This is a genomic window from Aestuariivivens sp. NBU2969 (genome assembly GCF_019931125.1).
GTDB classification, from domain to species: domain Bacteria; phylum Bacteroidota; class Bacteroidia; order Flavobacteriales; family Flavobacteriaceae; genus Aestuariivivens; species Aestuariivivens marinum.
Genome location: NZ_JAIOUU010000018.1, coordinates 1 through 56,734, shown reverse-complemented (window position 1 = coordinate 56,734; position 56,734 = coordinate 1). Strand labels below are relative to the sequence as shown.

Here is a 56,734-nt window from a genome sequence, read left to right as displayed (position 1 = left end):
TTTACAAAGTTTAGTATATTTTTACCTTCATATTGTTCCATATCTTAATGTTTTAAAGCATTAAAATACGGATTTTAAATTAATAACTCAATTAATTTATTTAAATCTTCAAAAAGATAGTTGATTAGTTGGTGTGTTTAAACACTACTATTCCAATTTTAAGATTGAGGCTAACTTATAATGGCTCCAAGTTTTAATTTGTTATATAAGATGATTAGTAAAATTAGCACTAAAAAAGGGAAATAGTCAAAATTTTTCAAGTGTTATAAGCCATTAATCATAGTATAAACTTTTAACTAAAGCTGACAAATATCATAGTTTATAAGCAATAAAATACTTAATCTTTATCGTCAATTAGGGATCAACCATTAATTCTTAAATAGTATGAAACATCTCTACATAAAGCTTAGTTTACTATTAATACTTCTATTTATATTCATGAGTTGGATAAACAGAAGTGGGATATTTTCCTATGTCCCTACAACTTTAGACGATTTCTTTATGCCAGGATCCCAACCTTTGGAGTCTGGCACATTCAATTCGCCTAATCAATGCCATAGTTGTCATGGAGGTTATGATAATAACGTAGAACCAGCTTTTAATTACCAAGGTAGCATGATGTCCCACAGCATGCGCGATCCTTTATTTGAAGCCTCATTAACCATTGCTAACCAAGATGCGCTATTTTCTGGAGACTTGTGCATGCGCTGTCATACTCCAAGAGGTTGGCTAGAAGGTAGAAGCACTCCTACTGATGGCTCAGCTCTAACAAGTGCCGATAGAGAGGGTGTGCAATGCCATTTTTGTCATAAAATGGTAGACCCACTTAGCACTAGACCAGAAGATTTGGCCTATATAAATACCTTAGCTCCTGAAAAAGTGCCTATACAACATGGTAATGGCATGTATGTAGTAGATGCAGATGATAATACCAGGCGAGGCCCTTATGATGATGCCAACGCAAATCACCCTACTCTATATTCGCCATTTCATTCAAGCTCTGAAATTTGTGCTACATGTCACGATGTAAGCAATCCTGTGTTCAGTAAAGCGCCGGATGGCTCATACCAGCCTAATGCTACAAATACTCCTGCACCAACCTTTGATAAATACGAGATGTTTCCTGTAGAGCGTACTTATAGTGAATGGAAAATGAGCGCTTATAATACAGCTGAAGGTATACCTTCAGCTGTATTTGGAGGTACAAAAACCAATGTTTCCAGCTGTATTGATTGCCATATGCCACAAACCAGTGGCAAAGGTTGTAATAAACAGTTTGCCTCAACTAGAAATGATTTGGCAATACATGACTTAACAGGTGGCAACACCTTTGTACCTTTAATCATTAAGGCCAAATATGCTGGAGATGTGGATGTCGATGCTATTGATGCGGGTATCAGTAGAGCACAATACATGCTCCAAAATGCAGCTACCTTAAATCTTAACGTTACAACAACAATAAATGGATATAATCTAGATGTGGAAATTATTAATGAAACAGGACATAAATTACCATCGGGTTATCCAGAGGGCAGGCGCATGTGGATTAATGTTCAATGCTATGACAATGATGACAACATAATTTATGAATCTGGTGTTTACGATTCAGATACCGGTACATTAGATAAAACCGGTACCAAAATTTATGAAGTCAAGTTAGGTATGAGTGAGTCCGTGGCTGCACTTGCAAATGCTAATGGCACAGGAACATATACCGCAGGCGAATCGTTTCACTTTGCTTTGAATAATGTTGTTGTAAAGGATAACCGAATTCCACCCCGTGGTTTCATTAATGCCAATTTTGAAGCAGTACAAGCTGCTCCCATTGGGTATTCCTATCCTGATGGTGCTTTTTCAGATATAACAACTTATACAGTACCTGAAACAACTAACCGTATTGTGGTTAAACTACTATACCAAACCTCCTCAAAAGAATATATCGAGTTCTTAAGAGATAAAAATGTTACTGATAACAAAGGGCAAGAGCTTTATGAGCTTTGGGAAGCTCATGGCAAATCTACACCAATTGTAATGCAAGAAGCTGAGTTTTTCACGTCTACTTTGGATATGACTAAAAAGCAAACTATGGATACAACCATTAAAATCTATCCTAATCCCAGTAAAAATATGGTTAACGTTTCTTTTGATTTAGCTTCAAACAACAAGGTCTTATTGGAATTATTTAATATAAATGGAGTTAAACTTTATACTTTAATTAATAATACAACAGTAAATGCAGATGAGACCATTCCTCTTAATATATCAACCTTATCCAGCGGCATCTATATTTTAAAATTCAAAATAAACCAAAATATTATAACCAAATTATTTATCGTGGATTGATCACTCCCCATCTCTATGGTAAAATCTATAGAATGATACTATTATAAGTAAAGCGATTGTTACGTTATTATATAATTAGGCATGTTTAAATAAAAAAATCCTAAGGTTTTCACTTAGGATTTCAGTATTCATTATTTTTTAATTAATCTTCCGGGTGCATAAAACGTTGTTTCGCTAATAGTTCCTCCTCGGTTTCTATATTGTCGTCATCTGGGACACAACAATCTACTGGACAAACTGCAGCACATTGTGGTTCATCATGAAAACCTTTACATTCTGTACATTTATCGGGTACAATATAATAAAACTCGTCGCTTATAGGTTCTTGTGGTTCATCTGCTTCAACCTCATTGCCATTAGTCAATACCACAGTACCACTTAAACTTGTGCCATCCTTATAGCGCCAGTCGTCAGCACCTTCATATATTGCCGTATTTGGGCATTCGGGTTCGCAAGCCCCACAATTAATACATTCGTCTGTTATTATAATTGCCATAGCGTTTTTTCTTTCTAAATTTGCAATGGCAAAAGTAAAACCAAAACCATTGATAACCAAATTAAGCATGGAATTACAAGAAAGAATTGATGCTTTTGTAAAATTAGGCCAATTTATAGGCCAATTTTCTAATGAAGTTCCAACAAAAAGAAAAAGTGTTGAGTATAATTCTCTTTTCTTTGATGGGTTTAAGCATCAGTTAAAATTAGCTGAAGAATACAACGGATGGTTTACACCAGAAAACATACAATTTGCCTTAAACACTTGGGCTAAGGCACTTACTAAAGATAATTTGGAAAAATGGTTAGAGCCATACCATATAAGCAACCTAAGGTCAAAAAAGGTTGCTATAATAATGGCGGGAAATATTCCGTTGGTGGGGTTTCACGATTTTTTATCGGTACTTATTACTGGGCATAACGTTTTGGTAAAATTGTCCTCCAACGACAAACAATTACTGCCTTATTTAGCTAAATATTTGGAAATTGTTGAGCCTAAATTTAAAGGATGTATAGAGTTTACTGAAGAAAAAGTAATGCAATTTGATGCTGTAATTGCAACGGGAAGTAACAATACGGCGCGTTATTTTGAGTATTATTTTAAAGGGAAGCCATCTATAATCCGAAACAATAGAAATTCTATAGCTGTGCTTACTGGTAATGAATCAAAAGAAGAATTAAAAGCCCTATCAGAAGATATATTTAGATTCTTCGGTTTAGGCTGTAGAAATGTATCCAAATTATTTGTACCAAAAGGGTATTCATTTGAAGCTTTTTTTGAAGCCATTTACCACTGGCACACTATAATTGAAAAAGCCAAATACGCAAACAACTACGATTATAACAAAGCTGTATATTTAATGAGCGAATTTGAAATGTTGGAAAATGGTTTCTTTATGATAAAAGAAGATACTAGTTACACATCTCCTATTGCAACAATATTTTATGAATATTATGACAATCCTGAACAATTGAAAGGAAAATTAGAGGCCGATAAAGAGCAAATTCAATGTATAGTTTCTAACGGATTTTATGATAAGGAAATAGCATTTGGACAAACACAAAAACCCAAACTTTGGGATTATGCAGATAGTGTCGATTCTATTAAATTTTTATTATCAATTTGACCAAAAAATTATTGAATTCTTACCAAAAATTATTCAATAAATTAGGACATTTGTTTCTTAAAATTTTTACTCAAGCAATGAAACCCTAAACAATTAAATTTTCATTAATTGTACTCCGCAATGGTGTATTTTAAATATTTAGGGGCACATCACAAAGTTTAAAAATAAAAATAAACAGATGAAAAAACACAACTTTAGTGCAGGGCCATGCATTTTGCCAGAGGAAGTTTTACAAAAAGCATCTCAGGCCATTATAGAATTAGACAATAGTGGGTTATCCTTGATAGAAATATCACACCGTAGCAAAGCATTTGTGGATGTTATGGAAAAAGCCAGATCTCTAGCTTTAGAATTGCTTGGTTTGGAGGGAAAAGGTTATAAAGCTTTGTTTTTACAAGGCGGTGCCAGTACGCAGTTTTTAATGGTTGCTTTAAACTTATTGGAAAAAAGAGCAGGATATTTAAACTCTGGCACATGGGCCAATAAAGCTATGGCCGAAGCTAAAATTTTTGATGATATCTATGAGTTGGCTTCTTCAAAAGATGCCAACTATAACTATATTCCAAAAGGGTATGATATTCCAGAGGATTACGATTATTTTCACTGTACCTCAAACAATACCATTTTTGGAACACAAATGAAGTCGTTTCCAGATTCTCCTATCCCAATGGTATGCGATATGAGTAGCGATATTTTTTCACGTTCGCTCGATTTTTCAAAATTCGATTTAATATATGCCGGAGCCCAAAAAAATATGGGCCCTGCTGGAACAACCTTGGTTGTTGTTAAAGAAGATATTTTGGGCAAAGTATCCCGAAAAATTCCTTCCATGATGGATTACAAAAAACATATTGCTAGTGGTAGTATGTTTAACACCCCTCCTGTTTTTGCTGTTTATACCTCAATGTTAACTTTAGAATGGTTGAAAAAATTGGGAGGCATAAAAGCGATTGAAGAAGAAAACGAAAAGAAAGCACGTTTAATCTATTCTGAAATCGACCTAAACCCTTTATTTAAGGGATTTGCCGTCAAGGGTGATCGTTCTAACATGAATGCTACATTTACCCTAGAGAACGAAAATTTAAAGGAAACCTTTGAAACCATGCTAAAAGATGCAGGTATAAACGGACTTAATGGCCATAGAAGTGTTGGCGGATACCGTGCTTCAATGTATAACGCCCTACCTTTGGATAGTGTGAAAGCTTTGGTAGAAGTTATGAGTGAATTAGAAAGTAAAGCTTAAAAACAGTTTATAACAAGTAACCTCCGTTTAAAGTGTTTAGTTGCTTATTTAAACTTTAAAAATAAAATTTAATTTTTAGGTTGAACTATTAATCGTTTAACGAACTTTTAACTGTCAACCTTTAACTCTTTACATAAAAAATGAAAGTATTAGCAAACGACGGAATTTCCAAAAGTGGTATCAATGCTCTAGTAAAAGCAGGGTATGAAGTAATTACTACTACTGTAGCGCAAGAACAATTGGCTAATTATATAAACGAGAATAGTATTACTGTTCTATTGGTTCGAAGTGCAACAACAGTTCGCAAAGACCTAATTGATGCTTGTCCTACTTTAAAAATTATTGGTCGTGGTGGTGTAGGTATGGATAATATTGATGTAGAATATGCCCGTGAAAAAGGCATACATGTAATCAATACCCCAGCGGCATCTTCGCATTCTGTTGCCGAATTGGTTTTTGGTCATTTTTATGGTTTGGCCCGTTTTTTACATAATTCAAACAGAGATATGCCTTTAGAGGGTGATACCAATTTTAAAGGTTTAAAGAAAGCCTACGCCAAAGGGGTAGAACTAAAAGGAAAAACACTGGGTGTTTTAGGTTTTGGGCGTATAGGTCAAGCCACTGCCAAAGTAGCGCTTGGTGCAGGAATGAAAGTTATTGCCTTCGATCCGTTTTTAGAAAAGGCTAATTTAGAATTAGAATTCTTTGACGGACAAAAGGTAAACTTTGAAATTGAAACCATCACTAAAGAAGAGGTATTAAAGCAAGCGGACTTCATTACACTTCACGTACCATCTCAAAAGGACTATGTGATTGACGAAGCCGAATTTAACATCATGAAAGATGGTGTTATCCTGGCTAATGCGGCACGTGGTGGTGTAGTTAATGAGGTGGCTCTGGTTAAAGCTATAGAAAGCGGTAAAGTTGCAGGTGCAGCTCTGGATGTGTTTGAAAAAGAACCAAAACCTGAAATTCAATTGCTAATGAACGCTTCATTATCGTTAACACCACATACAGGTGCTGCAACCAATGAAGCTCAAGACCGTATTGGTACCGAACTGGCTTCGCAAATTGTAAGCATATTAGGTTAACAAATAAATACCATAAATAACCATCTTGGTTATAAGATTGCCCTAACTGTAAATGTTAGGGCTTTTTGTTAAAAGCCCTTTAAAAATAAGTTTATAAGGTACAATTTTTGTAAATTTATGTTGTATGAAACTACTATACTAAAGTATAGTTCAATCCATTACAGAGACAACTCACTTAATCGAATTTCTACAATCTGTAAATTAATTTTATTTTGTTCCTGTAAAAAATAGAAATATGAAAAATTCAATTCTACTTTTATTTACCCTTGGATTAATCATTGGCTGCAATACAGCAAAGCCTGTATCTTCCAACAACAATTTGACTGAACAGGATTTGTTAAAGCCTACCAGTGATACAGTTACCATAACCAATGATGAATTGGAATATGAAATTATAATAATAGAACCTGGATTCAATGCTTGGTTAATGAGTATGGCAAGGCCAGAAGGCTACTATTCTAAAAGTTTTTTGGAAAACAGAAATCACCTATATGTCACAGAATGGAACCAAAGAGTGCTTCAACCACAACGGTATAATCCCAATCTTTATGAACTGCAAATAGATTATAGTCCTAATATTGATTATGGCTATGAAGTAAATTACAAATTATATAACTATTTTATTTATTTTCAATTGACTTACAAACAACGATTAGGTCCATTTGTCCCTAGAATTTAAATCTGTTTTTCATATTTTTGCTCTTCTAATTTTATAATGTGGAAAAATTAAAAAGTCGTTGGGACATAAATAAAAATTGGCAATTTGTTTTCCTGCTGTTGGGAATAGTTGGTTTAGGATATTCTTCCTATAAATTATCCTTGCTGCTCATAAAAGATCAACATATTGGATTTGTTATTCTTTTAAGCCTCTTCTTCTTTTTTATATTGTTAAAAATTGTTTTAAAGCTTTTCGATAGACTTCAAAAAAAGTGGAAAGTAAACTACAGATGGGAACTCATAAATATTTTCTTTGTATTCGCCATTACTGGGTCTTCTTCTGTTTATGTAGGAAGACCAATAATTAAGTTACTAGGTATTACTAAAGAGAATTTACCAGCTTTTGCCTATTGGACATTATATATTTTAATAGGCTTTATTTTTTATCAAGTTTTATTGGTCTTGATTGGTTGGTTATTTGGACAGTATCAATTTTTCTGGAATTTTGAAAAGAAAATGCTTCGTAGAATTGGTTTTAAACGATTGGTTGATTAATGCATAATTTAAGGCAACATATTGCATTTAAGCTATTAACCGTATTTATTATAGTTATATTTTTAACCCCAACAGCGGTTAAATTTATACACATATTCAACCATCATACCCATAAGGTATGTAATGACGAAACGTCTACCCATATTCATCAAGTAGATTTAGACTGTGTCTTTTTAAAATTCCATCTCAGCAAAAACTTTACAACTTCTTCATTTGAAGCAAATCTTTTTTGCGAAAAGCAAACTCTACACTTAATTGTATTAAACTATATTTTTTTAAGTGATTTTCAACAACTTCACTTTTCACTTCGAGGACCTCCACAAATTAATTTAACATAAAAACTTATTGGACACTGCTCCAAAACTTTTTAATTAAATTAATTTAAAATTTTATAGTAATGAAAAACATAGTATCCATTTTACTATGTCTGGTATGGTTTTCCTTAAAAGCACAAAACCATATTACCGGACATATTGTAGATGCTCACACAAAACAATCCATAGAAGCCGCGAATATTTATTTTCCACAGTTGGAAAAAGGAAGCTCAAGCGATGCCGAAGGCTTTTTTGAACTTAAAAACATACCTAACGGAACCCATAAAGTAATAATCTCATTTATAGGATACGAAACCCAGTCACTTAATCTTAAATTTCCATACGATGCTGTTTTAAATATTGAGTTAATGCATTCAGCCATAGAAATGGAAGGCATCATTATATCTACCCCTTTTCATAAATTACAGAGTGAAAATGTAATGAAGGTGGAACAACAAAGTGTAAACGACCTAAAAAAGCAAGGTTCCATAAATTTGTCTAGCGGTATTTCGAATATTGCTGGGGTGGAAAGTGTTACAACTGGTTTAAGCATAGGAAAACCTGTAATAAGGGGACTTAGCAGTAATAGAGTTTTAGTATATAATCAAGGTGTCCGTTTGGAAAACCAACAATTTGGCAGCGAACATGGTTTAGGGCTAAGTGGCTACGGAAATGAAAGTGTCGAGATTATTAAAGGCCCAGCTTCCTTACTTTATGGTAGTGATGCCTTGGGTGGCGTGCTCTATATCAATCCTGAAAAATTTGCACAAGCCCATACTACAGAAGCTGACGGAGCGGTGAATTATTTTAGCAATACTCTTGGTTACACTACCAATGCAGGTATAAAACAATCTGGTGAACATTTCAAATTTATATTTCGGGGCGGTGTGACTGAACATACCGACTATAAAACAGCGAGTTATCGTGTAACCAACACGCGCTTTAGGGAAACAGACATTAAAGTTGGCTTGGGATATCAAACTACCAACTTTAAAAGTGAGTTGCGATACAATGCAAACGAATCGAAATTAGGTATTCCAGAAGATCTAGGAGAACAATCGAAACTTAGAACGCCACTACTGCCCTATCAAGGAATTGTAAATCATGTATTAAGTTCAAAATCGACTATTTTTTTGAATGACTCGAAAATAGATATCAATTTTGGATTGTTATACAATGATAGAAAGGAATTTGAAGAAGAGCACCACCATGACGAAGAACACGAAGAACACGAAGATGAAGATCATGAAGATGAAGAGCATGAAGATGAAGAGCATGAAGGTGAACACATGGAGAATGAGCTTCTAGAAGCAGCCTTACATATGAAATTAAAAACCTTAAACTACGATGTAAAATACCATTTACCGGAACTTGGTAAGTTTGAAACCATTATTGGACTTCAAGGTATGACACAAAGCAACACCAACTACGGTGAAGAAACATTAATACCTAATGCAACAACCAATGATATTGGTGTTCTTGTAACATCCCATATCCATTTTGATAAAATAGACATTCAATTGGGGGCTAGACTAGATAACAGGAAGATAAATGTCGATTCTGGTATTTCAAAAAGCTTTAACAGTTTTAATGGCGCTTTGGGTGCCAAAACTAATATAATGGATAACCTAATTGCAAGAGTTAATTTAGCCACTGGCTTTAGGGCCCCTAATTTAGCCGAACTAACATCCAATGGTACTCACGAAGGCACAAACCGTTATGAGATTGGTAACGAAAACCTTAAAAGCGAAAAAAATGTTCAAATAGATGTCGCACTGGAATACAAAAGTGACCACCTAGAACTTTTTGCCAATGGATTTCACAACACGATAAGTGATTATATTTTTTTATCGCCCAATGGGAATGTTATTGACGAAGACCCCGTTTTTGTATATCTGCAGGACAATGCCAAATTGTATGGTGGCGAGATTGGTTTTCACCTACACCCCCACCCGTTGGATTGGCTCCATTTTGAAAGCAGTTTTGAAACTGTTACCGGAAAGCAAAACAACAATCGTTATTTACCCTTAATTCCTGCAAATTCGTTAAGCAATATACTTCGGGCTGAATTTGACAATACATGGCTGAATACCGGGTATGTATTTATAAAACACAAATTCACATTTAGTCAAAATAAAGTAAGTGATTTTGAAACCCCTACAGCTGCTTATGGTCTATTAAGCGCAGGATTGGGAGGAACGATTACGGTATTTAAAAACAATATGGAGATTATGCTATCTGGGACGAATTTAACTAATAAAAGTTACATTCATCATTTGTCCCGATTAAAATCCGATGGTCTTTTTAATATGGGCAGAAATTTTAGTTTAGGTATAACCTATAGACTATAACTTTTAGGGAGGTTGATTAGAAATTAATTAATTCTTAATCCTGAAAAATAAAATTTTGAGATCCCAAAACAACAGTTCGATAAGCTCGATACGACATTTTGGGGATAATATTATTTTTTAATTATTTCAATCGGCCTCCTTATTGCTTTTTGGTCTATAAAAACATATGTATATAACCACATTAATGTAAATGTTGGTATCACATCAAACCCAGGCAAGGCTTCTTCTATAAACGTAATTACTCCAGCAATTTTACCTGGTTTTCCTTTATAAAGTTTGGTCATTATCCAACCTGAAAGGGGTGCCCAAACAATATCGGAGAACTCTCCTATGCCAGGTATAACAAAAGAGATGTATCCCATGGCGTCACATAAAATGCTCAATACTAATATTTTATATTTGTTCATAATATTATGCTAGAAATATTCTAAAACCCTATTTGCCTATAAGTTTTAAAAATTCATTACGAGTTTCTATCTTTTCAAATTGCCCTCTAAATCCTGAAGTTGTAGTTATTGAATTTTGTTTTTGAACACCCCGCATCATCATACACATGTGTGAGGCTTCAATAACTACAGCTACGCCTTGGGGTTTTAGGGTGTCATTTATACAATCCAATATCTGTTCCGTTAATCGTTCCTGTACTTGCAATCGCCTTGCAAAAACATCAACAATTCTGGGCAACTTGCTTAAGCCTACAATATGCCCGTTTGGGATATAAGCGATGTGCACTTTTCCAAAAAAAGGCAACATATGATGTTCGCATAGGGAATATAATTCAATATCCTTAACAATAACCATTTCATTGTAAGACTCTTTAAACATGGCACTTTTAAGAATTTCAATAGGGTCTTGGTGATACCCTTGTGTTAAAAACTGCATGGCTTTTGCTGCTCGCTCGGGTGTTTTTAAAAGCCCATCACGTTTAACATTCTCGCCCAAGTCTTCTATAATACTTTTATAGCGGTTCTTTACATCATCAGTGACCTGCATATTGTATTCTTCAAATTTCTTATACGGCATAACTTTCTTTTTTCTAGCTCTCAATATAAACATTTCTTTGCTTTTATTGTTCAAATAGTTCCTAAACAAGATATTTTTTAAAAGATATATACACAACATTGTTCAAGACAAGTTAAAATATTAAATTCACCCTTTATTTAAAAGATTTATGATAAAGGCAACAAACATCCATAAATATTTTGACAGCTTACATGTACTAAAAGGTGTTAACCTAATGGTTAACAAAGGGGAAATTGTGTCAATTGTTGGGCCTTCTGGTGCTGGTAAAACAACATTATTACAAATTTTAGGTACCTTGGATAAAGCTTCAAAAAATGAAGATTACAATCTTGAAATCAATGCCACTGAAATTAAATCGCTTAGTGATAAAAAACTGGCAAAGTTTAGGAACGAACATATTGGGTTTATTTTTCAATTTCATCAATTATTACCCGAGTTTACCGCTTTAGAAAATGTTTGCCTCCCAGCCTTTATAAAAGGCACAAAAAAAATAGAAGCTGAAAAACGTGCCAAAGAACTATTGAATTTTCTGGGCCTTGAAGAGCGTTACGACCACAAACCAAATGAACTATCTGGTGGCGAACAGCAACGTGTGGCCGTAGCTCGAGCCTTAATTAATAATCCCGATTTAATTTTTGCCGATGAACCTTCAGGTAATTTGGATAGTGAATCTGCAGAAAATCTACACCACCTTTTTTTTAAACTTCGAGAAGAATTTGGACAGACCTTTGTTATTGTGACCCATAATGAAGAACTGGCAAACATGGCCGATAGAAAATTAGTGATGGTAGATGGTAACTTTGTTTAATTCATGTTTATTCTTGAAACCAAAAGGCTATTTTTAAGAGAATTTCAACTTAGTGATGCTGCGTTTTTATTCGAGCTTAATCAAAACCCTAAAGTTTTAAAATATACAGGCGATGTTCCTTTTGCCTCATTAGATGAGGCAAAAAATTTCATTAAAAATTATACGGACTATAGCAAATTTGGTGTTGGTAGATGGATTATGATTGAAAAACAATCCAACAAAGCTATTGGTTGGTGTGGGCTGAAAAATCATAATAAACACTTTATCGATTTAGGATTTAGGCTTTTAGAATCATATTGGAATTTAGGTTATGCTGCCGAAGCCGCAAAAGCTTGTATTGATTATGGGTTTTCCAAATTAAATTATACGGAAATAATTGGAAGAACCATGAAAGCTAACCTTGCTTCACAAAAGGTGCTAGAAAAGTTAGGTTTTCAATATTCCCATATAGAACAAGTTGATGGGCTGCACGAAGCCATGATTTACACCCAGCAAAATGACAAAAAATGAATTAAAAGACTTTCTAGACACTAAAGTAAGGCAATACAATAATCCAAAGTTTATTGAGAGTGACCCTATACAAATTCCGCATCTATTTACCCAAAAAGAGGATATTGAGATTGCTGGTTTTTTAACCGCTTCTATAGCTTGGGGCAATCGTAAAAGTATTATTACCAATGCCAAACGGCTAATGGACTTACTTGATAATGCCCCTTTCGATTTTGTGATGTACCATTCACCAAAGGATTTAGAAACGTTAATTCACTTTGTACACAGGACATTTAATGGAGATGACTGTAAACAATTTATTAAGTCATTACAGCATATTTATAAAAATCACAACGGGTTGGAAAGTATCTTTAACACAAATGCCAAAAAGGATTCGCTACAACATGCCATTTCAAATTTTAAATCTGTATTTTTTGAAATTGAGCATTTACCAAGAACCCAAAAACACATTAGCGATCCACTAAAAAATTCTGCGGCCAAGCGCATCAATATGATGCTCAGATGGTTCGTGAGAAGGGATAATTATGGAGTAGATTTTGGAATTTGGAAAAGCTTGTCTCCTAGACAGTTATCCTGTCCATTGGATGTGCATTCTGGTAATGTTGCTAGAAAGCTAGGCTTACTAAAAAGAAAACAAAATGATGCCAAAGCTTTAAAGGAACTGGACAATAATTTAAGACAGCTAGATCCTAGCGATCCTGTTAAATATGACTTTGCACTGTTTGGTTTAGGTGTTTTTGAAGGGTTTTAATAAATGTTAAGGTATGTTAATTCTTTTATGTGCATAACTAAAAGCTATATTTTTAGTTTACTAAACTAATTTACACCTAATACAATGCGAAATTTATTTCTTTCCCTATTACTTATATGCTACTTAAGCAATGCCCAAAGTAGAAAAATTCCAATAGATACAGTAGTTGTAACATCACACAGTACAACCATAAAGGGAGTAGATGTTCAATATACAGCAACAACAGGAACACAACCTGTTTGGGATTCCAATGACGATCCTATTGCAACCTTATTTTACACCTATTACCAACGTAACAATATTAATAACAAAGACAATAGGCCACTATTAATTTCTTTTAATGGCGGTCCTGGATCAGCATCGGTTTGGATGCATATAGCATATACGGGGCCAAAAATTTTGAATATCGATAGTGAAGGCTACCCCATTCAGCCCTATGGCATAAAGGACAATCCCAATTCTATCTTAGATGTTGCAGATATTCTGTATGTTAATCCTGTAAATACAGGCTATTCCAGAATGCTTCCAAACAAGGAAGGCAAACTTCCTGAAAGGGAAACTTTTTTTGGCATCAATGCCGATATAAAATACCTAGCCGAATGGATCAATACTTTTGTTTCCAGAAACAACAAATGGACATGCCCTAAATACATTATTGGAGAAAGCTACGGTGGAACACGGGTAATGGGATTGGCCAATGCCTTGCAAAATAACCAATGGATGTACTTAAATGGGGTTATTTTGGTATCGCCTGCAGACTATAAATTGTACAGTACCAGCCAACCGATTTATTCTGCCTTAAACCTCCCCTATTTTACGGCAGCAGCCTGGTACCAAAAGGCATTACCAAATGCCTTACAACAAAAAGATTTGTTAGAAGTTTTACCCGAAGTAGAAAACTATGCCATAGAAACGCTTATGCCTGCTTTGGCCAAGGGTGGTTTTATTTCAGATGCTGAAAAGCAAGACGTGGCCAAAAAAATGGGTTTTTACTCTGGACTGAGTGAAACTGCCATTTTGCAGAATAATTTAGATGTTCCAACCCCCTTTTTTTGGAAGGAACTCTTAAAAGATAAAACAGGACAAACCATAGGACGGTTGGATTCCAGATATTTGGGTATAGACAAACGTGAGGCTGGTGATTCACCTGATTACAGTCCAGAATTAACCTCATGGTTGCACTCTTTTACCCCAGCCATAAACTACTATATAAAGGAACATCTTAATTTTAAAACCGATATAAAGTACAATATGTTTGGCGATGTACATCCTTGGGATAGACGCAATGACAACACCAGGGATCAATTACGACAGGCTATGGCACAAAACCCCTATTTAAAGGTGCTTGTACAATCGGGGTATTACGACGGGGCAACAACCTATTTTGCAGCTAAATATACCATGTGGCAAGTAGACCCCAGTGGAAAAATGAAAGACCGTTTTACGTTTAAAGGTTACCGAAGTGGCCATATGATGTACCTAAGGCAGGAGGATTTGTTATCTGCAAACGACGACCTAAGAGCTTTTATTAAAACCTCTCTCTCCAATGGAAAACCAGCTAAATATTAAAGGGTATGAATTATTTTAGTCAACACATGAGGAAGTCGCAATAATTTTCAGCAAATGGAAATTAAAATTAACCTATTTGAAGACCAATTTCAAAGATTAGCTTCGAAAGAAGGGGTTGAACTCAAGAAAGAATATGAGCCTAGTTATTCAAAGTTAATTACTTTTATGCCAGGAGCTGATTATAATGAAGATCTAAGAGTAAAATCTTTACTATTGAAAATACCTTACAAAGAACAAATGATTTCCGTTGAGTACAAAGTTGGTGATGCCCAGTTAGGACTATTTAGCTGCTATTTTAAGAACGGTATCACGATAAGTGATTTCAAAATTGATTATAGAAGTCATTTTTTGAGGCTTATTTTCAAAAATAAAAAAATACTAAGAATCAGATCAGAAGATAAAAACTTAAAACGGTTCTTAGAAAACAGACTAATAGAAAACCATTTAGAAACTATTGCAAGAAAAAGTTTGTTCACACCCGAAATTGAGGGAGTAAAAAATGAAAACTACCTGATATCTGCCTTTTACACATTGTCATTCGAGGATAAAGAGAAAGTACTTGAACCAATGGTTAAATTGTATAAGGATATTATTGATTGGGCTTTGGACTAAAAACTATTGCTAACTTAAAATGGCTATAATTTATGCAGTTGAATTCCTAAATAGGAATTCAATGCAAATTTGCCCTCTTTCAGACACGGTGGAAAGAATTCTACAGTTTTTTCAACAACAAAACCATAGCCAAAAACTTCATAATTAAAAAAAACAGTATTTTTAATAAATGAAAATAATATACTTAATTATGAAAAAACTTTTACTTGGGATAGCTATTTGTTTGTTTTTTAGCGTACTAACAAACGCCCAAATTTATATGTATGGCACTACATCTGAAGGTGGAGCCAATGGATTAGGAACCATTTACAGGGTAAATAAGAATGGACAAAATTTTCAAAAACTTTATGATTTTTCGAATTCTACTGGTGGTGCACCTTATGGCGGTATGACTTTGGCTAATAATGGAAAATTATATGGGTTTACTACTCAAGGTGGGCAAATTGTCAATTCAGGAGCTTCTGTTGCCTTAGGTACATTTTTTCAATTTGATCCTTTAACCAATGCTTATACCGTCATTGAATATATAGATGATGAATCAACAATTGGAAACACTTTTAACAATAGCCCTACTTTATCCCCAAACGGTCTTCTATATATAGCAAGTCAAGGATATGGTTTAAGTAGTTTTGATGGTATTCTATCTTCATTCGATCCTACCACAGGAACGTTTTCTGTTTTAGATACTTTTACTCATTCATATGGAACGCCAAGGTCAAAATTATTACTAGCCTCAGATGGTAATCTTTATGTAACAACATTTAACGGTGGAACAAATGGCTTTGGAACAATTACTAAATATGATGTCGCACAAGACCAATTATTCGTTTTGTACAATTCTAGCGGGCCAAATGGTTCTGAAGAATTTGCTGATGCAGAAAACAACCCTTTATTTGAAGCTTCCAATGGTGTACTATACGGTTCATCAAGAAAAGGGGGATTAACATCTAGCACAGGCTGTGTGTTTAAAATTAATAAAGATGGTAGTGGATTTCAGAATTTATACAATTTTTCTTCGGGTATTCAAGATGAAGGATGGTATCCAGAAGGTGGTTTTATTGAAAAAAACGGATTACTTTATGGCTCTACAACTCAAGAGGACGTTCAAGATGTAAACTCAGGAACCATTTATACAATAGATATCAGTAACAACACCTTAAATTTCATCTACACTTTAGATTTAGAGGGAGCCCAGCCACAAGGCACCTTTGTTGAGTCTTCTAATGGGAGGCTTTATGTAACGTGCAATGGTGGACCAATAAACACCGGTAGCCTAATTGAACTTAATCCGCTAAACACTAGTGTAACAGAAAGACATACGTTTGGTACAGCTAATGGAACTAAACCAAAACATAATGAGCTCGCTATAGTCGATTTTTCTTCTTTAAGTATTGATAAATCATCTTTATTAAACAATAGTATTAAAATTTACCCTAACCCAATGAAAGATGTGATTAATATAACCGTTGAAGATTCAAATCAAATTGAAACTATTAAAATTTTAGATTTAAAAGGAGCAGAATTGTTTATCGATAATTCTAAGGAAAACAAAAATGTTATTAATACATCTTTCTTGTCTTCTGGTATTTATTTACTTTCTGTACAAACAAACTTCGGAAACATAACTAGAAAAATTGTAAAAGAATAAATAAATTTCAACAAAGAATGCGATTAAAAACTAAGTGATTTTAAGCTAATTTAGATATTATCCCGTAAAGTGTCAGTAAAATATCATTCAACGAAAAAAAGCCTGTTGAAAGTAGATATCAACAGGCTTTACTTTTATTAAGTGACTCGTTTTACCCTTTTAACCAAGCCTTACGTAAGCTCTTTTGAACATCGGTAGCATCCGCTTTTTCAATCAAACCTTCACCCATAGTATAGCCTTGGGTAGTGGTGGTTTTAATAACAACTTCTTCACCGTTACGCTCTAACTTAACCTCAATGTCTTTACCTGGCTCCCACATATAGACTTCTTGCAATAACTCATTGGCATTTTTCAGGGTTAGTTCCTTACCATCAATAGATTTTATAACATCATTAACTTGTACACCTTGCTCTGCCCAAAAACTATTTTCTAAAGCCAATTCAGTAAAAAATATGGTGCCGTCTTGGGGATTACCACTTACAATAGGCATTCCGTTCATTAAAATGTAATTGGCCTCAATTTGTGTTTCACCAACTTCCAAACCAACCTTTTCGAAAAAAGTATTATAATCTATAGGAATATCACCAATAACGTGATCGTTGAAAAATTCACCTATCGAAGGATAGGTCATAGCCACGATTTCATCTATAAGTTTATCATCTTCAAAAGGTTTGTTTTTCCCATATTTATTGGACAGTTCCTTCATTAAGGATAAAATACCACGATTACCATGACTTTCCTCACGCATTAAAATATCAATGCACATACCTATTAAGGCTCCTTTTTGGTAAACATTTAAATATTGGTCTTTATAAGGTTGTTTCAACACGTTTTCACTCATAATGGTAAAGCTCATGGCATCATTCATTTGCATGGAAGCTTGTATCTTTCCAATAATCTTATTGTAAAACTCATCTGTTTCAACCAAGCCTTGATTGACTTGGAACAGGGTCGCAAAATACTCGGTAACACCTTCGTACATCCACAAATGCTTAGAAAAGGTAGGATCGTTATAATCAAAGTAATGTACATCTTCAGAATGCACACTTAAAGGTGTAACAATATGAAAAAACTCATGCGAAACCACATCAATCATACTGCTTTCCAAAGCTTCTTCTGGTATGTTTTCTGGCATAACCACCACTGTGGAGGTATGGTGTTCTAATGCTCCAAAACCTTTTGGAGAATCTTCCTTACCCTCTGATAAATACAAATAAATGTCGTATCGAGACGTACTGTTAATGTCTCCCAAATACGCTTTTTGTGCCTGCATCATCTTAAACATGGTTTCCTTAAGCGACTTTGCCGAATGCACCTTATTTGGTGAATAGACACTTAGAACAATCTTTATATCACCTACCTGAAACTCTTCAACATCCAAGTTACCATACATCATGGGGTTATCGGTAATTTCGAAATAGCGGTTTGCTATATACGAACTTGTTTCAAACCTACCATCTTCATTGGCTATCGCCCCCGTATTTTGTAAAGCAGAGGTACGTACAAACCCTTTGGGTGCTGTAACATCCAATTTATACTGGTTATTTTTTAATACATCAAAATAGCCAATAAAACCATGTAGGTTTAATACATAGTTTTCTGGTTCAATATTTGTCCCTGCTGGTGAAAAAGGGGTGTCCTTACCTATACCGCCTTGTTCCTCAATATCATAAGTATCGTTAACCCAATAGGTAATCTTATCCAATTTTTTGGCATCATTAATAGACCATGAATTCGTATCTATTTTTTCAACCTGCATTTCATTACCATTATAATCGAAAGCCTTAAAAGCATCAACATACTTTCCATAATTACCTATGGCATAAGTTCCTTGTATAACTTTTGGCAATCTGTAAACTACTGTTTCTTTGGTAAAACGTCCTGGATTAATGCTTACTGGCACTTTATCATCTACTACTTTATCTAAATGTATTGCAGAAACAATTGGTGTGTTAATAGCTAAATCGTTAGCTATATTTTTAGTTCCTCCACAGCCAATAAAGACCATACCAACAATAACAAGGCTTAAAAATCTAGTATTCATATTAATTTTATTAAATATTTTTTAAGTGACGCTAAAAATACCATTATGTTACTCCCTATTTTCATAAGGTTATGTTAAATTCGCATATGTCACATCCATTAGTAAGCGTCTTAATACCGTTTAAAAATACTGAATCTTTTCTTCCAGAATGCATAGAATCAATAATAAACCAGACCTATATACATTGGGAAGTATTAATTGTTGACGATGGGTCAATAGATAATAGTTTTAAGGTCGTTGAACAATATGCTAAAAAAGATGAAAGAATAAAACTGTTAAGAAATAATGGAGAAGGTATAATTAAAGCGCTGCAACTTGCATTTAAACATACAAAAGGGACTTTTATAACTCGTATGGACAGTGATGATATCATGCCAAATCACAAATTGGAAGTCTTAACCAAATTGCTTTTGGAATATGGCCAGAAACATGTCGCTGTAGGACAGGTTAAGTATTTTAGTAAGAATGGCGTTGGACCAGGATATAAAAACTATGAGAAATGGCTAAATAATTTAATTCAAACTGGTAGCAATTATACCGAAATCTACAAAGAATGTGTTATTCCGTCTCCTTGTTGGATGGTTTATAAAAGTGATTTAATAGCTTGCAATGCCTTTAATCCTAATATTTATCCTGAAGATTACGATTTAACTTTTCGGTTTTACAAACATGGTTATAAATGCATTCCGTGCAACCAAATATTACATTATTGGCGTGACTACAGTACCCGAACTTCAAGAACCCACATCCATTACGCATATAACCATTTTACAACTTTAAAAACAAAGCACTTTATTGATATTGATTATAACCCCAAGAAAACTTTAGTGATTTGGGGCGCAGGCAATAAAGGCAAAATAGCCGCCAAAATACTTTTAAAAAATGGAATTCCTTTTGAATGGATCTGTAACAACCCCAACAAAATAGGGAAATCTATTTATGGCAAACCCATGCAGCCATTTGATAAATTAAAACAAATTAAAAATTCACAAAGCATTATTACGGTTGCCAATAAAAAAGCACAGAAAGAAATTAGACAATATTTTAATGAGCTAGGTTTAAAACCTGTTGAGGATTATGTATTCTTTTGCTGATTCAAAAAATATTTAAATTAACCTTTTAGGAACAAAAAAAATATGTAGGTTTGATAAATCAATACACGAATGCAGTTTAAACACCCCGAAATTCTATACGCCTTATTTTTACTGTTAATTCCTATTATTGTTCATCTTTTTCAATTACGGAAATTTAAGAAAGTTGGTTTTACAAATGTGGCTTTTTTAAAAAAGGCTATACTGCAAACTCGAAAAAGTTCACAAATTAAAAAGTGGTTGGTCTTAGCAATAAGATTATTGTTGTTTACAGCTATTATAATAGCTTTCGCCCAACCTTTTATGTCTAACTCTTCACGCATAGACACCAAGTCCGAAACTGTTATTTATCTTGACAACTCATTTAGTATGCAAGCCAAAGGCCAACAGGGTGAATTGTTAAAACGTGCTGTACAGGATATTATAGCCAACGTTCCAGAAGACGAAAACATATCCATATTTACTAACGACGATACGTTTAAAAACACCTCTATTAAAGCCATAAAAAATGAGTTATTGCAACTGGATTATACTGCTATTTCCCTACCATCCGAAGCAGCTTTATTAAAAAGTAACACCTTATTTGAAAAAAACAGCAATAGCATTAAAAATTTGGTGTTTATTTCTGATTTTCAGAAAACCGAAGCTGATTTTATTCCAATTGTTGATTCCCTTACAAATTTACATTTGGTAAAACTTCAACCTGTAAACACGAGCAATATTGCTATAGATAGTGCCTATATCTCCAACACAGATGCTACAACTAAAGAGCTCACTATAACCTTAAAAAAAATTGGTGGTTTGGTTGAAAATTTGCCTGTTTCATTATACAACAACGATAATCTAATAGCTAAAACAGCTGTTGTATTAGACAATATTACACAAACTAGTTTTTCCTTGCCTAGTAATACCGCTATAAATGGAAAAATTGTTATAGATGATACTTCGCTTGAATTTGACAACACGCTATATTTTAATATCAACGACAACCAAAAAATAAATGTGTTGGCTATTAACGAAACCAGCGACGATTTTTTAAAACGTATCTATACACCCGATGAATTTAACTATAATGCAACCCAGATAGAACAGTTAGATTATAACCTTATTAGCGACCAACAGCTTATCATCTTAAATGAATTGGAATTAATTCCCAATCCTTTGGCTTCAACGTTAAAAATATTTGTATCGGAAGGTGGTTCCATATTGATTATTCCTTCAAATAAAATCCATTTGTCTTCCTATAATGATTTGTTGAGATCATTTAATTTAGCTTTAAACGAGGCTATTCAAAATGAAAAATTTATAACTACAATTAATTATTCACATCCTTTATACAATAATGGGGTTTTTGAAAAACAGGTTAGCAATTTTCAATACCCTAAAGCCAATTGTTATTATCCGATTACATCCAACATGGGTTCAAATGCTCTACAATTTGAAAATGGCAGTCCTTTTTTAAATACAAAGGATCGTGTTTTTTTATTTTCTTCAGCATTAAATGAAGATTATTCAAACTTTAAGAGTTCACCTCTTATTGTTCCTACTTTGTACAACATTGGGAAATTCAGTTTAAAAAACCCCGATTTGTATTACACAATAGGTAACGACAACCTTTTTGCCATCGCTACACAATTACACCAAGATGATATTTTATCTCTAGTAAACAACAATATGAGCATTATTCCAAGACAACAAAAGTTTAATAAAAAAGTGGTTGTAAAAACTTTGGAAACCCCTATAAAATCTGGTATTTATGCAGTAAAAAACAAAACACAAACCTTATCTAGGGTGAGTTACAATTATAACCGAAAGGAAAGTGATTTAACATTTACAGACTTGTCTAAGATTGACGGGGTTACTATAACTGATTCGGTAAACGATGTATTTGATACCATAAAAAGTAATACAAAAATTAACGCCCTATGGAAATGGTTTGTTATTTTTGCACTACTGTTACTCATAATAGAAATGCTCATCTTAAAATACTTTAAATGAACATACTTATAAAGTCTGCCACCATCATAGATCCAAAAAGCGAGTTTCATAACACCACTCAGGATTTATTAGTTGAAAATGGCTGTATTACCAATATTGGCAGTAATCTAAAAAACCAAAAAAACTATAAAGAAATACAGTTAGAGAACCTTCATATATCCCAGGGTTGGTTTGATAGTAGTGTATGTTTTGGTGAACCGGGTTATGAAGAGCGTGAAACTATTGGAAATGGTCTTAAAACAGCTGCGACCTCTGGGTTTACATCAGTTGTTATGAATTCCAATACAAACCCTGTTATTGATACCAATGCCGATATTGCCTTTGTACTTTCAAAATCGGCCAATCATGCCGTTACCCTTTTGCCCTTAGGGGCTCTAACACGGTCTAGTAAAGGTGAAGATTTAGCCGAACTTTTCGATATGAAAATGGCTGGAGCTGTAGCATTTTACGATTATAAAGCTGCGGTTACCAATCCTAACATGATGAAGATAGCTCTGCAATATGCTTGTAATTTTGATGGTTTGGTATGTTCGTTTCCTCAAGAAAATAGGATTACCAGAAATGGTGTTATGAACGAACAGGTTACCAGTACCAAACTGGGCTTAAAAGGAAATCCTGCTCTTGCTGAAGAACTGCAAGTAGCACGTGATTTATTTTTATTGGAATATACAGGGGGTAAATTACATATACCTACCATTTCTACGGCTAAATCAGTGGCATTGATAAAAGAAGCCAAAGCTAGAAAATTAGATGTCACTTGTAGTGTAGCTATACATAACCTATGTTTTACTGATGAAGCCTTAAACGATTTCGATACCAATTTTAAAGTAATACCGCCGTTAAGAACCCAAAACGATGTGAAGGCTCTTATTGAGGGACTTAAAGATGGCACTATAGATATGGTTACCAGCGACCATGCACCCATAGATATTGAAGAGAAAAAGGTGGAATTCGACCATGCCAACTATGGCACAATAGGACTGGAAAGTGCTTTTGGCGCCCTACGGACAGTATTGAGCACCAAAAAAACCATTGAGGTTTTAACTAGGGGAAAGTCACGCTTTGGAATAGAACCTAATCCCATTAAGATAGGAAATGAACTAAATGCCACACTTTTTAATCCTAATGACACCTATACTTTTAGTGTAAACGATATTAAGTCCCGGTCTAAAAACGCCATTTTTAAAGGAAGTTCTTTAAAGGGAAAAGTGTATGGTATTATTGCGAATAAGAAAATTTATTTAAACTCATAAAAATGAATCAACAAGAGATAAATGAGGGCAAAACATTGGCTTTTGTTAGCTATTTAACCATCATAGGAACCATTATCGCTTATTTTATGAATAACGATAAAAAAAATCCATTCATAAGCTTTCACACTAGGCAAGCCCTAGGTTTATGGCTTACCTATTTTGTATTGGGCTGGGTTATAAGTGCCGTGGATAGCTGGTACGCAACCTTGGCTTTTTGGATATTTTTTAGCGTTTTATTCATTTTCGGTATAGTGAGCGCTTTGGGGGGAAAATCCCAGCCTGTACCACTTTTAGGTGAATTATTCCAAAAATGGTTTTCTAGCACAGGGCAATAAATGGAGCACCATACACTTTCTTTATACCATATTGTTCGAAAATCCAGTTTAAACGAAAATGCTCCATTACTTATCATGCTACATGGCTATGGTAGTGATGAAAACGATTTGTTCTCGTTTGCATCGGAACTACCAGAAGAACTGTTTATCATTTCGTTAAGAGCACCATACCCCATGCAGCCTTTTGGCAATGCATGGTACGCCATTAACTTTGATGCTGAAAAAGGTAAATGGAGCGATAATGAACAAGCCATAGACGCTCGGGATTTAATAGCTAAATTTATAGATGAGGCTATATCCACTTATCCCGTTAATAAATACAATGTTACCCTTTTGGGTTTTAGCCAAGGTACTATTTTAAGTTATGCCGTTGCGCTGACTTACCCCGAAAAGGTAAAAAACATTATTGCCCTAAGCGGTTACATTAATCAAGATATTGTTCCTAAAGATTTTAAAAAATACAATTATTCACATCTGGATTTCTACTGCTCTCATGGTAGCGCAGACCAAGTTATCCCTGTAGATTGGGCAAGACAAACACCTCCTTTATTAAACCAATTAAACATTAAGTACTATTATTCCGAATTTCCTGTAGGTCATGGTGTGTCTCCTCAAAATTTTTATGAGTTTAGGAAGTGGCTGGCAGAACGACTTGAATATTAAGTGTTTTCGATTTGAGTAATTTTCAACTTACTACTTCTTGAATTACATAAAAAACCTTTAACCCAAACTTCTTTCTTTATGCTACGTTACAGAATTCCGTAAAGTAGAAACATAAAAAATCCAGCGAAAAGCTGGATTTATATTTTATTATTTAAATTTTAATCGTTCACTACCAATCTAAACCCTTCTCCATGTATATTTAGGATTTCTACTTTTTCATCCAGTTTTAGGTACTTACGCAATTTAGCAATGTAAACATCCATACTGCGTGAGGTAAAATAATTATCGTCTCGCCATATTTTAGTAAGCGCCAGTTCACGTGGCATTAAATCGTTTTCATGTAATGCCAACAAACGCAATAACTCATTTTCCTTAGGTGATAGTTTGATAGGATCCCCTCCATTAAAACGCAAAAAGCGTAACTTGGAGTTTAAATCGAAACGGCCAATTTTAAATTCAAATTGTTTACTGTCTGATATTGTTTCGGTAGCCTTACGTTGCATAATAGCCTTTATTTTCATTAACAGAACCTCACTGTCGAACGGTTTGTTCAAATAATCGTCTGCTCCTACTTTATAGCCTTTAAGAACATCTTCCTTCATGGCTTTAGCTGTTAGAAACACTATAGGAACATCTGTGTTTTTTTCACGTATTTCCTTTGCTAAAGTAAATCCATCCTTATAAGGCATCATAACGTCCAGAATACATAAATCGAAATCGTCCTTTTTAAATTTCTCGAAGCCTTCCATACCATTCTTAGCATGGACCACATCGTAATCGTTCATCATTAAATAATCCTTTAAAACGGTTCCAAAATTTGGATCGTCTTCTACCAATAAAATTTTCTTGTTTATTTCTTCCATAGTTATGTAATTATTGGAAGCTTTATGGTAAATATGCTTCCTTTATCTTTTTCTGTTTCTACCGACACATGTCCTTGGTGATCATCAACTATACGCTTTACGTATGCCAACCCTAGACCATGTCCTTTTACATTATGTATATTACCGGTATGTTCCCTATAAAACTTTTCGAACACCCGTTTGGCAGCAGCCTTACTCATGCCACTACCATGATCTTTAATGCTTAATAAAATATTTGTCCCCACATTTTCGGTAGACACTTCAATCTCCGGTGCTTCTGGTGAATATTTTATGGCATTGTCCAAAATATTAACAATAACATTAGTAAAATGGGTCTCATTGGCCAATACCGATGATTTTCCAGCATTTAAAGCTGTTTTTATATAGCCTTGCCTGTTTTCAACAATCAACTCTACATGCGTAATAGCATCTTCAATTAAGTCGTGTAGGCTTACCCTGTCCTTACTAATATTAAGTTCATTTTTTTCTAGTTTAGATATTCTTAAAACATTTTCTACCTGGGCATGCATACGCTTATTTTCATCCTTTATCATGTTAAGATACCTCAAAACCTTGCCTTTATCATCAATAATCTTAGGGTTTTTAATCGCATCTAAAGCTAAGTTTATAGTCGCAATAGGCGTTTTAAACTCATGCGTCATATTATTGATGAAATCTGTCTTTATTTGGGATATCTTACGTTGTTTAACCAATTGGAACAAAGCACTGGAATATGCTATAATAATAACAGATGTAAAGATAATGGACAGTAAGATCATACCTATGATTGATGACAAAATAAATTTTTCATCATCTGGAAAATTCACTAACAAGCTATAAGTGCTTACGTTATTTTCATCATAAAACATTGGCACACTAAAGGTTGAGGCCTTGTCATATTCAAAATTATCACTCTGTACCTTAGTGGCCAAACCATTACTATAGATAGCAAATTCGAAATCGATATCTATGTCGCTTTCTTTTAACCTTTTAGTAAGCAGATTAAAAACTTTATCTTTTGAAACCCTCTTGTATATTGGATTTCGTTTTGAAATCGCCTTAAAATCTTTTTCAACACTTAGTTTCTCCGCGGTACTTAGAGCCCCACTGTTTATTATACTCACAATATCGGCTTCATTTACTTCGTTTTCAGAAAACTCAATATTGTCATAAATCTCTGTTTTAGAACTGCTAATAATTTTTTTAACATTAACACTATCTAAACCTATGTCAAAGAGCGACGATGATAACTTATAATTTTCTTCCAAAATACCACTTTTGTAAATAAGGGCTTGTTTGGTATCGTTATTTTTTTGGTAAATGAACAACTGGGAAACCGATTGTGAAACTGAAACGGAATCGTTTTCCTTATTTTCACTAATTAGATCTTTAGCCTTTTGGTACTTCTTAAAATACTCTGCCAACTCATCCTCCTGGATTTGGTTGGATACCTTTGCTAATACTCCTTTAACCTTAAAATTAAACCGATCCTCTTCATTAGCTACAGAACCCTTTATATAATAGGCCTGCACAAAAATAATCCCAATTAGGGACAAGCTCATTAAAAGAATTAGTAGGCTAAATATTTTCTTGCTCATCATTCAAATTTAACATTTTAACATTTAGGGCTCCTTGCATTTAACCTAACGTTAACAAAAATGTTAAAATTTAAAAGTTATGCTATTTTATTAAGAATTTCATGGTGTATTTCCAATACCTGTTGCTTAGTGTCTACTAAATCTGTATTTTGAATAACAAAGTCAGATAATTTCACTCTGTCACTGTCCTCCCACTGGTTTTCCATAATAGCTACGATATGTTCTACAGTAGTATTATCCCTAGATAACAAGCGTTCTATCCTAACCGCCTTTGGTGCCGTAACGGTAATTATAAAATCACAAGCCTTGTAACCGCCATTTTCAAATAATATAGCGACTTCCTTAATGACGTAAGCGGTATTTTGCTTTAACACCCATTTTTTAAAATGACTTGCTACGCGCGGATGAACAATCTCATTCATTTGCGACAAATAGCTTTTATCATTAAAAATAATACCAGCTATAAAAGGCTTGTTTAATTTATTGTTCTTATAGGCTTGATGACCAAAGAGATCAATAAGCTTTCGCTTAATGACTTTTGATTGGTTCATAAGTTTTTTTGCCTCTTCATCTGCTATATAAACAGGTATTCCTAAATCAACAAATGCCTTAGCTACAGTAGTCTTTCCACTTCCTATGCCTCCTGTGAGTCCAACTATGGTCATTTTAATATAATAAATTCAATATGCTGATTGTTAATCCTTACACTCTTTACAAATTGAGAGGTTCCCACTAGCTCCGGCACAAAAAAAGACTGTTCTTCACCTATTTTACCATAATCACAAACCACTTTAAAATCACTTGGTTCTACCGATTTAAAATGCTCTAAACTAGTATAGAACATTACCGTAACCTCTTTTGGAAAGTATTTTATTCGTAACTCGGTTGGTACATTAATAATACTTATTGGTATTTTTAAGCTCCCTTCTGTAAAACGTTCAACTCTAGCCTTTAAATGTATTGATTGATCTGAAAAACGAATATTACCATTTTTTGGCAATTTTAATTTTATTGTTTTATCAATATTCTTTTTTACATCTTCTAACACAAGGGTCTCAGTTTCAATATAGTCAATGGCGCCTACAATATCTTTTGGTCCAATAACTTTAACAGAATCAGGAGTAATGCTAAATCCATTGAATATATCGAACCCTGGAATAAATGTAATATTTGTATTGATTTCTACAGGTATTTTTTTAACTAGATTAACATCATAATTAAATTCCAGTGTATCCGGAAATATATCAATAATCTCAACATTCTTAGCAAAGGTGGTTATACTTAGTCGCCTTGAATTGGACTTTGTCCAGACAAACTTTGAAGAGCCCTCAAAAACATCCTTAGAAAAATCGACTCTAATTTTTGGTCTTGAAAAGTAAAAATCGAGCCATTTAAAACCATAGGCCTTAATTGTGATGTTTAGAATAGAATCTGAATTATCTAAAATCACCTTTTCTTCTGGTACATTAATCTTCTCTATTCTAAACTCCATGGTATTGGTATAGGATTTAGAAAGTTTTGAAAAAATGAGAATAACAAACGCCAAGAACAAAAACAACAAAAACACATTTAGTTGCTTGTTTTGTATTGACCTGAGTAATTTCAATTTAACTTTCTTTATCATGTCTGTTTAAAAAATAAGTTTGGAAAATGTGTCTTAGGGTCTTTATTGAATACTTCCAAAGCTAAAGTTGATTTTAAAAATCCGTAACCATAACCTAAAAACTGAATGGCAACAGCTACAACAGCCCATAAAGCAACAAGAATGCTTTTAGTAATTACCAATGCCAAAAGTAAGGCCATAGCAAAATACACCCCGTAAACGATAAATAACCATTCATACCCCAAAAAAAGTAGAAACAAGGCAACAACAAAACCCATAACAAATAAAGTTGGAAACCAATAGGTGATTTTTTTTGTGCTGGGGTGCCACTGATTTAATATTGGACGCACCATACCAAACTTATGAACTTGAATGTAAAATTTATGCCAAGATATTCTTCTTTTATGATATACATAAGCCTTAGGGATTAGCTTAGTTTTGTAACCTAGATTCCACAATCGAATTGACAGATCGGGGTCTTCTCCAGGATGAATGGTTCCAAAACCTTTTGAATTCTGAAATGCTGCCTTGGAAAGTCCCATGTTGAAACTTCTTGGTTGAAACTTATTCACACTATGCTTATTCCCCCTTATACCCCCTGTGGTAATGAAAGAAGTCATTGAAAAATTAATCGCCTTTTGTAAATTGGTAAAGGAAGGATGCGCTTTGTCTGGACCACCAAAACAGTCCACATAACCTTTTTTTAATTCACAATCAACTTCTTCAAGGTAATTTTCTGGTAATATACAATCGGAATCCAAAATTATAAAGTAATTCCCTCGAGCCTGTTGCATACCATAATTTCTGGAATCACCAGGTCCTGAGTTTTCCTTAAAGTAATACGATATATCCAATTTACCACTAAATGTGTTTACTATTTCTTTTGAAGTAATTGTGGAACCATCCTCAATTATAACTACTTCAAAGTCAATATCTGTTTTAAGAGTTACAAAACTTTGCAAAAGCTCCTGAATTTCATCAGGGCGATTATAAACGGGAATAATAAACGAATACTTTAATTGCATACACAAAAGTAAATGAATTTTTTCATTTGAAAATTCATAAAAAACAAAAGAAAAATTAAAAAGATTAAAGAAATGATTACAAAGTTGAAACTAAATTCTGTAATGTTTTTGTATATAAAATTTAGGCTTTACTAGAAACAACTACCATTGTATATAAAAAAGCCACCCCAATGGTGGCCTTAAAATTTAAACACTTATAACGCAGTACATTATTTAGGTTTTACTTTATCATTATCGTTTTTTACTATTCTTCTCCTGTAAAGGTACTCATTACTGCATCACTTACACCCATATTACTGAATCCTCCATCGTTATATAGATTTTGAAGTGTTATGCGTTTGGTTAAATCACTAAACAAAGTCACTGTATAGTTAGCACAGTCTAAGGCTGTGGCATTTCCAAGGGGAGACATTTTCTCGGCATAAGCAATAAAACCATCAAAACCTTTTACCCCACTACCTGCCGTAGTTGGCGTTGGTGATTGTGAAATAGTGTTTACTCGTACTTTTTTATCACGTCCAAAGAAATACCCAAAACTACGAGCAATACTCTCTAAATAGGCTTTATTATCTGCCATATCATTATAGTCAGGAAATACACGTTGCGCCGCCATATAAGTAAGTGCCACAATGCTTCCCCATTCATTCATTGCATCCGATTTGTAAAGTGTTTGCATTAATTTATGGAAAGACATCGCCGATACATCCGTTCCTTTTTGAGTCCAGTCGTAATTTTGATCGGTGTAATGCCTTCCTTTTCTAACATTAATTGACATACCTATAGAGTGCAACACAAAGTCTAACTTACCTCCTAAAATTTCCATGGATTGGTCTATTAGATTTTGTAAATCATCTATAGATGTGGCATCGGCAGGAATAATCTGGGAACCTGTTTTTTCTGCCAATTCATTTATCTGTCCCATACGCATTGCTACTGGCGCATTTGTCAATACAAATTGACCTCCTTCTTCATGAACACGTTCCGCCGTTTTCCATGCAATAGAATTAGAATCTAAAGCCCCGAAGATAATTCCCTTTTTTCCTTTTAATAAATTGTACATATTTTAATAGTTTATATGTTTATGTTTCTTGGTTTGATCTCTAAATATTGGCAAAAATACTAAACTTTAACAAATGTTAAAGGTTTAATTTAACAACTCCTTGGCATGGGCAATAGCGGATGAGGATATATCTAAGCCTCCCAACATTTGTGCTATTTCCACAATGCGTTCATCATAGTTTAGCTTCACCAAATTGGTTTGGGTAACGTTATTAACATCTTCTTTATAGACCTTAAAATGCGAATGGCCCTTGGCTGCTATTTGTGGCAAATGGGTTATGGCAAACACTTGCATGGTTTTGCTCATTTGCAACATAATCTCAGCCATTTTGTTCGATATTTCCCCTGAAACTCCTGTGTCTATCTCATCAAACATAATGGTTGGCAATTGGATATAGTTTGATAAAACTAATTTTATAGCCAACATAATCCTAGATAATTCACCTCCGGAAGCTGCTTTTTTCAATTCCAAGAAACTCCCTCCCTTATTAGCCGAAAATAAAAAGGACAACTCATCTTTCCCATTGGAAAATAAAGTGCTGGTATAGCTAACTTCAATGTTGAACTGAGCATTGGGCATACCTAGTGTTTTTAAAATCGTCTCCAACTGTTGCTTTAATTCTGGGACAGCTTTCGTACGTTTTTTATGTATTGTATCTGAAATACTATTGAGCAACTCGAGTTTAATAGCTATTTCTTTCTGTTTTTGTCCAATGTCATCATCCAAATTTTCGGTAATCGAAACCTTATCAGCTAAATTATTACGAATGGCAATTAGTTGGGTTATATCACTTGCAGCATGCTTCAACATTAAATTGTGCAAGGTCTGTAGTTTGGTATTTACTTGTTCCAAACGCTCTGGATTAACTTCAAGCGACTCTTGAAATAAATAAATTTCACTATAAATATCATCTAAGTCGATTAAACAACTATGGATCCGTTCAAATAAATCATTATATCTAGAAGATAACCCCGAGAGTTTGCTAAAGTTATTTTTTAATTGGGTAAGTGTTGTTATAATGCCTATTTGTTCATCTCCAAGTAGTTGGTAAGATTCTGAAAGTTTTTCTTTAATGTCCTCTACATTGTTTAAGGTTTCGTACTCCTCTTCTAATATTTCTAGTTCGCCATCAACTAATTGTGCTTCAACCAATTCATTCAATAAAAATGTATTATAATCGTGTTCTTTAATAGCTTCAGATTTTAGGTTTAATAGCCCCTCTAATTCTTTTTGAAGTGATTTATAAGACCATAACTCCCCTTTATACTTTCCTAAATCAGAAACCGTTCCTGCCAAAGCATCTATAACTTGAAATTGAAATGCATCATCTACAATTTGAAGTGTTTGATGTTGAGAATGGATATCAATTAATCTTTCGCCTAATACCTGCAAACTATTTAGGTTTACCGGTGAATCGTTTACAAAGGCACGCGATTTACCTGAAGGCAATATCTCCCTTCGTATAATGGTTTGCTCATCGTAATCCAAATCTTCTTTTTCAAAAAAAGGTTTTAAATTGTAGTTGATAATACTAAAAACAGCTTCAATCACACATTTTTTAGTATTATCCTTTAAACTACTCAAATCTGCACGTTTCCCCAATATTAGTGATAATCCTCCCAATAAAATGGATTTACCCGCTCCTGTTTCGCCTGTGATGATTGATAATCCATTGTTAAAATCGACTTTAAGGTTATCGATTAAAGCATAATTTTTAATAGCGAGTGAAACTAACAATGTAATAAAATTGTATTTGGTTAGGAACTAAATATACTAAATGAAATCTTAAAACAGTAAATTGAACTAAAACTTAATATTTGACCATTTACTGGAATGCATGGGTGCCACTTTTTGAAGTGTCTCCTTAACACTAGCTATATTAACATTGGGACCATCGGTAAATATTTGTTCGATTTCATCTGCTTTGGCATCAAAAAATGTTCGCTGCAAAAAAGAATTAGGCCTACGACTGTTCATAGCCTCAAACAATCTTAAGGTAGATGCTATTTCTTCTTTACCTTTTTTAGTATTTTCACTCATAACATCCAACCCTGACCTATGATAACGATACAGTACTTCCCTATAAGCAGAAAACGTTGGAGACATCAGATTATCTATTAAAGCAAATCTACTTTGCAAACCATCTTCCAGTTTCCAACCTTTAAAATTTTCCTGTTGTGAATAGTTAACAATGGTTTGTGCCTGGCTGAAATAGGGATCACCACCTTGCTTTGCAAATGTATCGGCATCCAAGCCCAAAATCATATAAATATGAAAGGCCAAAACAGAAATGAGATTGGATTCAAACTGAGTAGGGTTAAACACTAAATTCTGAAATTCTAAATAACGAAATGCAAAATCCCTATCGTTGAAATTATAAATTGGTGTTGTAAAAGAAGATCCAAATACTGGTCGTGACGATTGTATTTGAATAGATCCTTGAAAGGCTTCACCACTATATTCTGTAATGGTAATAACCATACTACAGTCAATACGCTCTTGTGACGAAAAGGCCTTGTTGGTCCATTTGGTATTGTTGACAAACTCTGTGAGTTGATTTTGTAATGTTTTAAAAATAGATTGATTTGCATTCCCTGTTTGTTGAGCATTAACAACCACGCTGCAATTCAATTCCTGGGAAAATCCATTAAAACTAAAAACAAATAAAAGGCAATATAAAATGTTACGCATGGATATGTTTTAAAATCTCATTAAATAAATCTTGGGCAACTTCGGCTTTATCCTTTAATTGAAACTCCGTTACGTTGTCTTTATTATCTAAAAAGGTAACTTTATTTGTATTGTTTTTAAAGCCTGCCCCCTTATCATTTAACGAATTTAAAACAATTAAATTTAAATTCTTTCGTTTTAGTTTATCTTTTGCATTTTCCAATTCATTATTGGTTTCTAAAGCAAAGCCTACTAAAAACTGATGTGTTTTAGCTCTTCCCAAAGATTCCAATATATCCTTAGTCTTTTCGAGCTCAATAACCATCTCAGAATCATTCTTCTTAATTTTTTGACTGGCTACAGCTTTTGGTTTAAAATCGGCCACTGCTGCAGACAGAATAGCGATATCGGTTTCATTGTAGTACGCATGCACTGCATTGTACATCTCATTGGCACTTACAACGTGAAGGATTTGAATTAAGCTATGAGATATTTTCTCATTGGTTGGCCCAGTTATTAAAACAACTTGTGCTCCCAAGTTTGCAGCTGTTTTAGCAATTTCAAACCCCATCTTACCACTGGAATGATTAGCTATAAAACGCACTGGGTCTATAGCTTCGTAAGTAGGACCTGCTGTAACAAGTACTTTTTTATCCCTTAAAGGCAATTGATTTAAAATATCGTTTTCAAGAAAAGTAACAATATCTTCTGGTTCAGCCATACGTCCCTCTCCCTCTAAACCACTAGCCAACTCCCCACTAGTAGCTGGAATCATGACGTTGCCAAAGCTCTTTAGGATTTTAAACGATCGTAACGTACTTTCATGTTTATACATGTCTAAATCCATTGCAGGTGCAAAATACACAGGGCATTTAGCCGATAAATAGGTTGCCAATAACAGGTTGTCACAAACACCATTTGCCATTTTAGACAAGGTATTGGCTGTAGCTGGGGCTATAATAAAAAGATCTGCCCACAGCCCTAATTCCACATGGTTATTCCATACAGCATTATCATCTTCTTCATTAGTAAACGATGAAAAAACAGGATTTTTTGAAAGCGTAGATAAGGTAAGAGGAGTTATAAAATCTTTTGAAGCAGGTGTCATTACCACTTTTACTTGTGCTCCCGATTTTATAAATAAACGGACTAAAGAAGCCGTTTTATAAGCGGCAATACCAGCAGTTATTCCTAACAGTATGTTTTTGCCGCTTAATATTGACATGTTATGGTTTTTACTGGGCGTCTTCCTCAGTATTTCTAAAATAAACTTTCTCCTTTAACCATTCTTGAATAGCTAAAGCATGAGGCTTTGGAAGCTTTTCATAAAACTTAGACACTTCAATTTGTTCTTTGTTTTCAAAAATCTCTTCGAGACTGTCATTATAAGTAGCAAATTCTTCCAACTTGTCTATAAGTTCTTTCTTGATTTCTGTGTTTATTTGATCCGCTCTTCTAGAGATAATAGAAATAGCCTCATAAATATTACCTGTCTGTTCATCGATTTGATTTCTATCGTAAGTCATTGTATTAACAGGAGCTTTGGTTTTCTTTAAATCCATTTTTTAATCGCTTTATATATTTTTTGCCTATGGCTTATTTACTTATTTAGAATATTTTTAAAAATTAACTTTCTGTTTGATACTGTTTTAATTCATTATCAATATCGATTGCCATTCTGTTTACCTCTTCAATGTATTTTGAGTTAGGAAACGAATTTTTAAATGCACTAGAGTATTCTTTTCCTTTTTCTAAACGTAACTTTTTAATATGTTCCACATTACCTTGAACCGTTCTTCTTGTTTCATAACTGTTCATAGCCTGTTGGTATACAGCATCTAACCTAAAATACATGGCATCTTCACGCAATACAGATCCTGGGAATTCATAAATAAAATTATCAAATGATTTAATTGCAGCGTCAAAATCAAATGTATATCCTGGAGCTATTTCTGCATATTTCATAGCAATACTAAACGCTTTTTGCTCTAATTTAAATTCCAATTCTTTTACTAGCTTATTCGCTTCATCTAAATATTCGGATTCAGGAAATAAATTGATAAAATTTTGAAGTTTTTCAATAGCCTCTACAGTATCAGTTTGATCTTTTGAATAAACCGGTGAGAGCATATAATAACTTTTTGCACTTAAAAAAGAGGCTTCTTCTAACTTTTCGCTTTCGGGATAACTTGAAGCGAATCGTTCAAACTGATACCCTGCAACATAATAATCCCTCATCCTATAGAATGAGTTGGAATACAAATACATTAACTTTTCTGCTTGTGGCTTCCCTCTATAATTAGGTACAATTTGTGCAAAAAGACGATTGGCCTTTTCGTATTTACCTGCATTATACAATTCTTCTCCCATTTTAAATTTTGGGGCTATTTCTTCGGCTTTTAAAACTTTTTGATATTCACTACATGAATTTAATGCCGTGAATGCCAATAATATGTATAAAATTTTCTTCATAGTTTAAAACAGGATGCAAAATTAAGCTATTAATATGGATTTTAAAAAAATATTTTAAACGCTAAAGTAACTGTTGAACAACAGTAACAATAAGGTTTAAATAATATTTAACACTACGAAGTACTATGTTCTTTTATTGCCTTAAAATAACGAGCTTGGGTATTTCTTTACTTTCTGCAAAAAAATGACCTTTAATTGTAATCATTAACAAAACGTCCTATCTTCTCCTTTAATTGATGAGATGCTGGTACTAAAGGTAACCTAACGGTATCTTTACATAATCCTAAGGTATCAAATACACATTTAATGCCTGCTGGATTATTTTCTTCAAAAATATAACCAATAACATCCATAAGTTTAAAATGTATACTATAGGACTCCTTAGTTTTGCCCTGCAATCCTAATCGAATCATGTTTGAAAAGTCTTTTGGAAATGCTTGGCCAATTACTGAAATAACCCCTGCTCCTCCAGCCAAAACTACACCTAAGGCTAAATCGTCATCTCCTGATATAACCAAGAAATCTTCTGGTTTATCTTTTAATAATTGTAAATATTGGGATACGTTGTTGCCTGCTTCCTTTACACCTATAATATTTTTAAAATTTTTTGCCAGACGTAAGGTTGTTTCTGGCTCCATATTCTTTGAGGTTCTGCCAGGAACATTATACAATATCAAATCTATCGGACTTGCTTCAGAAATCGCTTTAAAATGTTGATATATCCCCTCTTGTGTAGGTTTACTGTAATAAGGGGCTACAGATAAAATAGCATCCATATTACTTAAATCGGTGCTTTTTATTTCCTCTATAACGGCTGCAGTATTATTCCCTCCAATACCCAAAACCATAGGAACCCTTCCTTTATTAGCATTAGTAACAGTTTTAACCACCTCCTGCTTTTCCCGCTTGTTTAAGGTTACACTTTCTCCTGTGGTACCACAAATCACTAGATACTCTGTACCATTTTCAATATTAAAATTAACGATATTGGCCAAAGCCTCATGATCGACACTTAAATCAGATTTAAACGGGGTTACCAATGCCACTCCAGTCCCTAAAAACTTATTGTTCATTTTTAATTTTATTTAATATAGTTAAGTACTTAAAAACTTCTTTTTTAAATACTTTGAATTCATCTAGATGGGTTTTAATTATTAAATCGTTAAGCCTAGTATCTGTTTGTAAAATTCCTATCTTAAATTTTGCATTCGACAAACCTGTAAGTAACTTAAGTTCTAATTCATCATTGGCATAATAGCTAATCAAAACATCAAACGATTTGTCTAAAAATGCCTGTAATTCAGTATTTTTTATGGTGCCATTCCAACCTATGTCCTTTGCGCTGAAACACAGTTCCCAAAAATTAGGTTTTTCATTTTTTGTTGGTGAAAAAGCAATGACCTTGAGCTTATTAGGACGAATATGCAAATAGGTTGCCAATCCTCTAAACAACTCAAAATCATCTACTTCATCACTATTTAAAATAATGCCCAAACTTTCAACTTTGCTATCATCTACATAAACCTCACGCTCAGATAACATTTTGTTTAAATACTTTTTATTAGATTTTTCTTTAAAACCCTTTAAAATCATTTAAATTTATCATTTCCGCAAAGGTAGCAAAAGTAAAACCAAAAACTTGCAATAGATATGAGGTTCACATATTTCGTTTTTTTGTTAAATTTTTTAATTATTGTTAGTTGCAAAGAGGAACCTTATAGGCTTACAAAAATTAAAGGCTCACTTATAAAGGTTACCGATTCCATTAACCCCAATAGTGAGGTTGAATTATTTATTGAGCCTTATAAAAACCATATTGAAAAAGATTTAGACAGTACTATTGCCTATGCTATGAATTTCTATTCTAAATCTGATGGCAAACTTAATACGGCTATAGGGAATTTTATGGCTGATGTGGTTTACGAACAAGCTAATCCCGTTTTTAATAACAGAACAGGCAAAGACATAGACATGGTCTTGCTAAACCATGGTGGTATTCGCTCCACAATCCCAAAAGGTGACATTAGAATACGTAACATGTTTGAATTAATGCCATTTGAAAATAAAATTGTTGTAGTTGCTTTAAAAGGGAAACAAATTGATAGTATGATAAACTACTTAAGCCAAGCCAAAAGAGCCCATCCTATTTCCAAGCTCAAATTAAGTTTAGACCAAGACTTCAATCCCATTAGAGCAATGCTAAATGGCGAAACAATTAGGAGCAACAAAACTTATTATGTGGCTACTAGTGATTATTTATTTAATAATGGAGATAACATGAAATTTTTTAGACCAAATGATAGTTTATACAATCTAAACTATAAGATTAGAAATGCATTGATTGATTATCTAAAAAAAGTAGACACTATTAATCCTGTAATTGATGACAGGTTCGTTCAAATAAAAAACTAAAGATGAAACGAAGGGATTTTATACAACAAGCAACAGCAGGAGTTGCTTTTTTAGGATTAGGAGGCATTGGACTACAGTCTTTCTCTACTATAAATACAAAAATAATTACCATCCTTCATACGAACGATGTCCATAGTCATATCGATCCTTTTGGTCCAGGTGAAGGCAAGGACTCCAATATGGGCGGTGTTGCCAGGAGAGCTGCCTTAATTGATGTCATAAGGAATGAAAACCCGAATACCCTTTTGTTAGATGCTGGCGATATTTTTCAAGGTACACCTTATTTTAACTATTATGGAGGGGAATTGGAATTTAAATTGATGAGTAAACTTAAATATGATGCAGCCACTATTGGCAATCATGATTTTGACAATGGTATTGATGGACTTTATGCCCAACTCCCTCATGCCAATTTTGAGTTTGTTTGTTCTAATTATGATTTTTCAAATACAGTGATGAACACCCATACAAAACCCTATAAAATTTTTGTTAAAGAAGGAATTAAAATAGGTGTTTTTGGGTTAGGTATCGAATTGAAAGGATTAGTAGACCCTGCTTTATTTAAGGAAACAAAATATTTAGATCCCATTGAAATAACCGTAGATATGACACGTATTTTAAAAAAAGAAGAAAACTGCGATTTAATCATATGTCTATCTCATCTAGGTTATAACTATATAAATAATCCTAAAAAAATAGATGATCTAAGTTTGGCCAATGCTACAAGCAACATCGATTTAATAATTGGAGGGCACACCCATACTTTTTTACCAAAACCAACTGTTGTAAAAAATAAAAATGGCAAAAACATGCTTGTAAATCAAGTAGGCTGTTATGGGATTAACCTTGGTAGAATTGACTTTTATTTTGACTCCAATAAAAATAAATTGGCAAACGGCACATCTATAATTGTTTAAATTTTTTTAAAAGTTGAAATGAAATGGTCTGCAACTCGTCTAAGGAACATACTATTGTATCAAAATCATGAAAAAATATGTTTCATTATTTCTAAGAATTGTTGTTGCTATTGTTTTAATCCAAACCCTTCGCTTTAAGTTTACCGCACACCCTGATAGTGTATTCATATTTAAAACCTTAGGTTTAGAACCCTATGGCAGAATAGGCGTAGGCATATTAGAGCTCATTGCCAGTTTACTTTTGTTAATTCCTAAAACTATTTGGGCTGGTGCTTTACTTAGTATTGGACTAATATTTGGAGCTATTATATTCCATTTAACTATTCTAGGTATTAAAGTAAATAATGATGGAGGTCTACTTTTTTATACAGCTTTGCTAATATTCACTATGTCCTGCATTATACTTTATATACATAGAAAGACAATGCCTTTTTAAAAAACCAACTACAATTCTTAAATAACAAATGCATTGGACTTATCAAATGTAAGTTTAGATTGCCAATAGAAAAAACAAAATGCCATAAGGTATAATGTAGTCGATAAAAAATTGAACAGCCCTTCATTTGCCATGTTTGCCATATACAAATATGCAATCCCCAGAACTTCACCAAAAACTATGCATAAAGAACCTATAAATAACAACAAGGATTTTTTATCATCTCTATAAAAATAATTTAGTAAGGATAATGACAACAAAACCAACATAACAATGTTATAAGTTAATTCCATAATGTATTCACTAGGGGTTGGAACCCTATCACGCGCTATACTATCTTGCAAAACATAAGCTATATAAATATTCAGGGCAGTTAAAATTATTATGTGGACTTTAAAGTTCTTTAAACTATATTCAACACATGCTCTTGTAAGGAACTTAAACAATAAAGAAGTATAGGCTAGCACATAAAGCGTATTGCCTACAAAATAGTTTACCTTATACGGAATGTACTCAGCAAATAACACCATTAAATCGGACATAGCAAAAAATATTAAGAACAAAGAAACAGAAATGGTCTTTTTCTTAACATGAGTAAAATATAGTAGTGCTATAGCCGGACTTAATAATGAACTTATGCTGTAAGCTAATGAATCCTTTCCCGTTATTAGGAACACCATAAAAGCAATATAAATTATTGGCACAATACTCACCAAAAAAAATTTGGGCTTGTACATAACGTAGGTTTAAAGTTATGTGACAAACATAATAAAAAAAGAGCAATTAAACGAATAAAAAATGCTTTTTATCGATTTTTTTTAAAATTACTTTATTTTTTGTAAGAATTTATATTCATCAATAATAACTATACCTAAAGTTTCTGCTTTAGTTTTTTTACTCGGGCCCATATTATTACCAGCAACTATGTAACTGGTCTTCGACGAAATGGAGCCACTAACTTTCCCCCCATTGTCTTCAATAAGTTTTTTTAACTCGTTTCTGGAAATGGTTTCAAAAACTCCAGTCACCACAACAACATCACCTTTAAGTTTATCTGTTTGACCAAAAAGGGTTTCAGCAGATAATTCCAACTGGACTCCGAATTGTTTTAAACGGTTAATTATAATGATGTTTTCCAATGTCGAAAAGAAAGTCAACACACTTTTTGCTATTTTTTTTCCAATTTCATCCACATTAATCAAATCATCTTCAGAAGCTTTGGCTAATGCATCAATACTTTTATAGTGCCTAGCCAGTTTCTTAGCAACTGTTTCACCTACATAACGAACCCCCAAAGCATACAAAACACGCTCAAACGGAATGGCTTTGGATGCTTCAATACCATTAATTAAATTATCGGCACTTTTTTCTGCCATACGCTCTAACGGAACAACCTGGTCTTTGGTTAATTCGTATAAATCGGAATAATTGGCAATTAACCCTTCATTGACCAACATGGCGACAGTTTCACCGCCCAACCCTTCTATATCCATTGCCTTTCGTGAAATAAAATGTTGGATACGACCAATAATTTGTGGTTTACAGCCATTATAATTAGGACAATAATGTTGTGCCTCACCTTCTTCTCTTACAAGTTCCGTAAAGCACTCTGGACAATTGGTGATGTATTTAGTAGCCTCAGAATTTATTGGGCGCTTTGTCAAATCCACCCCAAGAATCTTGGGAATGATCTCTCCACCCTTTTCTACATACACTTCGTCGCCTACCCTTATATCCAACTTTTCTATTTGGTCGGCGTTGTGCAACGAAGCCCGTTTTACGGTGGTACCTGCCAGTTCCACAGGTTCTAAATTAGCAACAGGCGTTATGGCTCCCGTACGTCCTACTTGATAAGTTATACTGTTAAGTCGTGTTGAAACCTGTTCGGCCTTAAACTTATAGGCCATAGCCCAGCGTGGGGCTTTAGCCGTATAACCCAATTCTTCCTGTTGTTGCAGATTATTCACTTTTATAACCACACCATCTGTTTCGTAAGGCAATGTATGACGTTTCTCGTTCCAGTAATCTACAAAGTCAATAACCTCGTCTATTGAATGTGTCAATTTTGCAGCATTAGGCACCTTGAAACCCCACTGCCTTGCCTTTTCCAAACTTTCAAACTGGGTTTTTATATCTAAATTATTTCCAGTTAAGTTATAAAGTAGACACTCTAACGGACGTTTGGCTACCTCAGCACTATCCTGAAGCTTTAAACTGCCTGATGCTGTATTACGTGGATTTCTATAGGGCTCTTCACCTATTTCAATACGTTCCTCATTCATTTTATTAAAGCCTTCAAAAGGCAAAACGATTTCTCCACGAATATTAAACTTAGGCGGAAAATCACCTTTTAACTGCAACGGCACCGATTTAATGGTCTTTACATTAGCTGTTACATTATCCCCTTGAAAACCATCTCCTCGTGTAACTGCCCTAACCAAAATTCCATTCTCATAGGTTAAGCTTATTGAAGCTCCATCGTACTTTAGCTCACAAGTATATTGAATATCATCATCCACTATTTTTTTTATGCGCTTTTCCCAATCCAGTAAATCCTCCTTGGAATACGAATTATCCAAAGAATACATACGATGCTCGTGCACTATGGTTTCAAAGTTTTTGGTAACCTCGCCACCTACACGTTGTGTGGGGGAATTGGCATCGAAAAATTCTGGGTGTTTAGCCTCAAGCTCTTGCAGTTCTTTTAGCCTAATATCAAATTCGTAATCTGATATGGTTGCATGGTCCAGAACATAATAGTTATAGTTATGTTGACGTAGTTCTTCTCGCAGCTTTTCTATGTGTTGTTTTATGTTGTTCATTAAATAATTGCCTTTACCATTCTATCTTTATTAAAGATATCCTGTTTTAATTCTATATTTGAAAAATGGTGTCGATGCAACAAATCCACCATTGCGTTACCAAGATACTCATTGATTTCAAAAAACAACAAACCTCTTCTTGACAACTTATCAACGCCAAACCGGGAAATAGCTTCGTAAAATAACAACGGATTGTCGTCTTTCACAAAAAGTGCCAAATGCGGTTCATTATCCAAAACATTTGGTTTCATCATGTATTTTTCTTGCTCCCTAACATAGGGCGGATTGGATACAATAACATCGAATTCAAAATCCTTAAATACTATTTCCCAAGAATTTGCGTTTAAAATATCGACATTTAAAAAAGTAACGTCTACATGATTAATTTCAGCGTTTGCTTTGGCAACCAGCAATGCTTCTTCTGATATATCAACAGCATAGACTTTTGCCTTAGGTAAGTGCTTTGCCAAGGAAATTGCTATACAACCGCTACCAGTGCCTATATCTAATATCCTTAATACTTTATCTGTGATTATTAACTTTTCATTCTTAATTGTTAATTCATCAAAGACCCATTGCACCAATTCTTCGGTTTCTGGTCTCGGTATTAGTGTATATTCGTTTACTTTAAACGATAGTCCATAAAACTCTGTTTCCCCCAATAAATATTGTATGGGCTTTTGTTGCTTTAATAAAGCTAATGCATCAATAAGCTTTGTGGCATCATCTATTTGATAATCGTGTTGCATGGCTAAATTCAAACGTGAAACACCACAATAATTGGCAATTAGCATATAAAAAAAGCTATCAACTTCTTCTTTAGTATAGGTAGCATCTAGCTCCTTATGAAATATGTCTTGAATTGCTTTTAACCTCATAAATTCTTAATCATCCAAACCCCACAGGAATAATGTCCTGTATTTCCCAATGCTTTATCCAAATACCTAAATCCGTAACTTTCATAAATATGTATAGCCGCCTTAAGTTGCGATGCTGACTCCAAATAACATTGCTTATACCCTAAAGATTTTGCCGATTGCATACACTTTTCAAAAAGTTGCCTTCCGTAACCTTTGCCCCTTACAGCTGGTGAAAAATACATTTTTTGGATTTCACAAACAGTACCATCAAAATCCTTTAAAGGTTTAATACCCCCACCACCTAAAACTTCACCATTACACTCAACAACATAATACACTTCATTATCTTTCTGATAGGACTCATACATCCTTGGGGTTTCGGAATCACTATAGGCCGTGCCCTCCAAAGGAATCTTAAACTCATGGAAACAGGCCCTAATCACGGCTTCAATAGGCTTATTATCAGTCGGTTCAATTTTCCGAATTACGATAGTACTATTACTCATTTTAAAGCCTTAATTTTGTTTCGATATTTATTGGGATGAATATACATGAAAAATACATAAAACGCTGTATTGAAATTGCTAAAAATGGACTAGGTACAACAAGACCCAACCCTATGGTTGGCTGTGTTATTGTGTATAACAATACCATTATTGGTGAAGGTTATACAAGTGCCTACGGAAGCAACCATGCCGAAGTTAATGCTATAAACTCTGTTACAAACAAGGAACTTTTAAAACAATCGACCCTATATGTAACACTTGAACCATGTTCACATTATGGTAAAACACCACCTTGTAGTGATTTGATTATAGCCCACGACATTCCAAATGTGGTTATTGGTTGTGTAGATGACAATGAAAAGGTTGCCGGAAAAGGCATTAAAAAACTCACGGGAGCGGGCTGTGAAGTAACCGTTGGGGTTCTGGAACAAGACTGTAAAAATCATCATAAACGCTTTTTTACTTTTCACAAAAAAAAACGCCCCTATATTATTTTAAAATGGGCCGAAACCATAGATGGCTTTATTGCGCCACTTACTAAAAGACAAAACAAACCCGTTTGGATAACTAATAAATACTCCAGACAACTAGTACATAAATGGCGTACCGAAGAACAAGCAATTTTGGTTGGAACTAACACAGTTTTACAGGACAATCCCAGATTAACGGTTAGGGACTGGACTGGCAAAAACCCAATTAGAGTAGTTCTAGACAGCAATTTAAAGCTTTCAAAAGTACATGCAGTTTTTAATGGTGAAGCTAAAACAATAGTAATAACCGACAAAGCTACTTCTTCCTATAAAAGCAATATTTATGAGGAGGTGGTTTATTACCAAGCTAATCTAGCTCATGAAATTTGTACTATTTTATTTGAACACCAAATAAATTCTGTAATCATAGAAGGCGGTTCAAAGACCCTACAACTATTTATAGACGCCAATCTTTGGGATGAAGCACGGGTTTTCACAGGAGCTGTTTCATTTAAAGAAGGTGTTAAAGCCCCTCACTTTTCAGGGCGATTGATTTCTGAAAAAAACATCGCTACCGACATCCTAAAAATGTACAGTAATGATTAAGACTATAGTATTCGATTTTGGAAATGTATTTATCAACCTAGATATTGAAGGTGCTTTAAGTAGAACTTGCCAAATATTAGGTATAGATATCTTTTCTGAAGAAATAATAGCCATAAATAGTTTATACGAACAAGGCTTAATTACTACCCGAGAGTTTCTGGAATTTTACAAAACACATATTCCTGACCAATCAAAGGAAACCTTGATCGAAGTATGGAATTGCCTACTAAAGGATTTTCCAAAATACAGATTGGAGTTTCTAAAAACCTTAAAATTAACATCCAAATACAAGCTCATACTATTGAGTAACACCAACGAACTCCACATTAATTGGATAATAGAGAATGTTTCCTTTTACAATATTTTTAAAGCTTGTTTTGACGCCTTTTATTTATCGCACGAGATTAACCTTAGAAAACCAAATCGTGATATTTTTGAATTTGTGTTAACAGAAAACAAGTTAAATCCATGTGAATGCCTATTTATTGATGATAACCAAGCTAATATAAAAACCGCTGATCAAATGGAATTTCAAACATGGCATATCAATCCGAAAACTGAAGATGTTGTCGATTTATTTAAAACCAAAAGCAATCTATTTAACTCTTGATTGAAGACGATAAATATAAAACCATTAATACCGCCTCCGAAAATGTTCTTTTTAAAGATAAGAACAGTAAATTTTACGGTTATGCCTTTCCTGTTAAAAATGAAGAAGAGGCAAAACACTATTTAGAACAACTAAAAAAAGAACACCATAACGCAAGACATTGGTGTTATGCCTATCAATTAGGTACAGAATCAATTATCTACAGAGCTAATGATGATGGTGAACCCAACAATTCTGCAGGAATACCAATATACGGACAGATACAATCTTTTGAGGTAACGAATATTCTAATTGTAGTTGTACGGTATTTTGGTGGTGTTAAACTTGGTGTTAGCGGATTAATAAATGCTTATAAAACTACAGCTTCATTAACGTTGCAGCAATGCAATATCATCACCAAAACCATTAATATAAACTACCTCATAAACTTTAAATATGAAGACATGAACAAGGTTATGAGGATTGTTAAGGAAAACCAGATTGACATTATAAACCAAAAACTGGAATTGGATTGTAAAATTATCATATCTGTAAGAAAAAAGAATGCAAAAAATGTATTCAATTTATTTGATACTTTATTTGGTGTTGAAATAAAGCCAATCTAAGCCTCAATAGCATCCAAAATATATTGAGGGGCCCTTACTGGTTTGTTAGTTTTCATATCAATAAACACCAAAGTGGTCGATGCTTTCGTTAAGATCTCTCCTATTTCGTTAGTAATTATATAGTCAAATTCAATCTTGGCAGTGGGTCTTTTTTTTAGTTGAGTTTTTACATTAATTACATCGTCGTAACTAGCTGATTTTTTATAATTTAAACTCAACGATATAACAGGAAGCATAACACCGCTTTCTTCCATTTTTTTATATGAAATTCCTAATTTACGTAGCCATTCAATTCGCCCCATTTCGAGATATAGCGCATAATTGCCATGATAAACTACCCCCATTTGGTCAGTTTCGCCATATCTCACTCTTATTTGTATTTCATCGATTTTCATAGAGATAATTAAATATTTTTTTGTAGCTTCGGCTAGTCCTTAAACATGCACAAAAAATTCTAAAAATTCAATAGCAAATGATTTTTTTTTTTAGAATTTTGTTCACATATTTGCTTTGCTTTAATGGGGGAGATATGAAAAATCATTTTTCATACAAATTTCTAACTAACTAAAAACCAAATAAACTAAAAAATGAGTAAAACTGCGCAATCGGTATGGAATAATTGTCTAGAGTTTATAAAAGATAATATCCAGCCGCAAGCTTATAAAACCTGGTTTGAGCCCATTGTTGCAGTTAAGCTTACCGATAGTGCTTTAAGTATTCAGGTGCCTAGTAAATTCTTTTATGAATGGCTTGAAGAACATTATGTAAAAATCCTTAAAGTATCTCTCACCAAAGAATTAGGTAACAATGCCAAGTTAGTTTACATTATTAAAATGGAAAATACCTATGGCAACAAGCAACCATTTACTGAAAAAATTCCGAGTTCCAATAGAACTGCTTTAAAATCACAAGAAATTGATGTTCCCCTTAATAATAAAAACCCGGAATTAAGAAATCCGTTTGTAATCCCTGGTATTAGAAATGTAAAAATTGAATCACAACTTAATCCCAATTACAGTTTTGAAAATTTTTTGGAAGGTGATTCAAATCGCCTAGCAAGAAGTGCCGGATTGGCTGTTGCAGTAAAACCAGGAGGCACATCCTTTAACCCTCTTCTAATTTTTGGAGGAGTTGGCTTAGGAAAAACCCATTTGGCGCATGCCATTGGTGTAGACATAAAAGACAAGTACCCTGAAAAGACTGTTTTATATATTTCTGCTGAAAAATTCACACAACAGTATATTGAATCGGTGAAAAAGAATAACAGAAATGACTTTATACATTTTTATCAACTTATAGACGTTTTGATTATCGATGATGTTCAGTTTTTTTCTGGAAAATCTGGTACCCAGGATGTGTTCTTCCATATATTTAACCATTTACATCAAAATGGAAAGCAAGTTGTTTTAACTAGCGACAAGGCTCCTGTTGATATGCAAGATATTGAACAACGCTTGTTATCACGCTTTAAATGGGGTTTATCTGCAGAGTTACAGCATCCCGATTTTGAAACTAGAGTATCGATATTAAAAAACAAGCTTTATCGTGACGGTGTTGAGATGCCTGATGACATTATTGACTATGTTGCCAAAAACATAAAAACAAATGTTCGTGAACTAGAAGGTGCCATTATTTCTCTTATCGCACAATCGTCGTTCAATAAAAAAGAAATAACTCTAGAACTTGCAAAGCAAATTGTTGAGAAGTTTGTAAAGAATACCAAACGTGAGGTATCCATAGATTACATACAAAAAGTTGTATCAGACTATTTCCAAATGGATATCGACACACTGCAGTCTAAAACAAGAAAACGACATATTGTGCAGGCTAGGCAGTTAGCCATGTTCTTTGCTAAAAAATTCACCAAGGCTTCTCTGGCAAGTATTGGTTCCCAAATAGGGAAGCGCGATCACGCTACCGTGTTGCATGCCTGTAAAACGGTCGACAATTTATCTTCAACCGATAAACAATTTAGAAAGTACGTAGAAGATATTACCAAAAAACTTTCTGTTTAAAACAATTACAATGACTAAAATTTTAATGGTTTGCTTGGGTAACATTTGTCGTTCTCCATTGGCCGAAGGTATTTTGCGCTCAAAACTTCCGTTAAGTGATTTTATGGTAGATTCGGCTGGCACTGCAAATTATCATGTAGGAGACAAACCTGATCGACGCTCTATAGCGGTAGCAAAAAAATATGGCTTGGATATTTCCAACTTGAAAGGTCGTCAATTTAGCACCAAAGATTTTGATAATTTTGACCATATTTTTGTCATGGACGAATCCAATTATATTAATGTTATGTCACTTGCTAGAGACGACCAGGACAAAGAAAAAGTGAAGTTTATTTTAAACGAAGTATACCCTAACCAAAATTACAGTGTTCCAGACCCATATTACGGAGGGAATAGTGGATTTGAAAACGTATACAAAATGTTAGATGAGGCTTGTTCTATTATTGCTGAACAATTAACCTAAAATTAATATTTTTATACTTTCCTTTTCATTTTAAATACATAATGAATACAGAGCTAGGCGTTTTATACTTAATACCAACTACTTTGGGTGATAATGCTCCTTTAGAAGTATTACCTATTTCCGTTAAAAAGATTATTGAGCAAACCAATGTGTTTATTGTTGAAAATGAAAAAACAGCACGACGGTTTATCAAAAAAATAAGTTCGGGGAAATCCCAGTCCGCTATACAAATGTTTCATTTAAACAAGTTTACCAATCCTATAGAGTTGCCAGGATTCTTAGAACCCTGTTTAAGAGGCATTAATGTTGGGCTGCTATCAGAAGCTGGTTGTCCCGGTGTAGCCGACCCAGGCGCAGATATTGTTAAACTGGCTCATGAGAAAGGTGTTAAAGTAGTGCCTTTGGTTGGCCCCTCGTCTATTTTAATGGCGATGATGGGATCTGGACTCAATGGTCAAAATTTTGCATTCAACGGCTATCTTCCAATTGATAAGGAAGAACGGAAAAAAGAAATAAAACGACTTGAAAAACTATCTTTTGAAAATAATCAATCTCAAATTTTTATTGAAACCCCTTATAGAAACAATAAACTATTAGAAGATTTGTCCAACATATTATCGACACATACCCAAATTTGTGTAGCTTGTGATATTAGTTTAACTACCGAATTCATTAAAACAAAAAGTGCGGAAAATTGGAAAAAAAATATGGTAGACCTCCATAAAAGACCTACCATATTTATAATTCATAAAAGCTAGAAATTAAATTGCCTTAGCTTTTCTATTAGGTTTTAAAAATGATGTATCGTAACCCGAAAACTTCTTTAGATAATATGATACAGTGGTACCGTTACCATCGGCAAAATTATTGAGCCCATAGCTTCTTAGATATTTTTTCACATTACCTGGGCCAGCCAAATGTGCTGCTGCCAATATTCCAGACTCAGTTACAAGGACACCATTAATACGTTTTCCTACAAAATTTTTAATATCCTTTCTTAAAATCCACTTATTACGTTGTGCATTAGCTATAAAAGCACGTTCCTGTAACTTTGGGTCTTTTAAAAATTTAGTTGGATTATGTATTCCAATTAATTTTAATGTTCCCTTACCAAATTGGTATTTGCCTAGATAACCAAACCTGTTAACACAAGTATAATCACCTCTAGATTCCTTAAAAGCCAATGCCTCTTTGAAACCTACAAAAGATTTTCCTAAATAGGGAGAAAATGTTTGGGCACTTTCTTTCGATACATCGATATTGCCTGCAATATCTTCATCAAGACCTACACTATAGTTTAGTTCAAGGCCTTCGGTTGAATACTCACTCAAATCTATCGTTTCATTAGATGAAAACGATGCGTACAATAGAACAGAAATTGTAAGCGTCAGGGCTGAATAACTTGCAATATTCTTTATCATAATTTCTAAATTTCTTCAGTGTAATACAATAGTATTTCACTTGAAAATTTGAGCGTGCAAAATTAGATATTTTTTTGTTTTTTTCAAAATTCCTCGTTTATATGCATTTTTTAGTAGTGCAATAGATGAAATACACTGCCATTTTTACTCAATTCTAAGGTTGGAAATGGCACCTTAATTACGTTAAAAACATTAAAAATAGATTTCAAAAAACGCGAATTAGTTTTCAATTCATTCAAATTTACATCAAAACTCAAATAGAATTGCCGTCTTCTATTCTTATTTGTCAACAAATTATTGTCAATATCCTCAACTCCCTGCAACATACCATCAGCGCTGTATCCCAGTGCAAAATTCAACCATTTTGGTATATTAAATTCCTTGAAAAAAGCGTGTAAATTAAAACTTAACCAATAGGTTTGGCCATTGTAGTCCTTTAAAATTTCCTCTAAAAAACCTTCACCCAATTTATCTGGATTTAAACCTGCATATTTAGTTTTGTGAAACGAAAATTTTAAATGAATACGCTGCTCGTTCCATAGTAATTCTTGACCAACATACAACCCAGTGCCTACAGCATTAGCAGCTATATCTCCCCAAGAATAACCCCACTCTGCTGAATAACCATCCAAAATTTCGACAGCTGTTAGAAAACCAAAGCCTAATGTGGCTCCATAAATAAGTTGTTCTTTTTTGCTAACCCCACTCCAATTTAGTAGCTCTGCTCCAACCCTTCCCATTTGGTATGATGCAAATACATGTCCTAGCTTATCCATTTGGAGCCATTGATTATTATCGTTTATGACATGAAACTTAGAACGCTCAAAATCGGAATACCATAATTGGTTTAACCCTATTAATGAAAACGTTACAAAAGAAGCTTCTGAAATAATTACGGTATTTCTACGGGTTATGTTTAACGTGTCTGATGGTTTTAAAAAAGTGTCAAACCTAGATTGGGAAAATGATGTTATACAAAGTAAAAAGAAAAAATACTTAATCAAATTAATCATAATTACCTATTAATTCCCTGAGAAGATAGATATCTATGGTACTCCCTAGCATTCATATTATGCTGAGACAAAGTTTTAGCGAATTTATGGTATCCTAAACGATTAGAATCTGCAACAAAATATAAGTACTTGTGCTTTTCGTAATTTAAAACGGCTTCAATAGCCGAAATATCCGGCATAGCTATAGGCCCCGGTGGCAAGCCAAGATATTTATAAGTATTATAAGGCGAATCTATTTCCTTATGAACATTTAATACACGTTTAATTATTGTGTTTTTATATTTAGGTAATTGATATGCTGAAAACTTAATAGTTGGATCAGCCTGCAAAGGCATTCCAATTCTCATTCTATTTAAATAAACGCCTGCAATCCGCGGTTGCTCACTAGTTTGCTTAGATTCTTCATAAACTATTGATGCCAGAGCGATTACCTCACTAGGAGTCAACCCTAAAGTTTGAGCTTTTTTTAATCGGTCATCATTCCAAAAACGTTTGTATTCTTTTAACATTCTGTCCCTAAACGCTTCTGCTGAAGTATTCCAAAAAAACTCATAACTATTTGGCAAGTACATGCCCAACGCTGTAGCTTCTGTAAAATTGTTTTCAGATAAAAATTTGACATCCTTCATCGCATTAAGTAGAGAAATACTGTCGGCTTCAATTTCATTTGAAACCCTTCCTGCCAATTTTTGCAATGAACTTTGATTGTTAAATGATAGTTTTATTGGTAAATTATTTATCCGTATGGAATTAATAATATCGTTATTACTCATCCCTTTTTTAATGGCATATCTACCTGCCTTAATGTTACCAACATATTTTTTTTGCTTTGCTAAATCATCAAAAGAAGCAATGTCATCCAACAAGGGCTGCAATTGATTTCGAACATCTGTATAAGTAGCATTAGTTGGAATATAAAGGTAAGCCACCTCATTATTAAAAACCGTATTTGGACGTAACATGGCTCTATAAACAAAATTCGCAAAAAAAGCTGCAATTACAAGTCCTACGATGGCGATGGCCCAAAGTATCTTTTTTATATACATTTAACTATTTATAAATTGAAATAAATATTCACCTTTATATGAACCATTAATCAAGTTCCAATCCTTTTTTAAACCAATCTTTTTAAAACCTAATCCAGAAAACAACTTGATACTTGCTTCATTGTCTTCTGAAACATTACAATACAACTGGTGCAATTGCAAATGCGAAAAAGTATAATTCATTAAAAGTTTTAAGGCTTCTTTACTATAACCTTTGCCTCTGTTTTCTTGATCTTTTATCAAAATACCAACCCCCGCCCGGGCATGTTTAAAATCGAAATCGAAAACATCAATTAAACCTAGGGCTTCATGCTTAAAATTTGAAATAACCAACCGTAATTGTTTAGCTTCAAATATATCTTGATGGGCATTTTGTAGATATTGCCTTAAAATATGCTTTGAATAAGGTGTTTGGGTGTTACTGACTTCCCAAATAGCTTCATCATTTTCAATGTCATAAAGGAACACTAAATCTTCAGGCTCCAAAGCCCGTAAATAAATATTTTCACCCTTTAGCGTTGTCATATTATACCCTTAAAAACAAATGATGCAGGGCCAATTAGCCAAACATTTTTATAGACCCCATTGTCAATATCAAAACACACTTGCAATTTACCTCCTTGAACCTCTAAATCAATGTGGCTACTTTTGGTTTGTCCAATTGCATGCATAGCAATAGCTACCGCCGTAACTCCGGTACCACATGACAATGTTTCATCTTCTACGCCACGTTCATAAGTCCTAACCTTAAAAGTTTTATCTGATAATTTCTTAACAAAATTAATATTACTTCCTTTTTGGTAATAAGGTGCACCATAACGTATCCCAGCTCCTTTTGATTTTATATCAAAGTCATCAATAGCATCTTCAAATTGTACATGATGGGGGGAACCCGTGTTCAAAAAAACGTGGTTTGGATGTTTCTCAATTGTATCAACATCCAACATTTGAAGCTTTACATTATTCTTGTCATCAATCTCAGCGTGATGCAACCCATCAATAGCCTCAAAAACAGCCTTATGTTGTATCACACTTAAGTATTTAGCAAAAGCTACCAGACAACGACCTCCATTACCACACATGGAACTTTCGTTTCCATCTGAATTGTAGTAAACCATTTTAAAATCCAATGTGTCATGGTTTTCTAATAGAATAAGACCGTCAGCGCCTATGCCAAAACGTCGGTCACAGAGCGCTTTAACCTGTTTGGTATCTTTTTTGTTAAAACCTTGCTGACGATTATCAATCATCACAAAATCGTTTCCAGTTCCTTGATATTTATAAAACGTTTGCTGCATAATTTGTGTACAAATATAGGAATATTAAACTGTTTTTTTGATGTGTTAAATAGTCGTTAAAGTTGACGTTAAAAATCGTTAAAACATAATAGACAACTCAATAAATATTTAATTTTAATCGTTGTTTTTATAATCTAAATTAATAAGAATTATGAAGAAGATTTTATCGCTTGTTTTAGTTTCGGCTTTAGGTGGTATAATGACCTTGGGAGCCTACAAATTATTTATAGAAGATAACAACCATAATGTTGTAGTTACCCAAAATGAAGCACCAACATTTTTACCCGCCAATAACTTAAGTAGTATTAATAATATCTTAGAGGCACCAGATTTTACAATAGCCGCTGAAAACACAGTAAATGCAGTTGTTCACGTTAAAAACCTAGCTGTTGCTTCCAGACAAATGACTATCCAAGATTTACTTTTTGGAGGTGGTGGTGAACCACAATACAGATTAGGAACTGGATCTGGTGTTATTGTGGACCCAAGTGGTTATATTATTACTAATAACCATGTTATTAAAAACTCTAAAGAATTATCAGTAACACTAAACAATAATAAAACATACGAAGCCGAAATTATTGGTTCTGATCCTGAAACCGATATCGCAGTTTTAAAAATTGATGCCGATGAGGTTTTACCAGTCGTAAATTTTGGTGATTCAGACAATGTTAAAGTAGGTGAATGGGCTTTAGCGGTGGGCAATCCTTTTAATTTAACCTCAACAGTTACAGCTGGAATCATTAGTGCAAAATCTAGAAACCTGGACCCAACTGGTGAAAACATTCATTCCTTCATTCAAACCGATGCTGCGGTAAATCCTGGTAACTCTGGTGGTGCCCTAGTAAATATTAACGGTGACCTAATTGGTATTAATACTGCTATTTCATCACAGACTGGCTCTTATATCGGTTATTCCTTCGCCGTGCCCAGCAATATTGCTAGAAAAGTATTTATGGATATTTTGGAATATGGCAACATACAAAAAGGTCTTTTAGGAATTAAAGGTGGAACATTTAGCAGTGAATTTGCTGACGAAATTGGAGTTAGCTACACCGAAGGGGTTTATATCAGTGAGGTTACCCGCAATTCTGGAGCAGAGAAAGCAGGCCTCAAAAAAGGTGATATTATTAAACAATTGGACAACGTTAAAATTTCAAAATTTGAAGATTTAAGAGGCTTTATAAAAACCAAACGTCCTAACGATGTAGTTAACGTTAAAGTGCTTAGAAATGATGAATTACTATCCATGCCTGTTACTATTTCAGGAAAAGACATTATTCCCGCTGAATTTGTAAAATTTTGGGATATGGAGTTTAAAAACATTCCAAACTCAGTCAAGGAAAAATATGAAATTGAAGGCGTTATAATTTCTAAATCTAAAAATAAAAGACTCTTCGATAGTTTGGGTTTAAGAGATGGTTACATCATTACCGAAATTAATGGTGAAAAAATAGAGTCAATTGGAGATATCACCAAGCTTAAAGAAAAATATGGTGATGATTTTGAGGATCACGTAGAACAGCTCGCTTATTTAACGCCAAATTTACAGCCTAAAGAAGTCATTTTTAGATAATAATACATAAAACATAATAAATTAACCTCGGTAGAATCTTAAAATTTTAGCGGGGTTATTTTTTAGATTTCTACTCTCACTTTGAGCACCCCAATAACTATATTGAAATAACAAATTCAACAACTATTTACACCACAATATCAATTGAAACCTCAACTTTTTTAAATTGAATAAATTTTCTTAAAAATAGGTTACGAAAACGTTTGAAATATGGTATTTTTGCAAAATTTAAACAACACTCAAAATCAATAAAAAATGTATTTTAATGACGCATACGAAAAAGAATTAGCATTTCAGGCAGACCGTAGAAGGGCTACTGTAGAATTTATTAAAATAATAAGTGACCTATGGTATGACAAGTCTATTGAATTGGTGCTTTTTAGAAATCAACTTATTGACAAAAATGTAAGCCAAATTTTAAACCTACACGAATATGCTTGCAAATTTGTACAGAAACCTATCTCTATTTTCGATTCCGTTGAAATTGCTCAAGCTATAAAAACCTTGGATATTCCTCCAGCAAAATTAGACATTGGCAAACTTACTTATGAATTTCATTTAGAAGACAGCAAACACGACAACGTTACCGCTTTTGTGGCTTCAAAACTAAAAGATGCCAATAAAAATAGTGATATAAAACCTAAAGATGTTGTACTATATGGTTTTGGCAGAATAGGACGCTTAGTAGCACGCGAACTTATGGCTCGTACTGGGAAAGGAAGTCAGTTGCGATTAAGAGCCATTGTTACAAGAGGCAATATAACCCCTGAAATACTAGAAAAAAGAGCAGCTTTACTTCGCAACGATTCTGTACATGGCGATTTTTTCGGTACTGTTTCTGCCGATATTAAAAATAATGCGCTTTCCATAAATGGTACAACCGTTAACATCATATCCGCTAACTCACCAGAGGATATTGATTACACTAAATACAACATTAACAACGCTCTAGTTATTGACAATACGGGCGTATTTCGCGATAAATCTGCTTTAAGCAGACATTTAAAATCCAATGGCGTAGACAAAGTATTGTTAACTGCACCGGGTAAAGAGGTTCCTAATATTGTTTATGGTGTTAACCATGAAGAAAACAATCCAGACAAAATCAATATCTTCTCTGCAGCATCATGTACTACAAATGCTATCACACCTGTTTTAAAAGTTATGGAAGACTCGTTTGGTGTAAAAAGTGGACATATTGAAACCATACACGCCTATACCAACGACCAAAATTTAGTAGATAATTTTCACAGTAAATACCGTCGTGGTCGCGCCGCTGGTTTAAACATGGTCATTACCGAAACGGGAGCTGGAAAAGCCGTATCCAAAGCCCTGCCAAGTTTGGAAGGCAAGTTAACCTCCAATGCTATTAGGGTTCCTGTCCCTAACGGTTCTTTGGCAATTTTAAACTTGGAATTAGAAAGCGAAACATCCTTGGAGGGATTGAATACCATTTTAAAGAAATACGCTTTGGAAGGTGACCTTGTTGAACAAATAAAGTATGAGCTAAGTGATGAATTGGTTTCCAGCGATATATTAGGTTCTTCGGCACCATCAATTTATGATAGTAAAGCGAGTATTGTTAGGAAAGATGGTAAAAATGTTGTGCTTTATGTTTGGTATGATAACGAGTATGGCTACAGCCATCAAGTTATTAGACTTGCCAAATACATTGCTAAAGTTAGGCGGTACACTTATTATTAGAAATGGGCAACCCTTTTACTGTTTGTCAAAATATTATTTATAGAAAAATTTAAAACAACCAAAAATCCAATTTAATTTTTACCCCAAATATCACTAGCGTCCAAAAGTTTTAATTTTAAAGTAGCCTGAGAATCCCGTATTTTAGATTTGTGATAAAAAAATACGAATTATGGGACTCTTCA

The 56,734-nt window shown here is 33.8% G+C and carries 56 protein-coding genes; 29 read left to right on the top strand and 27 right to left on the bottom strand.

Going from position 1 to position 56,734, the window contains the following annotated elements; all coding sequences use genetic code 11:
* Positions 1-438: 438 nt before the first annotated feature.
* Entirely contained in the window at positions 439-2,343 is a 1,905-nt protein-coding gene (locus K7G79_RS12015; protein WP_223551833.1) for a T9SS type A sorting domain-containing protein, read from the top strand.
* A gap of 142 nt (positions 2,344-2,485) precedes the next feature.
* Here K7G79_RS12015 and K7G79_RS12010 read toward each other — a convergent pair whose 3' ends face one another.
* Positions 2,486-2,839 (bottom strand): 4Fe-4S dicluster domain-containing protein, encoded by a 354-nt coding sequence (locus K7G79_RS12010; protein WP_223551832.1) that lies wholly within the window; start codon positions 2,837-2,839, stop codon positions 2,486-2,488.
* A 67-nt stretch (positions 2,840-2,906) separates the two neighbouring features.
* On the opposite strand from K7G79_RS12010, the gene K7G79_RS12005 reads away from it, so the two are divergent.
* The 6 genes from K7G79_RS12005 (at position 2,907) to K7G79_RS11980 (ending at position 10,176) form a co-directional block, all read left to right on the top strand.
* Complete coding sequence (locus tag K7G79_RS12005) at positions 2,907-3,965, top strand: acyl-CoA reductase (RefSeq protein WP_223551831.1); 1,059 nt, start codon at positions 2,907-2,909, stop codon at positions 3,963-3,965.
* 178 nt (positions 3,966-4,143) lie between these two features.
* A complete protein-coding gene (gene serC / locus K7G79_RS12000; RefSeq protein ID WP_223551830.1) occupies positions 4,144-5,208 on the top strand; it encodes a 3-phosphoserine/phosphohydroxythreonine transaminase in 1,065 nt (354 codons plus the stop codon).
* A gap of 140 nt (positions 5,209-5,348) precedes the next feature.
* A complete protein-coding gene (locus K7G79_RS11995) occupies positions 5,349-6,299 on the top strand; it encodes a D-2-hydroxyacid dehydrogenase (protein WP_223551829.1) in 951 nt (316 codons plus the stop codon).
* Positions 6,300-6,534: 235 nt separating this feature from the next.
* Positions 6,535-6,978, top strand: a complete 444-nt coding sequence (locus K7G79_RS11990) for a DUF6146 family protein (RefSeq protein ID WP_223551828.1) — start codon at positions 6,535-6,537, stop codon at positions 6,976-6,978.
* Positions 6,979-7,016: 38 nt separating this feature from the next.
* Entirely contained in the window at positions 7,017-7,511 is a 495-nt protein-coding gene (locus K7G79_RS11985) for a DUF6787 family protein (protein ID WP_223551827.1), read from the top strand.
* 397 nt (positions 7,512-7,908) lie between these two features.
* The gene (locus K7G79_RS11980) at positions 7,909-10,176 is read left to right on the top strand and encodes a TonB-dependent receptor (protein WP_223551826.1); all 2,268 of its coding nucleotides are present in this window, start codon (positions 7,909-7,911) and stop codon (positions 10,174-10,176) included.
* Between the two features lie 110 nt (positions 10,177-10,286).
* On the opposite strand, the gene K7G79_RS11975 is transcribed toward K7G79_RS11980, so the two are convergent.
* Together K7G79_RS11975 and folE are read right to left on the bottom strand one after the other, a co-directional pair.
* Complete coding sequence (locus tag K7G79_RS11975) at positions 10,287-10,583, bottom strand: hypothetical protein (RefSeq protein ID WP_223551825.1); 297 nt, start codon at positions 10,581-10,583, stop codon at positions 10,287-10,289.
* 28 nt (positions 10,584-10,611) lie between these two features.
* Positions 10,612-11,199 (bottom strand): GTP cyclohydrolase I FolE, encoded by a 588-nt coding sequence (folE, locus tag K7G79_RS11970; RefSeq protein ID WP_223551824.1) that lies wholly within the window; start codon positions 11,197-11,199, stop codon positions 10,612-10,614.
* A gap of 148 nt (positions 11,200-11,347) precedes the next feature.
* On the opposite strand from folE, the gene K7G79_RS11965 reads away from it, so the two are divergent.
* From K7G79_RS11965 to K7G79_RS11940, 6 genes are all read left to right on the top strand, one after another.
* On the top strand, positions 11,348-12,007 hold the full coding sequence (locus tag K7G79_RS11965) for an ABC transporter ATP-binding protein (protein WP_223551823.1): 660 nt from the start codon (positions 11,348-11,350) through the stop codon (positions 12,005-12,007).
* 3 nt (positions 12,008-12,010) lie between these two features.
* On the top strand, positions 12,011-12,517 hold the full coding sequence (locus K7G79_RS11960; protein ID WP_223551822.1) for a GNAT family N-acetyltransferase: 507 nt from the start codon (positions 12,011-12,013) through the stop codon (positions 12,515-12,517).
* On the top strand, positions 12,504-13,268 hold the full coding sequence (locus K7G79_RS11955; protein ID WP_223551821.1) for a TIGR02757 family protein: 765 nt from the start codon (positions 12,504-12,506) through the stop codon (positions 13,266-13,268). The genes K7G79_RS11960 and K7G79_RS11955 overlap by 14 nt, the downstream gene beginning before the upstream one ends.
* An 84-nt stretch (positions 13,269-13,352) precedes the next feature.
* Entirely contained in the window at positions 13,353-14,837 is a 1,485-nt protein-coding gene (locus K7G79_RS11950; RefSeq protein WP_223551820.1) for a S10 family peptidase, read from the top strand.
* A gap of 54 nt (positions 14,838-14,891) precedes the next feature.
* Positions 14,892-15,449, top strand: a complete 558-nt coding sequence (locus K7G79_RS11945) for a hypothetical protein (RefSeq protein WP_223551819.1) — start codon at positions 14,892-14,894, stop codon at positions 15,447-15,449.
* A gap of 190 nt (positions 15,450-15,639) precedes the next feature.
* Positions 15,640-17,097, top strand: a complete 1,458-nt coding sequence (locus K7G79_RS11940; RefSeq protein ID WP_223551818.1) for a choice-of-anchor tandem repeat GloVer-containing protein — start codon at positions 15,640-15,642, stop codon at positions 17,095-17,097.
* Between the two features lie 151 nt (positions 17,098-17,248).
* Here the strand turns inward: K7G79_RS11940 and K7G79_RS11935 are convergent, their stop codons facing one another.
* Positions 17,249-19,141: a peptidase M61 gene (locus K7G79_RS11935; RefSeq protein WP_223551817.1), complete on the bottom strand. Its 1,893-nt coding sequence runs from the start codon at positions 19,139-19,141 to the stop codon at positions 17,249-17,251.
* Between the two features lie 86 nt (positions 19,142-19,227).
* Here K7G79_RS11935 and K7G79_RS11930 point away from each other — a divergent pair, with 86 nt between their 5' ends.
* The 5 genes from K7G79_RS11930 to K7G79_RS11910 all read left to right on the top strand — a co-directional run bounded on the left by K7G79_RS11930 (position 19,228) and on the right by K7G79_RS11910 (position 24,481).
* Positions 19,228-20,235, top strand: coding sequence for a glycosyltransferase (locus K7G79_RS11930; RefSeq protein ID WP_223551816.1), 1,008 nt, complete (start codon positions 19,228-19,230; stop codon positions 20,233-20,235).
* 69 nt (positions 20,236-20,304) lie between these two features.
* Complete coding sequence (locus K7G79_RS11925) at positions 20,305-22,230, top strand: BatA and WFA domain-containing protein (RefSeq protein WP_223551815.1); 1,926 nt, start codon at positions 20,305-20,307, stop codon at positions 22,228-22,230.
* A complete protein-coding gene (locus K7G79_RS11920; RefSeq protein WP_223551814.1) occupies positions 22,227-23,483 on the top strand; it encodes a dihydroorotase family protein in 1,257 nt (418 codons plus the stop codon). Before K7G79_RS11925 ends, K7G79_RS11920 begins: the two co-directional genes overlap by 4 nt.
* A gap of 2 nt (positions 23,484-23,485) precedes the next feature.
* The gene (locus tag K7G79_RS11915) at positions 23,486-23,818 is read left to right on the top strand and encodes a DUF4870 domain-containing protein (protein WP_223551813.1); all 333 of its coding nucleotides are present in this window, start codon (positions 23,486-23,488) and stop codon (positions 23,816-23,818) included.
* Positions 23,819-24,481, top strand: coding sequence for an alpha/beta hydrolase (locus K7G79_RS11910; RefSeq protein WP_223551812.1), 663 nt, complete (start codon positions 23,819-23,821; stop codon positions 24,479-24,481).
* Between the two features lie 158 nt (positions 24,482-24,639).
* On the opposite strand, the gene K7G79_RS11905 is transcribed toward K7G79_RS11910, so the two are convergent.
* The 13 genes from K7G79_RS11905 to K7G79_RS11845 all read right to left on the bottom strand — a co-directional run bounded on the left by K7G79_RS11905 (position 24,640) and on the right by K7G79_RS11845 (position 37,365).
* Positions 24,640-25,344, bottom strand: coding sequence for a response regulator transcription factor (locus tag K7G79_RS11905; RefSeq protein ID WP_223551811.1), 705 nt, complete (start codon positions 25,342-25,344; stop codon positions 24,640-24,642).
* A gap of 2 nt (positions 25,345-25,346) precedes the next feature.
* The gene (locus K7G79_RS11900; protein ID WP_223551834.1) at positions 25,347-26,942 is read right to left on the bottom strand and encodes a sensor histidine kinase KdpD; all 1,596 of its coding nucleotides are present in this window, start codon (positions 26,940-26,942) and stop codon (positions 25,347-25,349) included.
* A gap of 77 nt (positions 26,943-27,019) precedes the next feature.
* Positions 27,020-27,607: a dephospho-CoA kinase gene (coaE, locus tag K7G79_RS11895; RefSeq protein WP_223551810.1), complete on the bottom strand. Its 588-nt coding sequence runs from the start codon at positions 27,605-27,607 to the stop codon at positions 27,020-27,022.
* Complete coding sequence (locus K7G79_RS11890) at positions 27,604-28,566, bottom strand: CdaR family protein (protein WP_223551809.1); 963 nt, start codon at positions 28,564-28,566, stop codon at positions 27,604-27,606. Before K7G79_RS11890 ends, coaE begins: the two co-directional genes overlap by 4 nt.
* On the bottom strand, positions 28,563-29,570 hold the full coding sequence (locus tag K7G79_RS11885) for a glycosyltransferase family 2 protein (RefSeq protein ID WP_223551808.1): 1,008 nt from the start codon (positions 29,568-29,570) through the stop codon (positions 28,563-28,565). Before K7G79_RS11885 ends, K7G79_RS11890 begins: the two co-directional genes overlap by 4 nt.
* Before the next feature lie 244 nt (positions 29,571-29,814).
* Positions 29,815-30,630 carry an enoyl-ACP reductase gene (locus K7G79_RS11880; protein ID WP_223551807.1) on the bottom strand — a complete coding sequence of 272 codons (816 nt, stop codon included), beginning with the start codon at positions 30,628-30,630 and terminating at the stop codon, positions 29,815-29,817.
* An 84-nt stretch (positions 30,631-30,714) separates the two neighbouring features.
* Positions 30,715-32,367 (bottom strand): DNA repair protein RecN, encoded by a 1,653-nt coding sequence (gene recN / locus K7G79_RS11875; protein ID WP_223551806.1) that lies wholly within the window; start codon positions 32,365-32,367, stop codon positions 30,715-30,717.
* Positions 32,368-32,433: 66 nt separating this feature from the next.
* Positions 32,434-33,321, bottom strand: coding sequence for a DUF4835 family protein (locus tag K7G79_RS11870; protein WP_223551805.1), 888 nt, complete (start codon positions 33,319-33,321; stop codon positions 32,434-32,436).
* A complete protein-coding gene (gene coaBC / locus K7G79_RS11865) occupies positions 33,314-34,525 on the bottom strand; it encodes a bifunctional phosphopantothenoylcysteine decarboxylase/phosphopantothenate--cysteine ligase CoaBC (RefSeq protein ID WP_223551804.1) in 1,212 nt (403 codons plus the stop codon). Before coaBC ends, K7G79_RS11870 begins: the two co-directional genes overlap by 8 nt.
* Positions 34,526-34,535: 10 nt before the next feature.
* Positions 34,536-34,862 carry a DNA-directed RNA polymerase subunit omega gene (locus tag K7G79_RS11860; protein ID WP_223551803.1) on the bottom strand — a complete coding sequence of 109 codons (327 nt, stop codon included), beginning with the start codon at positions 34,860-34,862 and terminating at the stop codon, positions 34,536-34,538.
* 64 nt (positions 34,863-34,926) lie between these two features.
* Positions 34,927-35,772, bottom strand: coding sequence for an outer membrane protein assembly factor BamD (locus tag K7G79_RS11855; protein WP_223551802.1), 846 nt, complete (start codon positions 35,770-35,772; stop codon positions 34,927-34,929).
* Positions 35,773-35,963: 191 nt separating this feature from the next.
* Positions 35,964-36,845 (bottom strand): 4-hydroxy-tetrahydrodipicolinate synthase, encoded by an 882-nt coding sequence (dapA, locus tag K7G79_RS11850; protein ID WP_223551801.1) that lies wholly within the window; start codon positions 36,843-36,845, stop codon positions 35,964-35,966.
* Positions 36,835-37,365 carry a hypothetical protein gene (locus tag K7G79_RS11845; RefSeq protein WP_223551800.1) on the bottom strand — a complete coding sequence of 177 codons (531 nt, stop codon included), beginning with the start codon at positions 37,363-37,365 and terminating at the stop codon, positions 36,835-36,837. The genes dapA and K7G79_RS11845 overlap by 11 nt, the downstream gene beginning before the upstream one ends.
* Before the next feature lie 57 nt (positions 37,366-37,422).
* Between K7G79_RS11845 and K7G79_RS11840 the strand changes: the two genes are divergently transcribed.
* From K7G79_RS11840 to K7G79_RS11830, 3 genes are all read left to right on the top strand, one after another.
* Positions 37,423-38,184 (top strand): 5'-nucleotidase C-terminal domain-containing protein, encoded by a 762-nt coding sequence (locus K7G79_RS11840; protein WP_223551799.1) that lies wholly within the window; start codon positions 37,423-37,425, stop codon positions 38,182-38,184.
* 2 nt (positions 38,185-38,186) lie between these two features.
* Positions 38,187-39,101, top strand: coding sequence for a bifunctional UDP-sugar hydrolase/5'-nucleotidase (locus tag K7G79_RS11835; RefSeq protein WP_223551798.1), 915 nt, complete (start codon positions 38,187-38,189; stop codon positions 39,099-39,101).
* Positions 39,102-39,168: 67 nt separating this feature from the next.
* A complete protein-coding gene (locus K7G79_RS11830; protein ID WP_223551797.1) occupies positions 39,169-39,537 on the top strand; it encodes a DoxX family protein in 369 nt (122 codons plus the stop codon).
* A gap of 17 nt (positions 39,538-39,554) precedes the next feature.
* Here the strand turns inward: K7G79_RS11830 and K7G79_RS11825 are convergent, their stop codons facing one another.
* The 4 genes from K7G79_RS11825 to K7G79_RS11810 all read right to left on the bottom strand — a co-directional run bounded on the left by K7G79_RS11825 (position 39,555) and on the right by K7G79_RS11810 (position 43,725).
* The gene (locus K7G79_RS11825) at positions 39,555-40,274 is read right to left on the bottom strand and encodes a hypothetical protein (protein WP_223551796.1); all 720 of its coding nucleotides are present in this window, start codon (positions 40,272-40,274) and stop codon (positions 39,555-39,557) included.
* Between the two features lie 87 nt (positions 40,275-40,361).
* Positions 40,362-42,359, bottom strand: a complete 1,998-nt coding sequence (gene ligA / locus K7G79_RS11820) for an NAD-dependent DNA ligase LigA (protein ID WP_223551795.1) — start codon at positions 42,357-42,359, stop codon at positions 40,362-40,364.
* Entirely contained in the window at positions 42,359-43,237 is an 879-nt protein-coding gene (gene prmC / locus K7G79_RS11815; protein ID WP_223551794.1) for a peptide chain release factor N(5)-glutamine methyltransferase, read from the bottom strand. The genes ligA and prmC overlap by 1 nt, the downstream gene beginning before the upstream one ends.
* Positions 43,234-43,725 carry a GNAT family N-acetyltransferase gene (locus K7G79_RS11810; protein ID WP_223551793.1) on the bottom strand — a complete coding sequence of 164 codons (492 nt, stop codon included), beginning with the start codon at positions 43,723-43,725 and terminating at the stop codon, positions 43,234-43,236. The genes prmC and K7G79_RS11810 overlap by 4 nt, the downstream gene beginning before the upstream one ends.
* Positions 43,726-43,760: 35 nt before the next feature.
* On the opposite strand from K7G79_RS11810, the gene ribD reads away from it, so the two are divergent.
* The 3 genes from ribD to K7G79_RS11795 are packed head-to-tail and all read left to right on the top strand — an operon-like array spanning position 43,761 to position 46,016.
* Positions 43,761-44,801 (top strand): bifunctional diaminohydroxyphosphoribosylaminopyrimidine deaminase/5-amino-6-(5-phosphoribosylamino)uracil reductase RibD, encoded by a 1,041-nt coding sequence (ribD, locus tag K7G79_RS11805; protein WP_223551792.1) that lies wholly within the window; start codon positions 43,761-43,763, stop codon positions 44,799-44,801.
* Entirely contained in the window at positions 44,794-45,411 is a 618-nt protein-coding gene (locus tag K7G79_RS11800; RefSeq protein WP_223551791.1) for an HAD family phosphatase, read from the top strand. The genes ribD and K7G79_RS11800 overlap by 8 nt, the downstream gene beginning before the upstream one ends.
* Positions 45,408-46,016 carry a YigZ family protein gene (locus tag K7G79_RS11795; RefSeq protein WP_223551790.1) on the top strand — a complete coding sequence of 203 codons (609 nt, stop codon included), beginning with the start codon at positions 45,408-45,410 and terminating at the stop codon, positions 46,014-46,016. The genes K7G79_RS11800 and K7G79_RS11795 overlap by 4 nt, the downstream gene beginning before the upstream one ends.
* Here K7G79_RS11795 and K7G79_RS11790 read toward each other — a convergent pair.
* Complete coding sequence (locus K7G79_RS11790; RefSeq protein ID WP_223551789.1) at positions 46,013-46,411, bottom strand: thioesterase family protein; 399 nt, start codon at positions 46,409-46,411, stop codon at positions 46,013-46,015. The genes K7G79_RS11795 and K7G79_RS11790 overlap by 4 nt on opposite strands.
* Before the next feature lie 192 nt (positions 46,412-46,603).
* Between K7G79_RS11790 and dnaA the strand changes: the two genes are divergently transcribed.
* Genes dnaA through K7G79_RS11775 form a run of 3 tightly spaced genes read left to right on the top strand, consistent with a single transcriptional unit; the run spans position 46,604 to position 49,252 of the window.
* The gene (gene dnaA, locus K7G79_RS11785; RefSeq protein ID WP_223551788.1) at positions 46,604-48,031 is read left to right on the top strand and encodes a chromosomal replication initiator protein DnaA; all 1,428 of its coding nucleotides are present in this window, start codon (positions 46,604-46,606) and stop codon (positions 48,029-48,031) included.
* A 10-nt stretch (positions 48,032-48,041) separates the two neighbouring features.
* Complete coding sequence (locus K7G79_RS11780; protein WP_223551787.1) at positions 48,042-48,494, top strand: low molecular weight protein-tyrosine-phosphatase; 453 nt, start codon at positions 48,042-48,044, stop codon at positions 48,492-48,494.
* A 41-nt stretch (positions 48,495-48,535) separates the two neighbouring features.
* The gene (locus K7G79_RS11775) at positions 48,536-49,252 is read left to right on the top strand and encodes an SAM-dependent methyltransferase (protein ID WP_223551786.1); all 717 of its coding nucleotides are present in this window, start codon (positions 48,536-48,538) and stop codon (positions 49,250-49,252) included.
* Between the two features lie 3 nt (positions 49,253-49,255).
* Here the strand turns inward: K7G79_RS11775 and K7G79_RS11770 are convergent, their stop codons facing one another.
* From K7G79_RS11770 to dapF, 5 genes are all read right to left on the bottom strand, one after another.
* Positions 49,256-49,915: a peptidoglycan-binding protein LysM gene (locus K7G79_RS11770; RefSeq protein ID WP_223551785.1), complete on the bottom strand. Its 660-nt coding sequence runs from the start codon at positions 49,913-49,915 to the stop codon at positions 49,256-49,258.
* Between the two features lie 110 nt (positions 49,916-50,025).
* Positions 50,026-50,928 carry a DUF2279 domain-containing protein gene (locus K7G79_RS11765; RefSeq protein WP_223551784.1) on the bottom strand — a complete coding sequence of 301 codons (903 nt, stop codon included), beginning with the start codon at positions 50,926-50,928 and terminating at the stop codon, positions 50,026-50,028.
* A gap of 2 nt (positions 50,929-50,930) precedes the next feature.
* A complete protein-coding gene (gene mltG, locus K7G79_RS11760; RefSeq protein WP_223551783.1) occupies positions 50,931-51,974 on the bottom strand; it encodes an endolytic transglycosylase MltG in 1,044 nt (347 codons plus the stop codon).
* Positions 51,975-52,499: a GNAT family N-acetyltransferase gene (locus tag K7G79_RS11755; RefSeq protein WP_223551782.1), complete on the bottom strand. Its 525-nt coding sequence runs from the start codon at positions 52,497-52,499 to the stop codon at positions 51,975-51,977.
* Positions 52,496-53,272, bottom strand: a complete 777-nt coding sequence (dapF, locus tag K7G79_RS11750) for a diaminopimelate epimerase (RefSeq protein ID WP_223551781.1) — start codon at positions 53,270-53,272, stop codon at positions 52,496-52,498. Before dapF ends, K7G79_RS11755 begins: the two co-directional genes overlap by 4 nt.
* 151 nt (positions 53,273-53,423) lie before the next feature.
* Here dapF and K7G79_RS11745 point away from each other — a divergent pair, with 151 nt between their 5' ends.
* Together K7G79_RS11745 and K7G79_RS11740 are read left to right on the top strand one after the other, a co-directional pair.
* Positions 53,424-54,848, top strand: a complete 1,425-nt coding sequence (locus tag K7G79_RS11745) for a trypsin-like peptidase domain-containing protein (protein WP_223551780.1) — start codon at positions 53,424-53,426, stop codon at positions 54,846-54,848.
* Between the two features lie 255 nt (positions 54,849-55,103).
* Positions 55,104-56,552 (top strand): glyceraldehyde-3-phosphate dehydrogenase, encoded by a 1,449-nt coding sequence (locus K7G79_RS11740; protein WP_223551779.1) that lies wholly within the window; start codon positions 55,104-55,106, stop codon positions 56,550-56,552.
* Positions 56,553-56,734 lie beyond the last annotated feature (182 nt).

Coding starts and splice junctions, on each gene's coding strand:
- mltG (WP_223551783.1), bottom strand. CDS start 51,974: ATGTATATAAAAAAGATACTTTGGGCCATCGCCATCGTAGGACTTGTA.
- K7G79_RS11980 (WP_223551826.1), top strand. CDS start 7,909: ATGAAAAACATAGTATCCATTTTACTATGTCTGGTATGGTTTTCCTTA.
- ribD (WP_223551792.1), top strand. CDS start 43,761: ATGAATATACATGAAAAATACATAAAACGCTGTATTGAAATTGCTAAA.
- K7G79_RS11945 (WP_223551819.1), top strand. CDS start 14,892: ATGGAAATTAAAATTAACCTATTTGAAGACCAATTTCAAAGATTAGCT.
- K7G79_RS11920 (WP_223551814.1), top strand. CDS start 22,227: ATGAACATACTTATAAAGTCTGCCACCATCATAGATCCAAAAAGCGAG.
- K7G79_RS11845 (WP_223551800.1), bottom strand. CDS start 37,365: ATGATTTTAAAGGGTTTTAAAGAAAAATCTAATAAAAAGTATTTAAAC.
- K7G79_RS11780 (WP_223551787.1), top strand. CDS start 48,042: ATGACTAAAATTTTAATGGTTTGCTTGGGTAACATTTGTCGTTCTCCA.
- K7G79_RS11790 (WP_223551789.1), bottom strand. CDS start 46,411: ATGAAAATCGATGAAATACAAATAAGAGTGAGATATGGCGAAACTGAC.
- K7G79_RS11770 (WP_223551785.1), bottom strand. CDS start 49,915: ATGATAAAGAATATTGCAAGTTATTCAGCCCTGACGCTTACAATTTCT.
- K7G79_RS12015 (WP_223551833.1), top strand. CDS start 439: ATGAGTTGGATAAACAGAAGTGGGATATTTTCCTATGTCCCTACAACT.
- K7G79_RS11840 (WP_223551799.1), top strand. CDS start 37,423: ATGAGGTTCACATATTTCGTTTTTTTGTTAAATTTTTTAATTATTGTT.
- K7G79_RS11900 (WP_223551834.1), bottom strand. CDS start 26,942: ATGAGCAAGAAAATATTTAGCCTACTAATTCTTTTAATGAGCTTGTCC.
- K7G79_RS11910 (WP_223551812.1), top strand. CDS start 23,819: ATGGAGCACCATACACTTTCTTTATACCATATTGTTCGAAAATCCAGT.
- K7G79_RS11765 (WP_223551784.1), bottom strand. CDS start 50,928: ATGATTAATTTGATTAAGTATTTTTTCTTTTTACTTTGTATAACATCA.
- K7G79_RS12010 (WP_223551832.1), bottom strand. CDS start 2,839: ATGGCAATTATAATAACAGACGAATGTATTAATTGTGGGGCTTGCGAA.
- K7G79_RS11800 (WP_223551791.1), top strand. CDS start 44,794: ATGATTAAGACTATAGTATTCGATTTTGGAAATGTATTTATCAACCTA.
- K7G79_RS11825 (WP_223551796.1), bottom strand. CDS start 40,274: ATGTACAAGCCCAAATTTTTTTTGGTGAGTATTGTGCCAATAATTTAT.
- folE (WP_223551824.1), bottom strand. CDS start 11,199: ATGCCGTATAAGAAATTTGAAGAATACAATATGCAGGTCACTGATGAT.
- coaE (WP_223551810.1), bottom strand. CDS start 27,607: ATGACCATAGTTGGACTCACAGGAGGCATAGGAAGTGGAAAGACTACT.
- K7G79_RS11855 (WP_223551802.1), bottom strand. CDS start 35,772: ATGAAGAAAATTTTATACATATTATTGGCATTCACGGCATTAAATTCA.
- K7G79_RS11830 (WP_223551797.1), top strand. CDS start 39,169: ATGAAAAAATATGTTTCATTATTTCTAAGAATTGTTGTTGCTATTGTT.
- K7G79_RS11810 (WP_223551793.1), bottom strand. CDS start 43,725: ATGAGTAATAGTACTATCGTAATTCGGAAAATTGAACCGACTGATAAT.
- K7G79_RS11740 (WP_223551779.1), top strand. CDS start 55,104: ATGTATTTTAATGACGCATACGAAAAAGAATTAGCATTTCAGGCAGAC.
- prmC (WP_223551794.1), bottom strand. CDS start 43,237: ATGAGGTTAAAAGCAATTCAAGACATATTTCATAAGGAGCTAGATGCT.
- coaBC (WP_223551804.1), bottom strand. CDS start 34,525: ATGTCAATATTAAGCGGCAAAAACATACTGTTAGGAATAACTGCTGGT.
- K7G79_RS11930 (WP_223551816.1), top strand. CDS start 19,228: ATGTCACATCCATTAGTAAGCGTCTTAATACCGTTTAAAAATACTGAA.
- K7G79_RS11915 (WP_223551813.1), top strand. CDS start 23,486: ATGAATCAACAAGAGATAAATGAGGGCAAAACATTGGCTTTTGTTAGC.
- K7G79_RS11905 (WP_223551811.1), bottom strand. CDS start 25,344: ATGGAAGAAATAAACAAGAAAATTTTATTGGTAGAAGACGATCCAAAT.
- K7G79_RS11835 (WP_223551798.1), top strand. CDS start 38,187: ATGAAACGAAGGGATTTTATACAACAAGCAACAGCAGGAGTTGCTTTT.
- K7G79_RS11745 (WP_223551780.1), top strand. CDS start 53,424: ATGAAGAAGATTTTATCGCTTGTTTTAGTTTCGGCTTTAGGTGGTATA.
- K7G79_RS11935 (WP_223551817.1), bottom strand. CDS start 19,141: ATGAATACTAGATTTTTAAGCCTTGTTATTGTTGGTATGGTCTTTATT.
- K7G79_RS11860 (WP_223551803.1), bottom strand. CDS start 34,862: ATGGATTTAAAGAAAACCAAAGCTCCTGTTAATACAATGACTTACGAT.
- K7G79_RS11975 (WP_223551825.1), bottom strand. CDS start 10,583: ATGAACAAATATAAAATATTAGTATTGAGCATTTTATGTGACGCCATG.
- K7G79_RS11950 (WP_223551820.1), top strand. CDS start 13,353: ATGCGAAATTTATTTCTTTCCCTATTACTTATATGCTACTTAAGCAAT.
- K7G79_RS11870 (WP_223551805.1), bottom strand. CDS start 33,321: ATGCGTAACATTTTATATTGCCTTTTATTTGTTTTTAGTTTTAATGGA.
- serC (WP_223551830.1), top strand. CDS start 4,144: ATGAAAAAACACAACTTTAGTGCAGGGCCATGCATTTTGCCAGAGGAA.
- K7G79_RS11995 (WP_223551829.1), top strand. CDS start 5,349: ATGAAAGTATTAGCAAACGACGGAATTTCCAAAAGTGGTATCAATGCT.
- dapA (WP_223551801.1), bottom strand. CDS start 36,845: ATGAACAATAAGTTTTTAGGGACTGGAGTGGCATTGGTAACCCCGTTT.
- K7G79_RS11880 (WP_223551807.1), bottom strand. CDS start 30,630: ATGTACAATTTATTAAAAGGAAAAAAGGGAATTATCTTCGGGGCTTTA.
- dnaA (WP_223551788.1), top strand. CDS start 46,604: ATGAGTAAAACTGCGCAATCGGTATGGAATAATTGTCTAGAGTTTATA.
- ligA (WP_223551795.1), bottom strand. CDS start 42,359: ATGAACAACATAAAACAACACATAGAAAAGCTGCGAGAAGAACTACGT.
- K7G79_RS11960 (WP_223551822.1), top strand. CDS start 12,011: ATGTTTATTCTTGAAACCAAAAGGCTATTTTTAAGAGAATTTCAACTT.
- K7G79_RS11990 (WP_223551828.1), top strand. CDS start 6,535: ATGAAAAATTCAATTCTACTTTTATTTACCCTTGGATTAATCATTGGC.
- K7G79_RS12005 (WP_223551831.1), top strand. CDS start 2,907: ATGGAATTACAAGAAAGAATTGATGCTTTTGTAAAATTAGGCCAATTT.
- K7G79_RS11755 (WP_223551782.1), bottom strand. CDS start 52,499: ATGACAACGCTAAAGGGTGAAAATATTTATTTACGGGCTTTGGAGCCT.
- K7G79_RS11955 (WP_223551821.1), top strand. CDS start 12,504: ATGACAAAAAATGAATTAAAAGACTTTCTAGACACTAAAGTAAGGCAA.
- dapF (WP_223551781.1), bottom strand. CDS start 53,272: ATGCAGCAAACGTTTTATAAATATCAAGGAACTGGAAACGATTTTGTG.
- K7G79_RS11925 (WP_223551815.1), top strand. CDS start 20,305: ATGCAGTTTAAACACCCCGAAATTCTATACGCCTTATTTTTACTGTTA.
- K7G79_RS11965 (WP_223551823.1), top strand. CDS start 11,348: ATGATAAAGGCAACAAACATCCATAAATATTTTGACAGCTTACATGTA.
- K7G79_RS11885 (WP_223551808.1), bottom strand. CDS start 29,570: ATGCAATTAAAGTATTCGTTTATTATTCCCGTTTATAATCGCCCTGAT.
- K7G79_RS11890 (WP_223551809.1), bottom strand. CDS start 28,566: ATGATAAAGAAAGTTAAATTGAAATTACTCAGGTCAATACAAAACAAG.
- K7G79_RS11775 (WP_223551786.1), top strand. CDS start 48,536: ATGAATACAGAGCTAGGCGTTTTATACTTAATACCAACTACTTTGGGT.
- K7G79_RS11940 (WP_223551818.1), top strand. CDS start 15,640: ATGAAAAAACTTTTACTTGGGATAGCTATTTGTTTGTTTTTTAGCGTA.